This is a genomic window from Thalassospira sp. HJ, from assembly GCF_000948415.1.
Classification (GTDB): domain Bacteria; phylum Pseudomonadota; class Alphaproteobacteria; order Rhodospirillales; family Thalassospiraceae; genus Thalassospira.
The window spans coordinates 1-57,671 of record NZ_JYII01000008.1 but is presented as its reverse complement, the minus strand read 5'-3'; the positions used below and the strand labels follow the sequence as shown (position 1 = coordinate 57,671).

Below are 57,671 nucleotides of genomic sequence, written 5' to 3'. Positions count from 1 at the left end.
ACGGATACAGCATTTCGCGCTTTTTCAGGTCCGCAATTGCTGCGTCATATTTGTCCAGACGCAGGCTTTGACGTTCTTCCTGATCCCAGTCGATGCCAAGCCATGTCAGGTCTTCACGGATCGCATCGACATATTCGTCTTTGGAACGCGCCGGATCGGTATCGTCAAAGCGCAGGATGAATTTCCCGCCTGATTTCCGGGCATAAAGCCAGTTCATCAGTGCTACACGGGCGTTACCGACGTGAAGAAGCCCGGTCGGACTGGGGGCAAATCGCAGAACAGGTTTTGTCATTTCAAACTTTTCAATCACGTAACAAGGTTCGTGAAGCCATTGGTAATCGGATAGCGACGGTCACGGCCAAAGGCACGCGGGGTGATCTTGACCCCCGGGGGTGCCTGACGGCGTTTATATTCCGCCCGATCAAGCAACCGCCAGACCCGGCGTACTGTTGCCTCGTCATGACCACTATCAACGATATCGCGTACAGACCGCTCACCTTCAATCATCTGATGAAGAATATCATCGAGAACATCATAAGGCGGCAGACTATCTTCGTCTTTCTGATCCGGGCGAAGTTCGGCAGAGGGCGGCTTGGTAATGATCCGTTCGGGGATCACCATGCCATCCGGGCCCATCGCGCCCATCGGTTTGTGTTCATTGCGCCAGTGGCACAAATTGAACACGGTCGTTTTATAAAGGTCTTTCAAAACCGAATAGCCACCGCACATGTCACCATAAAGCGTGGCATAGCCGACTGACATTTCTGACTTGTTGCCCGTGGTCAGCACCATGTGGCCAAACTTGTTTGAAAGCCCCATCAGGATGATCCCGCGCGAACGGGCCTGAATGTTTTCTTCGGTGATATCGGCATCACGGCCCTCAAAAGCCGGGGCCAGCATCTGCTCGAACGCGGCCATGGCCGGACCGATATTGATACTTTCAATCCCGGTCTTGAGCATACCTGCGCACAGCTCCGCATCCTCAAGGCTCTCGGCCGAGGTATAAGGCGATGGCATCATCACCAGACGCACGCGCGCCTCACCCAGCGCATCAACCGCAACAGCAGCCGAAAGCGCGCTATCGATCCCCCCCGACATGCCGATCACGACACCGGGGAACCCGTTCTTGTTGACATAATCCCGCAGGCCCAGAACCAGCGCCTGATAAATCGCATCAAGCCCGTTGGGATATTCCGCCTTTGGCGCACCATCGCCACAACGCCATTTACCGTTATCAGCCTTCTGCCATGTGGTTACCACCACGTCCTCGGCAAAGGCCGGAAGGGCAACGGCAAGCGATCCATCGCCATTCAGGCCAAATGATCCGCCGTCAAAGACCAGCTCATCCTGACCGCCGACTTCGTTGCAATAGATCATCGGCACATGGCTTTCGCGCACACGATCTTCGATCAGCTTGCGGCGCAGCCCACTTTTATCGGCTTCAAACGGTGAGCCATTCGGCACAAGGAAAATCTCCGCCCCGGCATCCGCCAGATGGGCAACCACATGCGGCGTCCAGACATCCTCGCAGATCGGAACCCCAAGCGTGACACCCTTGAACGAAATCGGGGTTGGCATCGGGCCGGCGGCAAAGACGCGCTTTTCATCAAACACGCCATAGTTAGGCAGATCATTTTTGGCGCGCACATCAACAATCTTGCCCTGATCAATCAGCAGGACCGCATTATGACGCGTGCCTTCAACTTCCCATGGTGTGGTCAACAGCAAGGCCGGACCACTATCACGCTTCGCCGTATGCTCGCAGATAAACTGAACGGCATCATGCAGATGCCGCATGAAGGCCGGCTTCATCACCAGATCTTCGGGCGGATAGCCCGACAGAACCAGTTCGGAATACAGCACAATCTCCGCGCCCTTCTCGGCCGCAGTTTCCCAGGCAGCCACAACCTTGTCCCGGTTTCCGGTGACATCACCGACAATCGGGTTCAGTTGGGCAATCGCAATGGCAAGCGTGTTTGTCATGATGTTGGAATAGGATTGCCCCCACGCGCTGTCAATTGCGGAATGCGCAATATCCCATGTTTCGACCAAGATCACCATTCTTGCATGGCAGAATTGCGTGCCTTTGAAACGTGCCAACACACTGGTTTTCAGGTCGATTTTCGTTTTATCCGCGACACATCGTGTTGATAATGACTTGCAAAACCAAACCTGTCCCGGTCTATTTCACGCGACCGTGAAAACACGGCAATAAAGACAACATAAAATACGAGCAAACAAGATGACCGATAGCCCCAAGACTGCCGCCCAAATGGCGGTGGTAACCATTTCCCATATTCCGGGTCGTGAAATTAGCGAAAACATCGGCATTGTCTTTGGCAGTTCCGTGCGCAGCCGCAATTTCCTTTTTGACATCTTTGCGATGCTAAAAAACCTGTTTGGTAGCGAAGTGCGTTCCTATACCCGGCTTTTGGAAGACGCCCAGCAGGAAGCCACCACTCGCCTGATGGCACAGGCCGAAAAGCTCGACGCCGACGCAGTGGTTGATGTGCATTTCGCAACCTCGCAGGTGGCCTATAAGGCAGCGGAAATTTTTGCATATGGTACAGCTGTAAGACTGAAATAACGGGGCAAGGACAAAACCATGGAAGATCTGTTTCTTCCGGGAATTGCCCTGACCATCCTGATCGGAATCGCTTATATCACCGGCCGTCTGGCCGATGGGGCACATGAACGCACGCTAAAGCTCGACGAGGCGTTGTTGCCCCACCAGTATCTTGATTCCGGGGATGCAGTTCCCGACAATATCACGTTACGCGACAGCAAACTTGTGACCGGCAAGGTCGTCATTGCTGAGGACCGTTTTCGCAACCTTTTGGCGCGTCTGCGGATTTTTGTCGGTGGCCGACTGGCCGCACACGAAGCCACAGTCACAAGGGCAAAACGCGAAGCCATCTTGCGCCTTCGCACCAATGCCAAGGGTGCAAGTCACATTATTGGCCTGCGCTTTGACTCTGCCGAGCTTGGCCGTGGCATGATCGAGGTGATCGTTTCCGGCACGGCACTTTACACCGATCATCGCCCGACCGGTGGCAGGCCATGTGCCCTGCCCGATGACGGAGTGAATATTTCCCATCGCAATCTTCTGGCCGAACTTGCGTCTGGCAGTGTTGCGTTCCTTCTGATTTGCTGGGGGATTTACACCGCAAGCGGCCTTGCCGTCGAATGGGCAGCAGACAGCATTTCAGTTCAGGACGAAGTCGCCATCTGGTCAGAACTTGAACCTGAACTTATTGGGGATCATCGTGTCAGTTCCCAACGAAGTGTGTTTGAGAACTATCTGGTCGATCTGATCAATTCCATCCCGAAGGACGCCATAGGTCCGGCAAGGGACTATGACTTTGACGTTCTGATCATCCCCGATGAAAGTCCGAATGCCGCCGCCTTGCCGGGTGGCTTGATCCTGGTGAATGTAGGGATGCTTGAACTGGTTGAAAGTGAGAACGAGCTGCTCGCAATCCTTGGCCACGAGATCGGCCACTATAACGGCCGCGATCACCTTGAAGGATTGGGTCGCGAAGTTGTTGGGGTTGCATTGTCAGCCATGCTGTTTCAAACCGACGCAGTTCTAACCACATGGGCGGCAAGCTGGCCGAAACTTCTTGCTGATCGGGACTATTCCCGAAGTCAGGAACTCGATGCCGATGACTGGAGCATCAAGATCCTGATGGCCAAATACGGTCATGTCGCAGGACTGTCGCGTACCTTTGAAAAGCTGGCAACCATGCAGGGCGATCACAGTCTGATGGATTATCTTTCAACCCATCCTCATCCGATGGACCGTGTCAAACGGCTCAACGATATGGCTCGCGAACAAGAACTTCCTGTCGGCGAGACCATTAGTCTTCAAACTGCATTTGACGACTTTCTCAAGAAATTCGACGAAATCCCGGCCCAAAGCCTGGAATTTCAATAGAACTCCGCTTCTACCAAAACAGGACAGTACCCCATGCGCGGACTTTTCGCCCCGTTCCGCTTTCTTAGCGTAAGCGGCCAACCCAACACCGAGTTCTGGCTGACCCAGTGCATCATTCTCGCATCAACCGTTCTCGGTGTTTATCTGGCAAGCTTTGCCGGTTTTGAAATTGCTGTAGATTTCGATCGCTACCAAAGCACTTCTGATGTCTATAACCTCGAAAGATCGTTGGAAGCAGAGTTCGTCGACAATATCGAAAAGGTCGAAACCTGGATTGCCGACTATCCCGAAGGCCCGATGACCTGGCATGCGGCAAACCTCGCCCCGCGCGAGCGCCACAAGCTTGATGATATGGTTTGGGAAACCATGCGTTATTCCCAACGCACCTTTGAAGTCGATCCTGCTATCATCACGGGCGTACGTCGGTTCTATTCCGATATCGAAGCGCAGATGACGATCATGTTCATGCAGCAAAATGCCAACGGCATGGCGCGCAATGCTCTTAAGAATATGCAGGAAATCGTCACCACCGCGCGCACCGATATTGTGCCGCTGCTACAGGCCGAGATTAAGCGCCTTGATGGCGAACTCGTCAAAATGACGAACTGATCAGAGTCAGTTTGGCAAACAGATCAAAAAAAAGCCGGGGCTGTTTTCAGTCCCGGTTTTGTTTTTGTCTGCGCGCAGACATGAATTCAGTATGGATCAAAGTGCCAAGGCAGCGTCGATCTCGTCCTGGCTCATGGTTTTGGCCGAACCGTGGATAATCCCACTGGCCACATCCATGAATTTCTGAAGCGAAGTCGTTACCGCACTTGCCGTAACGCGCAGAAGATCCTCATCACCGGTCTCGATAATGGATTCAAGCTGCGAAACCGCGTGGCGCACAATGGTATTAAGATGCTCGATGGTTTCTTCGAACGGGCGGCGGAATTTCGGCGGCACATGCTCATAGGCCTCGATCGCCAGTTCCTTGTCGGAAAAGGCACTATCGCGGAAATGCTCCTGATAGCTTTTGGGCGCCCATTCCTTGCAGTCCTCGATCATGTCGGGCATGTCGGGCACCATTTCGAGCAACATGACGATCTCGTTGAAATGGTTCAGATAATCGGTCGCCAAAAGCGTGGTCGAGGAAATATTGGTTCCCTCTACCTTCTTTTGCCATGCGCTGAATTCAGCGTCGTCCACCATACCCGTTGCGACCCCTCGCCCTTATTCGATTTGTCAGGAACATCCCGCAATTACCCATACTTAAGAATATTTGATGGTCATTGGTAGATGTTTTTTCGTCAAATCGTACTGATTGTGTAACAAAATGCGACAAAATCTAATTTAGAAAGCCCTTTTGGCAAACTTGTACCCCCATAAAAAAAGGTGCCCGGCAGTTTACCGGGCACCTTTGATCAACCAATTTGCTGAACCTGCGATCAGGCAGAAGCAGCCATCTGCTCTGCGCGGACGCTGTCGCGTTCCTTTTTGATCATTTCAGCCATCAGGAAGGCAAGCTCAAGCGCCTGTCCACCATTGAGGCGCGGGTCGCAATGGGTGTGGTAGCGATCCGAAAGAGCCTCTTCGGTGACTTCGCGCGCACCACCGATGCACTCGGTGACGTCCGTACCGGTCATCTCGAAGTGGACGCCACCGGCATGGGTGCCTTCGGCCTTGTGCACGTCAAAGAAGTTTTTGACTTCGGACAGGATCGCGTCGAACGGGCGGGTTTTGTAACCCGTCGATGCCTTGATCGTGTTGCCATGCATCGGGTCACAGGACCAGACGACCTTGCGGCCTTCGGCCTTAACCCGTTTCACCAGACGCGGCAGGTTATCAAACACCTTGTCTGCGCCCATACGTGCGATCAGGGTCAGACGACCGGCTTCGTTTTCCGGGTTGAGGATATCAATCAGACGGATCAGGTCATCCTCATCCATGGTCGGGCCGCATTTCATGCCGATCGGGTTTTTAACCCCACGCAGGAATTCAACATGGGCATGATCGGCCTGACGGGTACGATCGCCAATCCACAGCATATGCGAAGAACAGTCATACCATTCGCCTGTCAGACTGTCCTGACGGGTGAGCGCCTGCTCATAACCAAGCAACAGCGCTTCGTGCGAGGTATAGAAATCCGTCTCGCGCAGTTGCGGCGCGCTTTCCGCCGTTATGCCACAGGCCTGCATGAAGGCGACTGCCTCATCAATCTGTGTGGTCAGCTTGCTGTAACGCTCTGCCGCCGGGCTGCCATCGACAAAGGACAGGTTCCAGCGATGGATCTTGGTCAGATCGGCAAAACCGCCCTGCGCGAAGGCACGCAACAGGTTAAGGGTCGCAGCCGACTGGTTATAGGCGCGGATCTGGCGCTGCGGGTCAGGGATACGGGCTTCTTCGGTGAACTCGATGCCGTTGACCACATCGCCGCGATAGCTTGGCAGCTCAACACCATTGATGGTTTCGGTATCAGATGAGCGCGGCTTGGCGAACTGGCCAGCCATACGACCAACCTTGACCACCGGGCAGGACGCACCATAGGTCAGGACAACCGCCATCTGCAGCATCACCTTGAAGGTGTCGCGAATATTGTTCGGATGAAATTCCTTGAAGCTTTCAGCGCAGTCGCCGCCCTGCAGCAGGAAGGCCTTGCCTTCTGCGACTTCACCAAGCTTTTCCTTGAGCGCACGCGCCTCGCCAGCAAACACCAAAGGAGGATAGCTGCCGAGCTCTTGCTCTACGGCCTTTAAGGCCTGTGCATCAGGATAAGATGGCACCTGTTTGATCGGCAGGTTACGCCAGCTTTCAATGCTCCAGCTCTTGCTCATTTGCTTCCTCTCAATCCGGCATGTTCATCATCATGCCGCCATTATATCACATATCCAGGTATCTGGCGGAATCCCGCCCGCTTGACCGGTCATTGAACCGGGCCAGACTTGATACGGGTTTTGCACACGCATTTCCACCCCTTGTCGACATGTGCAGGTGATTTTTCCGCAAATTTTTACCAAACCGTCAAAATTTGGCGCAAAATTCCACCCACAACTACCGCATTATACAAGTCTGCCGTTCGATGACCGTATGGTCATACTTAGTATCGCGATGCGAATCCGGCCAGCCCATTCATCAGATCATTTGCGCGGGGCAACATTTGCGGGCACACTGCGCACGCCATCCCCAAAGCCCCGGAACCTCCATGACCCTTGAAACGATTGCCATCATTGCCTGCGCCTATTTCGTCGCGGCCTTCGTCAAAGGGGCAACGGGGCTGGGGTTTTCGACATCGGCCCTGCCGATCCTGGCCCTCGGATTGGGGCTTAAGGCCGGGATGCCGCTGGTGATCATTCCGTCGCTGGTCAGCAACTCCATCATCATGGCCCAAGCCGGCCATTTTCGCGAAACCGTCAGCCGTTTCTGGCCGATGTTTCTTGCGACCATTCCCGGCATCCTGATCGGGCTTGCCGTGCTGGAGCTGGTCGATAGCATCTTGGCGGGAGCCGTACTGGGGCTGGTTCTGATGAATTACGGCGCGATCACGCTGTTTCGTCATGGCAAGCCGCTGTCTGACAGGCTTGCCAAGGTCCTCGCCCCCGTGTCGGGCTTCGCCACCGGTCTGATCAACGGCATCACCGGATCACAGGTCATGCCGGTCCTGCCCTTCCTGCTTTCCTTGCGCCTTGAGCCCAAACGCTTCCTGACGGCCATCAATATCTCGTTCAGCCTTTCAAGCATCGTGATGGCGCTTGGTCTGGCGCGGCTTGGGATGTTCACGCTTGATACGCTCTGGATCTCGTTAGCCGGGCTGGTGCCGGTCTATCTTGGCACCAAACTGGGCACGCTGGTGCGCGATCGCATGGATGCAGAAACCTTCCGCAAGGTCGTCCTGATCATGCTGATCATTTTTGGCGTCATTTTGGTTGGCAAACTGTTTACGGCAGGATGACCAAAGCCAATCGGCGCACAAGATGTCGTCTGGCACTTCAAGCTGCTTTCTGATAGCAAACCATCATGAAAACCATCTCCCACCCCGCCTTTGCAGAGACCGAAGAAAAGAAATCGCGTTTTCTGGCCGAACTCGTTTTTCATGACGATCTCGCCAGGCGGATTGATGAATTGCGCGCCCTTCATCCCAAGGCCAATCACCATGTGAACGCCTATCGCTATCTTAATGACGAAGATCAGCTGATCGAGCATGGCAAGGATGACGGGGAACCATCAGGCACGTCAGGCATTCCATGCCTCAAAGTCCTTCAGGGGCGTGATCTGATTAATGTGGCTGTCATCGTGACGCGCTATTTTGGTGGCACGAAGCTTGGCACCGGCGGGTTGGTCCGCGCCTATAGCGGGGCAGCCAATGCCGTTTGTGATGTGGCCGAGATCATTGACTATATCCCGCAAGGCGAAGCGGAACTGTTTGCCGGGTTTTCCGATGCTGGAACGCTCGAGCAGGCCTGCGCACAGGATGGCATCACCATTCTGGATCGTCAGTTTGATACCGATGGCACGCGTATCAAGATCACAGGACCACGGGCTGAGCTGGCAGAGCTCGCAGAACGGTTTCCGTTGCCTGAAACTGAGTAAGGTTAAGTCCTGACAAGGCTCTAGCGCTTGCGCGACGTGCTTTCACGCTGCTGCAATTCAAATCCGACATCAATGATCTTCTGATCAGGCATTTCGCCTTCAAGCGCACTTTGAATCATGGCGACCGCGTGCTTACCAATCGCATAGCGGTCTGTCCGGATCGAAGTCAAAGACGGGTAGCTTGCCGCCATCATCTCAAGATCGTTAAAGCCGATAATTCCCATATCGTCGGGGACGGAAATCCCCGCCTTCTGACAGCCAAACAGCGCACCAAGGGCCAAGTCATCGTTGTTGCAGAACACGGCATCAAGGTCCGGGCGACGTGCGCGCAGTTGCCCGATCAGTTCGGCACCAAGTGTGACGCTGGAAGATGTGGTGGTTGTCATGATCAGGTCGGGGTCATAACGCCCACCTGATCGCATCGCTTCCTTGAAGCCTTCCATGCGGCGGTGTGAGCGCGGATCCATGCGCGCGCCCAAAAACCCGATACGTTTATAGCCCTTTTGCACCAGATGCATGCCCGCGGCACGGCCGCCTTCGAAATGCGAAAAGCCGACCATCATGTCGATCGGGTCATCGCCGATTTCCATGATCTGCACCACCGGGCAGGGCGCGTTTTCAAGAAGTTCGCGGGTGACATCGGTCTGATCCGTACCGGCGATGATCATGGCCGATGGCCCCTGACCGAGGAAGGTGCGCACAAGGCGTTCTTCCTCTTTCGCGACATAGCGCGAATTACCAAGCTGCACCTGATAAGCGCCCTGATCAAAGGCGTCATAGATCGCGCGCAGCGTATCAGCAAAAACGTTGTTGGTGAGTGACGGCACGATCACGCCGATGATGTTGGAGCGAGTCGATGCCAGCGCGCTGGCATGGGAATGCGGCACATAATTGAGCTTTTTCACCGCGTTATCGATCTTGCGGCGTAGGTGATCGGACACCTTTGACGGATCACGCAAGGCACGTGAAACGGTGATGGTGCTGACCCCGGCCTTTTCGGCAACGTCAGAAATGGTTGGCCGCCCGGCCCCTTTGCGCTTCCTCATACCCTTACATTTATTACGTCTTTTCCGTAGCGACAAGCACCTTGTGCCTTCATGTGAAATAGGGTGTTGACGTGATGTTAGCGCTAACATTATGTTAGCGCTAACATCATAACACAACAGGGCTGTCCAAGAGTAAAACCAAGCCCTGAAAACCAGTGAGAACGAAGAACCTTATGAATCGGCAGACCAGATATGTTGTCGTCATGGGTGTGTGCGGATCGGGCAAAACCGAAACGGCACGGCGCCTTGCAGCAGCCACGGACAATGCGTGGCTGGATGCTGACGACCATCACCCAAAGGCCAATGTTGAACATATGAGCCGTGGGCTGCCGCTTAATGATGAAATGCGCTGGCCGTGGCTGGATGCCGTTTCCACCGCAGCCGAGCATGTTGGCCAATCCACCGATCCGACGACACCGCGCGGCAATCCGTTTCCCGGAACCGTTTTTATCGCCTGCTCGGCGCTCAAGCGTCGCTATCGCGATTATCTACGTACGCGTCTGGGAGAGGTCAGCTTCGTTTTCCTCAATGGTCCCCGTGACTTGATATTCGAGCGCATGAACAGCCGTGCCGGCCACTTCATGCCCTCGCAACTTCTTGACAGTCAGCTTCACGATCTTGAACCGCCGGGCCCCGATGAAGACCCGCTGGCTGTCTCAATCGAAGGCCCGCTTGAAGACATCGTCCAAACCGCTGTTTCGGGTTTGAAGCAGCGTTACGCAGCATCCGATGTCAGATTGGCACCCGGCACTGACGTAAAATAATCAACCCAGGGAGAAAACAGATGAAAATGTCCTTGAAAACACTGGCTGGCGCAGCGCTTGCCATCACCATGACCACCACCGCACCCTTTGCGGCAAATGCCCAGGATTATGCCCTTAAATTCCAGTCGAGTGACCCGGCTGGCAACCCGAACTTCATCATTCAGCAGGAATGGGCAGAACGTGTTGGAACCCTGACCGGTGGCCGCATTTCGATCGAGATGCTGCCGGTTGGTTCGGTTGTCGAACATAACGAAACCCAGGATGCGATTGCCGCGGGCATTCTTGATGGTCACATCACCGATACCAGCTATTTCTCGGGCAAGGATCCGGCATTCGGGCTGATCGCGAACCCGGTTGGCGCATGGTCCGATCCGCAGGAAATGTTCCGTTTCATGGAATATGGCGGCGGTAAGGAGCTGATGAATTCGCTGGTCGAGCCGTATGGCCTGCACTTCATTGGTGCCACCACCCCGGGCCTGGAAGCATTCGTTTCCGCCGTCCCGCTTGATGGCGTTGATGACCTTAAGGGGCTCAAAATGCGTGCCCCGGAAGGCATGGTGAACGAAGTGTTTGCCGCAGCCGGTGCGACCCCGGTCAACATTCCGGGCTCGGAAGTCTTTACCTCGCTCGATAAAAAAGTGATCGAGGCTGCCGACTATACCGTGTTCTCGACCAACCAGGCACAAGGCCTGCACGACATTGCCAAGCATCCGGTCTATCCGGGCTTCCATTCCATGCCGCTGGTTGAAGTTTCGATGAATAAGACCAAGTGGGACAGCATGCCGGCCGACCTTCAGGAAATCCTGACCGTTTCGGTGCGCGACCTTGCACAGGATGAAGTTTCCCAGCTGGTTGCCAAGGACATGAAGGCGGTTGCCGAAGCCCGCGCAAAAGGTGACATCACCATTCACAACTGGTCGCAAGAAGAGCGCAACAAGTTCCGCGCCATTGCCACCAAACAGTGGGAAAAGGCTGCTGAGCGTTCCGAGAATGCCAAAAAGGTTTATGATACCCTGATGGAATATCTGACCTCGCAGGGCATGATCTAAGACCCGAAGCACCTGATCCGGGCAAGAAACCCTGATCCCTTGCCCGGATCACAGCAGCCTGCGGGGATGACGGTTGTGCGAACTCGAATTTGTCACCCCGATGCAATCTGGCATCTCATCACGTTTTGAGACGACGTGATTGGAACGCGGCCTCCCCCGCTGCCAGATTGCGGGCTGTTTCTTTCTTGGTCCCAAGGATAATTAAAATGACCCATCCCGCGGAACAGAACACACCGATCCTGCCAGAACCGGAAACGGCAACCGTCCCGGCGGTCTCGGGCCTTTTTGGCAAAATGGTCGATAAAACCGGTACTATCTTTGCCATCGGCTTTCTGGGCTCGATGAGTGTTCTGATCATTGAAATCGTCATGCGGCACGTCTTTGACAGCCCGACACTCTGGGCCCATGAAACCACGACCTTCCTGTGCGGAATCGGTTTTGTGTTTGGTGGCCTTTTCTGTGCATCGCGTGACAAGCATATCCGCGTGGTCATTATTTATGACATTGCCGGCCCGAAGCTGCGCCGCTTCCTTGATATTGCGATCTCGCTGATCTGTGCGGTGGCATCGGGCTTCTTTGCCTGGGCGGCATGGCTGATGGTCGGTCGGGCGGCCTTTGCGCCGGATGGCTCCGTTCGCCTGGAAACCAGCGGATCGGCATGGAACCCGCCGTTTCCGTCGCTGCTTAAGATCTTTTTGCTGATCGTAATGATCGCGCTCACCGTGCAGTTCATCATTCTTGCGATCAATTACATGCGCGGCCTTGGCGGCAAAGACGCCACCGAGTAACGCGGCAATCCCGAAATCATTTGAAATTCGACATGCGAACACGCGCATTCAGGAACCGGCTTGATGTTTGATTTACAATCCCTTGGCATTGAATACGGCACGCTTGCCATGTTCGTCATGCTGCTTGGTTTTCTTATTACCGGGATGCCGCTGGCGTTTGTCACGCTGCTGATCGCACTGATTTTCACGCTGGGCTGGTTTGGCCCGATGGCCGTGCCGCTGATTACCAGCCGCGTCTATTCATTCGTTTCATCCTTTGTCTTTGTTTCCGTCCCGATGTTCGTCCTGATGGCCGCCATCCTGGACCGGTCAGGGATTGCCCGCGATCTGTTTGATGCCATGCGGCTCTTTGGCGGCAGGCTTAGGGGTGGTGTTGCCGTTCAGACGATCTTTGTTGCCGTCATCCTGGCCGCCATGAGCGGCATTATCGGCGGCGAGATTGTGCTGCTTGGCCTGATCGCCCTGCCCCAGATGCTCCGTCAGGGCTATGACAAGAACCTTGCCATCGGTGTTGTCTGTGCCGGCGGGTCGCTGGGTACCATGGTGCCGCCCTCGATCGTTCTGATCATTTATGGCCTGACCGCCAATGTTTCGATCGGCGATCTGTTTACCTCGGCCTTTTTGCCGGGCTTCATGCTGGCCGGTTTTTACGTCGCCTATATCCTGTTTCGGTCCTACACCGGCAACAATATCGCCCCGCCGCCCCAGACCGAGAAAATCCCGCATGCGGAAAAGATGCGCCTTCTCAAGGGCCTGTTCCTGCCGATTTTGGTCGTGTTCTGTGTGCTGGGATCGATCTATGGCGGAATTGCATCGGTGACAGAGGCATCAGCCGTTGGTGTCGCGGGTGTCATTGCATCCACCATCCTGCGCCGTGAATTTTCAGTCTCGATGCTTAAAGCCGCCGCCATTCAGACGCTGTCGACTTGCGGCATGATTGTCTGGATCGGCATCGGGGCATCGGCCCTGGTTGGCGTGTTTAACCTGATGGGCGGGATCAATTTCGTGTCAGGCCTCATTACCGGCATTTCCGATGACCCGACCATCATCATCCTGTTCATGATGCTGATCCTGTTTGTGCTGGGCATGTTCCTTGATTGGGTCGGTATCGCACTTCTGACCATGCCCATCTTTGTGCCGATCGTAAAACAGCTTGGCTTTGACCCGGTCTGGTTCGGGGTGCTGTTTGCCATGAACATGCAGGTCAGCTTCCTGTCGCCACCATTCGGGCCTGCGGCGTTTTACCTGAAATCGGTAGCACCTCCGGACATATCACTGGGCGATATTTTCAAGGCGCTTCTGCCCTTCATCTGCCTGCAGATTTTGGCGGTTGCCCTGTTGATCATCTTCCCGGGCATAACCGGACGCTGACAGCCGACATTGTTCAGGACGGAGCCAAACGGCTCCGTCTTTTGCGTTTTGAGGTTTGACATGAAAATCACCGCAATTGAAACCGTGCGCATCGCCGAACGCCCCAACCTGCTTTGGGTCGAAGTTCACACCGATGAAGGCATTACCGGCCTTGGCGAGACATTCTTTATGTCTGAAACCGTCGAGGCCTATTTGCATGAATATGTCGCACCGCGCGTAATCGGGCGCGATCCGCTGCAGATTGATCTGCTGTCTGCGGATCTGGTGGGGTATGTCGGATTTCGATCATCAGGTGCCGAGGTGCGCGGCAATTCGGCATTTGACATCGCGCTTTGGGATATTTTCGGCAAGGCGACCAACCTTCCGATCACCCAGCTTCTGGGTGGTTTCTCGCGATCTGAAATTCGCACCTACAACACCTGTGCGGGCACAGAATACATCAAAAAAGCCACCGGCCAGACCACAGCCAATTATGACCTTAATGCCAAATCGGCCAAGGATTATGACGACTTGAACGGGTTTCTCTATCGCGCGGATGAGCTTGCCGAATCCCTTTTGGCGGATGGCATCACGGCGATGAAAATCTGGCCGTTTGATATCGCGGCCGAGAAAACCCGCGGGCAATATATCTCGCTGCCCGATCTCAAATCCTGTCTTGAGCCGTTTGAGAAAATCCGCAAAGCCGTCGGCGACAAGATCGACATCATGGTCGAGTTTCATTCGATGTGGCAGCTTCTGCCCGCCCAGCAAATCGCCAAGGCACTCACGCCCTATCAGACCTTCTGGCACGAAGACCCGATCAAGATGGATAGCCTTTCAAGCCTGAAACGCTATGCCGAAGTCTCCCCCGCCCCGATCTGCGCCTCGGAAACGCTGGGATCACGTTGGGCATTCCGGGACTTGCTTGAAACCAACGCCGCTGGCGTGGTCATGCTGGACCTCAGCTGGTGTGGCGGCCTGTCCGAGGCCCGCAAGATTGCCGCCATGGCAGAAGCCTGGCACCTGCCCGTCGCCCCGCATGATTGCACCGGCCCGATTGTCCTGACAGCCTCGACGCACCTGTCACTGAATGCACCCAATGCAATGGTGCAGGAAAGCGTGCGGGCATTTTACAACACCTGGTATCGCGATCTGGTGACCAACCTGCCCACCGTCAAAAACGGCATGATCACCATCCCCGAAGGACCGGGTCTTGGCACCGAACTCAATCCAGACCTTGGCAAGGTATTTACGGTTTCACGCCGGAAATCTGTCGTGGACTGATTCCAACAAAAAATGGCCGAGCCATCTGGTTAGGCATTTTTTTGTTGGGCACGCCCCATACGCCCCACACCTGCAAAAAACCGCATCAAAAACGGCAATCTTCGCCCACAAGAAATTTCTGCCACTTTTGAGGCCAAGCACAACTAATTGAAATAAAACAACTATTGTAACTCTTCAACAGAGATATCCACAGAGTCAGTGGATAACGCAGAGAGAGACGTTTAAAAATCCATTCCGAGAAAAGATCTAAATCTAAAAATATTCATTAATTTCAGCACTTTACCATAAAATAGAGAAATACATAAAAGTTAATACGCCTAAAAGAACGTCGACTTCATGCAAAATCACGTACTGGTACGTTGATCGAACCGAAAAATAGTGATATTAAGAGAGGGAATTCTACTCAGCCAAGGGCAAGTTGATGGCGCGAAAAAAGAGTCCCAGATACCCTTCGATGGATTTGCAGGAATCCCTTGAAAAGGCAGTTAGCCTCTATAAAGAGAATCATTTGCACGCCATTCCAAACGATGCGGCGGCGCAAAGTATGGGGTACAGCAACGCCAACAATGGATCAGCGCTCTCAGCGATGGCATCCCTACGCTACTTTGGCTTAGTAGAACGCGCAGGGCCTGGAATGCTAGCCGCTTCTAAAGACGTTGAGATATTTGAGTACGCTCCAAGCCTAAAAGCCAAGAAAGAACTTTTGAGAAAATGGCTACTTACCCCGCCTGTCTTCCAAAAGCTCTTTGATAAGTATGGCTCACACCTACCTTCTGACGCGGCGATCAAATATGACTTGATACAGATGGAGTTCTTGCCTGCAGCAGCACAAAGCTGCCTAACGTCATTCAAAAACTCTTTAGCCTTTGCATCGCCAGAGAGCAAAGAAGAGACAACTGCGGCAACAGAAAACTCTGCGCCTTTATCGTCTCAAGACACAGACACCGAAAATGACATTGATGAAGTAATTGATACCAGCGAAAAGATAGCGAGCCCCGTTAGAGAAACCCTCGTAAAAAGGCCCCTTTCGCCGACAACAAGTAGCGAGCCAGAACAGTCTGATAGCCAGTCGAAACAATTAGGTAACGACCGAATACCAGTTCGGCTTCGCCACGGGCGCAAAGCTTGGCTGGAGATACCCACACCATTTTTTGAAGAAGATAAGCAACAGCTCATCAATCAAATTAAGCTGATAATGACTGATGAGGATGAACATTAGAGAAATGCCCTGCAGTTGGCGCTGCAGGGCAAAATTCCTCCTGAGGTACAGGATTTGCCCACGGGAGGGCTGGGAAAGCTCCAGCACGATTAAGTTTCGCAAACTCAACGTGCATTATCCGGGGCTCCAGTGTCAAGTAAATCCCAGTTATTGGAGTTTGAAGTATGACCACTTCAAGTGACATCGCCCCGCCGGGCTACCGTTACGTTTACACAAAGTACGTTACGGACCCACGCACTGGGCAGCGCCGGTATGCCAAGAACGGAAAATGCTTCCGTTTCTTGGTTAAAGACTAGTCTAGAAGGGCGGTATCACGTGATACCGCCCTTCCTAACCCAACTCAATCGCCAACCGGCGTCCGCATAGTGACAAATTCCTCGGCGGCAGACGGATGGACCGCGACGGTCTGATCGAACTGGGCCTTGGTCGCGCCCATGCGAACAGCAATACCGATGCCCTGAATGATTTCAGCGGCATCCGGGCCAACCATATGCGCACCAAGCACCACGTCGGTGGTTTTATCGACGATCAGCTTCATCAGCGTTTTTTCATCGCGGCCCGACAGGGTGTGGCGCATCGGTTTGAAGGTCGATTTGTAGATATCGATATCCTTGCCTTTTGCGTGTGCCTCTTCCTCAGAAAGACCGACGGTGCCCACCGGCGGCTGGCTGAAGACGGCGGTCGGGATGGCCTGATAGGCCATCGACCAAGGCTTGCCGCCATAAACGGTATCGGCAAATGACATGCCTTCCTTGATCGCGACCGGGGTCAGTTGCACGTGATCGCGGACATCGCCAACGGCATAGATGTTGGGAACACTGGTTTGCAGACCGGCATTGGTCAGGATCGCGCCCTTGTCATTCAGCTCGACACCAGCCTGCTCAAGACCCAGACCATGGGTTTTCGGTTCACGGCCCGTGGCGAACATGATGGCATCGACTTCCTGATGACCACCACCGGTCAGCGTCAGGGTGAGCGAGCCGTCATCGTTCTTGGCAATCGCCGTAACATTGGTGTGCAAGCGCAGATCAATACCCTTTTTGACGATCTCTTCGGCCAGATGGTTGCGGATATCGTTATCAAAGCCACGCAGGATCTGATCACCGCGATAGAACTGGGTCACATTTGCGCCAAGGCCAGCAAATATACCGGCGAACTCAACCGCGATATATCCACCACCAACGACTGCGATGCGTTCGGGCAGGTCTTCCAAATGGAAAGCCTGATTGGAGGAGATCGCATGTTCGATGCCCGGAATATCGGGCATGACCGGCGTGCCACCAACCGCAATCAGGATGCGCTCGGCCGTAACGGCTTTGCCACCAACATCAAGAGTATGGGCATCTTTCAGCACCGCACGGCTTTCAAACAGTTCGACGTTTGATCCGGCCAGAAGCTTTTTATAGATGCCGTTCAGACGATCAATCTCGGCATCCTTGTTGGCGATCAGGGTCTGCCAGCTAAAGCTTGGCTCGCCCGGAAGGGTCCAGCCATAAGCCGATGCATCTTCGAAATCCTCGGCAAAATGCGCGCCGTAGACCAGAAGCTTTTTGGGCACACAACCCCGGATGACACAGGTGCCGCCAACCTGGCTTTCTTCGGCGATGGCGACCTTTGCGCCATATCCCGATGCTACGCGCGCTGCGCGCACGCCACCCGAACCGGCACCGACAACAAACAAATCAAAATCATAGTCCGACATGCGGAAATTCCTGTTTTTTCTCAGTGAGACAACATGGCGCCAAATGTAGGGCGAAATTACCAAGAGTCGAGGTAAAACAAGGTCAATTGACCGTAAAATTTATGTGAGCAGACGCTAACATAAGGATCAAACAGGCTTTGGTGATAAAGACACCAAGGGGGAATAGCTTTTCTAGGGTCACAACCCTTTCACATAATCGCCCCGGTCTCCCGGATTTGTGCGGATATGCGAAGCATAATCACAGGAAGATCTATATCTTTCAAGATTTTGCGACAAAATAGCCCGTGCAAATCCGGGTGATCCGAAGGACAACTGATATGAGAGAAAGCCTCTGCGTCAAAGCCCTTGAACGGGGAATGCCCCGCCCTGCGGGCTTTTCCTAACTTTTTCTCTCATATCAGTTGCCGGGACGGTCATGTGAAAGGGTTGTGGCCCTTGACTTTTAGGCTATATCCTCAGACAGACGCGATGGGGATTGCGACAACTTTGATAGGATTTTATCCATGAACGACCATATCCACGGTCAGGATGCGTCTTTTGACAGTGCACCGCGCTACGTTGACGAGCGCGGCGGGAATACGGCCCTTGTCTGTTACGGGCTGATGATCGCAACCCTGTTTACCGCATTTGCCACTGGCTTTATCGCGCTGATCGTTTCCTATATCGCGCGCGAAAACGACAATCACTGGACCAACAGCCACTACACATTCGTGATCCGCACATTCTGGATCAGTATCCTTTATGCCATCATTTTGGGCTTCTTTACCTTTGTGATTGGCTGGATCCCGCTTCTGGGCTGGGCTGTTGTCGGCTTGATGGCGCTTTACACCACCGCCTGGTTTGTCGGGCGCAATGTGATTGGTCTTCTGCGCGCGCTCAACGGGCGCCCGATCGACAATCCGAAAAGCTGGTTCTTTGGCTAATTGCCCGTAAATTTGGTGCAATCGGCTTAACACTGTTTTGTCCGATTGCACCGGACTCCCCGGCCCGTTAAAGTTGCCAAAGAACAACATCTGAAAAGAACATTCGATACGGACAGGGGTAAAAAGTGGCGTCGTCTGCACAAGGGTCTGGCGATAAAATGCGCTGGGAAGATCTTCTTTCTTCTCATCGGCTTGAATTCAAGGATGGCAAGGTGCGCCTGCCCGAAGGTGCGCCCTATCCCACGCCCGATGGCCGAAGCCCCTTTCAGATTGATGTGGATCGGGTAATCTTCTCATCCTCGTTCCGGCGCCTGCAAAACAAAACGCAGGTCCATCCGCTTTCCGACAATGATCATGTCCATACCCGCCTGACCCACACGATAGAGGTCGGCTCGGTCGGGCAATCGCTGGGTCTGATGGCGGGTGCGCATATTGTCAAAAACCTGCCAAAGGGTTCGGAAACCACGGTTGCAGATATCGGCTATATGGTGCAGGCCGCCTGCCTTGCGCATGATATCGGCAATCCGCCGTTTGGGCATTCCGGCGAAGACGCGATCAATGAATGGTTCACCACATCGCGCCTTGCCAAGGATGAACTGACATCGCGCCTGTCTGGGCCGGAGCTTGAAGACCTGCGCCATTTCGAAGGCAACGCCCAAGGACTTCGCATCATCAGCCAGCTTGAAATGAAGCGCTTTGATGGTGGGCTTAACCTGACCTACGGCACGCTGGGCAGCTTCATCAAATATCCGCGCAGCACGTCCGTGCCCGACGCACGCCGCAAGGAATATACCGGCCTAAAAAAGCCCGGCTACTATCAGGCAGAGCGTGACATTGCGCAGGCCATCGCCAAGGTTTGCGGCCTGTCCCCGCTTGAAGGATTTGACGGGGCATGGCGGCGTCATCCGCTGGTCTATCTGGTCGAGGCGGCTGATGACATCTGCTATTCCGTTGTTGATCTGGAAGATGGCTGGGAATTGGGTTGTGTCAGTTTCGAGGAAGTCGAACGCGCACTTGCCCCGATCGCACGCCACCCGGAAAAATATGACGGCGATGCCGAACAACGCTGGAACGACCTGCGTTCTGAGGGCTGGTATGCCGAGAAATCCGAAGATGACCGGATCGGCTTCCTGCGCGGCAAGGCGATTGGCAATCTGGTCAAGGCCGCGGTTGATGCCTTTATCGAGAATGAAGACGCGTTGCTTGCTGGTACGATAGAAGGCGATCTTCTCTCCAACACGCAGCTTGGCCCCTATGCCAAGGCCTGCAAGAAGCTGGCTGTGCAAAAGATCTATAACGCGCCGCATGTCCTGCCGATCGAGATGGCCGGGTTCGAGGTCATCAATGGCCTACTGGACAGCTTTGTGCGGGCTGCCATCGACATTGACGAACATAAAAATCACGGCAAGCGCCTGCCGCCGCAGGCCGACCGTATCGACAAGCTTTTGTCGGGCAAACTGATGGCGGCCCCCGATCTTTACAGCCGCCTGATGCGGGTGATGGATTATATTTCCGGCATGACGGACCGCTATGCGGTGACCCTGTTCAGGAAGCTTCAGGGCATTACCATCTGAAACACAAAAACCCGGCCAGATGGCCGGGTTTTTCGTGAAAGCCTGATCGGGCTTAGATGATGTAGTGAATACCGCACTCGGTCTTGTCCTGCCCGGCCCAGCGTCCAGCACGGACGTCAGTCGTGTTGGGATCAACACGTTCGGTGCAGGGCATGCAGCCAATCGACAGGAAGCCTTCGGCCTCAAGCGGATGACGCGGCAGCGCGCGATGTTCAAAGATGTCTTCGATATCTTCGCGCTTGTAACCCGCCAGCGGATTGATCTTGATCCGCGTGCCAGCCGGTTCGATCACCGGCAAAGCATCACGTTCGCCACCATGGAAACGTTTGCGACCGGTCAACCAGGCGTCATAGCCCTCAAGCGCACGTTGAAGCGGCTCCACCTTGCGCAGGTAGCAGCATTTCGCCGTGTCGGAGGCAAACAGCATGCCGTTGGGATCATCGGCCTTCAGCTTTTCCTCGTCCGGACGCATGATCTTGATATTGGTCAGGCCCAGCTGATCGACCAGCTGTTCGCGATAGGTATGGGTTTCACCGAAAAGCTTGCGGGTATCGAGAAAAATCACCGGCAGGTCACGGTCAACTTCGGCCACCAGTGCCAGAAGCGCTGCGGCCTCTGTCCCAAACGACGAGGTCATGGTGATGCGGCCATTGAATTCCTCATGTACCATCGGTTCGATCAGTGACACACCCTGAAGATGGCCATATTGATCCAGCAAACGGGCTGCACGATCGGTGGCTTCCTCAACCGACATGGAACCGCCGGTAACGATGTCTTCTTCGCGCATGACATTCATGGCAGCCACCTCCGCTGATCGATATATTCATCGGTCTTGCGCAGAAGGGTCTGCATGTCTGCCCCGTCGGCCTTCCATTTTTCGCGCTGCTTGGACAGCTCTTGCAGGCGTTTGTCCCAGCTTGGCACCAGCCATTTTTCAAGGGCACGGCGAATACGCCCGGCAAGCCGCGGGCTGTGCCCGTTGGTCGATACCGTGATCATCAAATCGCCGCGCTGAATGCGCGCGGGTGAGGAAAAATCACAATATTGTTTTACGTCCTCGACATTGGCAATTGTGCCGACCGCCTTGGCGATGGATGCCAGTTCAGCAGCCTTTTTGAGATCAATGTCGATGATAAACATGATGGAAGCAGCATTCACATCCGCCGAATTCGGCAGATAGCGCTGCAACCGGTCACCGGCCTGTTCGGCCAGTTCGGGTATCGGGTCTTCGGAGTAGACGGTGACGTATTTTGCCCCATCACCGTCAAACTGGCGCAGACGGTTCAGGGTAGCCTGACCGTTGCCGACCAAAGCGACCGAAAGTCGCGTCAGGTCCAGATTGATGGGAAACATCGTCGATCCTCTAGTGCGGGTTTCTCTCTATTACCCATCACTATGAGTGTGGATATGAATTTATTCAATACATTTTTTATGTGTTTTATATACAAACAACACTAATAAAAAGTAATTAATAGCAACACTAGGACTGATCCAGACGCCCGGACTTTTCCGTAAAGCTTTTCCTGCAATTTTTGCAAAATCGCCCTATATTGGGCCAAATTTCAAAACACGTCCGCCAGAAGATACCGTCAAGAGAGCGTCCAGATGTCCAGCAGTGCCTCCCCCGCCCTGTCCGAAGTCAGCCTTGCGCAACCACAAGCCAACAGAAATGTCGCCATCTGGCTGTTTTCCTGTGCAGCGATGGTGTTCATCATGGTGGTGATCGGGGGCCTGACGCGCCTGACCGAGTCCGGGCTTTCGATTGTCGAATGGCGGCCCTTCACCGGCATCATCCCGCCGATGAATGAAGCGGACTGGCAGGCGCTTTACATCAAATACAGCCAGTATCCCGAGTTTCAGAAAATCAATGCCTGGATGTCGGTCGAGGATTTCAAATCGATCTTCTGGCTGGAATTCATCCACCGCCTTTGGGGCCGCCTGATCGGGGTCGTGTTCTTCGTGCCCTTCGTCTGGTTCCTGGCCAAGAAATCGATTGATCGTGCCACCAAATGGAAGCTTTGGGGGCTGTTCATCCTTGGGGGTCTGCAGGGCCTTATGGGTTGGTACATGGTGATGAGCGGTCTGGTCGATCGCCCCGATGTCAGCCAGTATCGCCTGACCGCCCATTTCGGACTGGCACTGGTGATTTTCATTGCCCTTCTGTGGGTCGGCCTGCAACAACTTAGCCCGCGGACCACGACGACCAACTCGTCAACCCGTGCCTGGCAGTTGCTTGGCCTGATCGTATTCACGGCCCTGTCGGGTGGTTTTGTTGCCGGTCTCAATGCCGGGCATGTTTACAACACCTTCCCGCTAATGGACGGGCAATTGATCCCGGATGGGCTTTATGTCTTTGATCCGGCCTGGCTGGCGCCATTTGAAGACCATATGACCGTGCAGTGGGATCACCGCTGGCTCGCGAAACTGACGTTCGTCATGGTGCTGATTTTCTGGTGGCGGGCCGGAAAATGGGACCTTGGCCCTGATCAGCGCTTTGCCACCCACCTCGTCCTTGCGGCAGCCTGCCTTCAGGTTACCCTTGGCATTTCAACGCTTCTGAGCGTTGTCTGGCTACCACTTGGTGTCGCGCATCAGGCCGGTGCCGTTGTTCTGGTCGGCACCGCAACTTATGCGGCCTATCGGCTTCGAAGCTAGTCGTCCGCCTTGTGCAGGGCCTTGCGGATGCGGTGCATGGAAAACCAGATCGCACCCAGCACAAGCGGCACGGCAACACCCGTTGCGACCCGGTCATTGATCGGAACGCCGGTATCCTTGATCGCCTTGAACAGATAGCCCAGAAGCCCGACCGCGTAATAGGTGATGGCAGCGACCGACAGCCCTTCAACGGTTTGCTGCAGACGCAGTTGAAGCTTCACACGACGATCCATACTGGCCAGAAGGTCGCGGTTTTGCGCCTCAAGCAGGATATCTACACGGGTCCGCAGCAGGTTGTTGGCGCGCGCGACACGTTTCGAAAGAACCTCCAACCGGTCACCAATATTCTGGCAGGTGCGCATGGCTGGTGCCAATCGGCGTTCGAGAAACTCGGCAATGGTCTGCATACCCTCGATCCGTTCTTCACGAAGCTCGTTCAGGCGCGCCTGCACGATGCGGTAATAGGCGCGTGCTGCACTGAACCGATAATTCAGCGATGCGGCCATTTCCTCGGTCTGGGCCGCCAGATCGGTCAGTTTTGCCAGTGTTTCTTCATCATTGGTTTGCGTCTTGCTGGCCATTTCTGCGGTGATTTCCGACAGGCGTGTATCGATTTCAGACACCTTTGGCGTTGCGCTATGGGCCAATGGAAAGGCCAGCAACGCCATCATGCGATAGACTTCAATTTCCTTGAGACGCTGCACCAGACGCCCGGCCTGAAGATACTCAAGACCGCAGTCCTTGACCAGAATGCGCCCAAACCCGTCGCCATGCAGACGAAAATCCGTCCAGACCTGCGCAGTCCCGCCGAGGATCCGGCTGCCTGTCAGGCCGTTGTGATTAAACAACCGCGATAGTTCGTCATCACTGCGATCTGTTTTCTCGACAACGATATGCAGCCCGACAATCAATTGACCTGGGGTTTCATCAAGCCAGTCAAGCGGCACAAGATTGATCACCGGGTCTTCGAACGGATTGTTGAACGGCTCGGTGCGTTTAAAAACATAGACCGTGAATTCTGCATGGCGTTCCCAGATCACCGAAAAGCCGTCACAGGCGGCCTCGAAATATTTTTGATCCGGCGCGGGTGGTGTCAGGCTATAGCGATTGCAAAATGTGGTGAAATGGTCGCGCACGGCCTGATCAAGGTCTTCGCCCGTCTGGAAGGCAAGGCAGGAACAGCGCGCAGGACTGGTCACGCCGCCAAAGGGTCGGGCGTGAATTTCATTATGAAGGGCGACGCGCTGGGGATGTTCGACAAACATTGCCACGGGCTTTCATAATTGGTTATTGCAGTCTATATAAACCACTCGGGCCATGGCTTTGTCCTTTGCCCGAACAAGTACCTGTATAGTCGAAAGTTGAAGGCACCAAAAACCCTAAATTGAGTAAGGGATAATACTGCCTCAACCGAGATATCATGCAGGGAAAGACATTTTCTCTGGCCGAATAATCCCGGCCCCAAGGAGGTTCCATGACCGATCTTCGCACCACCGACAATCTGTTTTTCGCCAAGGGTGATCTTGATCGCGACCGGCTTGAATCACAGGTCAATGATGCGCTTGGCGCGGCTGAAGACGGGGAACTGTTCCTTGAATACCGCCAATCGGAAAGCCTTGTCTGGGATGATGGCCGTCTGCGCAGTGCGAACTTTGACACCGCACAGGGCTTTGGCCTGCGTGCTGTTGCCGATGAAGCCACCGCCTTCTCCCATTCAAACGAGCTTTCCAATGACGCAGTTGCGCGCGCGGCAGAAACCGTCAAGGCAGTCGGATCGGGCCGTTCTGGCAAGGTCGATCTCGGATCGATCGGCACAAACATTTCGCTTTATTCCGACGTGAACCCGTTAGGTGAGGCAACCTTTGAAGCCAAGGTCGATCTGCTGGCACAGATTGATGCCTATGCCCGCTCGCGCGATCCGCGTGTTGTGCAGGTATCGGCATCGATTTCCGGCAACTGGCAGGCGGTGCAGATCTGGCGTTCCGGCGGACAGCGAATTGGCGATATTCGCCCGCTTGTGCGGTTCAATGTTTCGGTCGTTGTTAAACAGGGCGACCGCATGGAAACCGGTTCACATGGCGAAGGTGGCCGCATCGGTTATGACGGTTTCTTTGATGAAAAGACCTGGAAGAAGGCGGTTGATGAATCACTGCGTCAGGCGGTTGTAAACCTTGATTCGGTGGCAGCCCCCGCCGGTGAAATGACCGTGGTGCTTGGTCCGGGCTGGCCCGGCATTCTTTTGCACGAAGCTATTGGTCACGGTCTTGAAGGCGATTTTAACCGCAAGGGCACCTCTGCCTTTGCCGGACTTCTGGGCCAGCGGATTGCATCGCCAGGTGTAACGGTTGTCGATGACGGCACCATTCATGACCGCCGCGGATCGCTTTCGATTGATGATGAAGGCACGCCGACCCAGCAAACTGTCCTGATCGAGGACGGTATCCTCAAGGGCTTTATGCAGGACCGCTTGAACGCACGCCTGACCGGGGTTAAATCCACCGGTAACGGGCGCCGCCAATCTTATGCCCATGCCCCAATGCCGCGCATGACCAACACCTATATGCTGGGCGGCGACAAGGAGCCGGAAGAAGTTCTGGCATCCGTCAAAAAGGGTATTTACGCCGTCAACTTTGGCGGTGGTCAGGTTGATATCACGTCAGGCAAGTTCGTGTTCTCGGCCTCTGAAGCCTACCTGATTGAAGACGGCAAGCTTGGCGCACCGGTCAAGGGTGCCACCCTGATTGGTAATGGCCCGGACAGCCTGACCAAGGTTTCCATGATCGGCAATGACATGGAACTTGATAACGGCATCGGGACCTGCGGCAAGGACGGGCAAGGTGTGCCGGTTGGCGTCGGACAGCCGACGCTTCGCATCGATGGTCTGACGGTCGGCGGCACCGCCGTATAACCGAGGATGGACCTATGGATAAATACTATACTACCTTCCGGTAATTTTATTATCCACAAGAATGAAAAACCTATCCCTCAGCAGGCAACCACACCAACCTGCCGAATGGCTATCCCTCGGTTTTCAAAGACCATAATCTGATTTGACAGGTTCCAAACAGGTTATGGTCGCCAATCGGGTTTCGTCACCAATCTTTGCCCGTGACATTCCTTGGACAGCGCGACTGCGATGGCCTGCCAATGGTAGGAAAGCAGTTTGAAGACAGGCATATGGCAGTACGTGACCGCGTCGATGATGACGGGTGTAACGGTGCTTGCAATCGGAATGGCCGAAGCCCGCGCACAGCAAAGTATTGATGTGCGAACAGATGAGGCACGCCAGTTCTCCGAAGATTTCGAACGGCTGACCGATGTAACCGCGCGGGCGAATTTCCTGCTGCGGACAGATGATGGCGGTGACATCACCTATGCCGATATTCTCGCCAACCCTGACGACATTGTTCTGAACTTCCGCTGGGCCAAGGCCCAATTGGCGCGCGGGGAAGTCCGGGGTGCGTCGGCAACGCTTGAACGTATTCTTGTGCTTGATCCCGATCTTGCGCCGGTACGGCTGTATTACGCGATTGTGCTTTATCGCCTTGATAGCCTGGACGAGGCCCGCACCCAGTTTGATCGTCTGTTGCAAATGGACATCTCGCCCGAGGTCGAAGCCAACATCCAGCAATATGTCAGCGCGATCGAACGCCGCCGCAAGCGCCTGTCGCAAAGCGTAACCCTGACACTGGGTAGTCAGATCGACAGCAACCGAAATTCGGCCCCGAACGACAAGATACAGCTCCTGACGGGCACGCCCACCGCCATTACCTCAAGCGCTGACAAGCCGAACAACGATATCGCCTATATCGGTGCGCTTCGCTATGACGTCAGCTATGACCTGGGTTATCAGGAAGGCCACGAGATTTTTGCCAGTGTGACTGGCTATGGCAGTGATCAGGTTCAGTTGGATGCGCTGGACCTTGGGTCATTTTCTGCTGAAATCGGCACACGTATTCGTGGCGGCTACTGGATGCTGACCCCGACACTCAGCCAGACTGCACAGTCGCTTTCGCGTGAAAAGTATCTGACGGCCAGAACTGGGCGCCTCCGTCTGGACTGGAACGTTCGTCCGTTCTTCAACCTCAATGGTGCAGTCAGCTATTCCGACGAGCATTATCAGAACACCTCTGAATCGAGCGCCCTTCGCCTGCATTCCGGCCAAAGGTATGGCGCACGCGTTGGCGGAAACTATAGCTGGTCACCAAACAACCGCACGACGGTGAACCTGTCTGCCGGGATGAAGGATGCTGCCAGAAACTATTACAGTTACAATAGCTTGAGCGGCGAGCTGATCCATGCTTATCTGTTTGGTGGGGGAAGTTACATCAGCGGCAGCATCCGCTACGGCATGGACCAGTACCGTGATCCGGATTTTTTGACGACCGGCAATTCGCCGCAACATCGAACGGACCGAAGTACAAGAACACGCCTGACCTATGGTGCGCCACTGTCAACGATATTGCCGACCGAATTGTTTGGGGATAGCGCAACGGCAAATCAGATATTTGACTTTCTGGCACCGATCAACTGGTCGATCACGGGCGAGTATCTGAACACAAAATCAAACATTCCCAACTACGAATACCATAACGCACGTGCGCAGGTATTTCTGACACGCCGCTGGGAGTTCTAGTGATGTACAAGGCCAAGACTTCGCCCCTGACCTGCAAGAAATCGATCCGACGACTTGCGACAACAGCCTTGCTGTGCGCGCCGTTCCTAGGTGCCACGTCGCTTGTCACAACGCAACCGGCACAGGCAGAGGTCCAGGCTGAGATGGCTGGTGTATCTGCCGCTGTGACAGGAGAAATCACGCTGGCAAAAGTTACCGGCGAAGTCGGTATTCTGGTTGAAAGCGGCATGCCGGTTTATCTTGGTGATCGCATCACGACATCCGCGGGTGCAGGCATGCAGGTTCTGTTGCTTGATGAAACCGTCTTTACCATCGGTCCGAACAGCGACATCGCGATTGATGAGTTCGTCTATGACCCGGCAACGGGCGACGGACGGATTGTTGCCGACATGGCCAAGGGCGTTATGCGCTTTGTCACGGGCAAAATTCCACTGAACAATCCATCAAGCATGGATGTAAACCTGCCGGTTGGCTCAATCGGTATTCGCGGGACTATCGGCCTGATCCGTTCGATGACGGCAGAGCAGGCAAACCAGATCGTGCCGGGAAGCTTTGACACATCAAGCCTCGATGCGGCCAATCAACAGGTCTTCATGGCAGTGAACCAGGGCCCTGGCCTGTCACGTAATGATACAACCTCGCGCCCAGGGGCTTTTGCCGCCTTTAACCAGAATGGCGGATCCCAAAGCGTAACCGGCGAGAACTTTGGTGTGTTTGTATCGAACAACAACGTAACGCCGCCTACCCGTTTTCCAACCGATGCAGCGACCTTTGACTTCTCGACGAATGTCGTCCGTACCGCTTCAGGTGGAGGCAGTAACGGTGACGGTTCAGGAAGTGGTAATGGTTCGTCTTCTACCTCTTCTGGTGGACAGCAACCAGTTGTAACCCAACAGCAAACCGGACAGGCCCAAAACCAGACCGGATCGACCAGTGCGCAAGCGATCAACGTCGCAATGGCGCAAATGGGATCTGTTAATAGTGCCTCAAACGTCGCTGAAACCACTTCGATCCTGAACAATAATACACAAAACACATCATCCGTCGGGTTTACCTACGATGGCCTCAGACAAATCGCAGAGGGGTCAGCATCAATAACAAAATCTATAGACGGCACTAATGTTGACTACACTTTCAAATCAACTGTCGACTTCGGAAATCGCGGCATTAGCGTCTACTTTTACAACATTCAGGTAGACGATCAGGGCTTCATAGGCTCAGCTGATCTAGTTGACGTGAGCAGCCCCGAGCAATTTGAGTATTATTCGGGTGCGACAGGAAATGTAGAGTTCACGCACACTGATTTTGTTTACGATAGCAACTGTCAAGATATGAGTTGCAAGGCCACAGCAACATTTAAAGATGCCTATAATGTAGACTTCAACGTCTCGACCGGTGAATTTCCCGAAGGCACAGACGGCAGCGCTACACTTGAATAAGCCTACCGATCAAACGGAAACATAAAATCTGATGCGCCTTAGCAAATCCGGGATACTGACCGGGCTGCAATATATTGTTCCACTGGGCATTCTGTTCACCTGCATCGTTTTGCGCTGGCAGAATGTGCCGGTGATCGATCAGTTGCGTTTGACGGTTTTCGATCTTTATCAACAGATTTCCCCGCGAGAATTTGAAGACGTTGGCGTTCGGATTGTCGATATCGACGAGCGCAGTTTGCAGGAAGAAGGCCAGTGGCCCTGGCCACGGACGAAGCTTTCGGAACTTCTATATCGCCTTCGCTCCAACGGGGCGGTCGTTGTCGGCTTTGATATGGTTTTTGCCGAACCGGATCGCACATCACCGTCACGCGTGATCAAGGATTGGCCGCAAGGCCCGGAGAATGAGCGCATTGCGGAAATGGCCGAAGCGCTGCCGGACCATGACCAGCTTTTTGCCCGGTTCATTGAAGGCACCGGTAATGTGATCACCGCCGTCCAGCTGCGCAACGGTACGTTTGAAGCCCTGCCCCGTCAGGTGGGTAATTTCAGTGCTGCTGGCGAAGCTGGCCGCAAGCTTTCGGATTTTGTCCCGGTCTTGCCAAGTGCGGCCAAGAACCTTGATGTGATTGAGGCGGCCGCAACCGGCAATGCGTTGGTGAATGTTTCGCCAGGTCAGGACGGGGTTGTGCGCCGTGTTCCGTTGCTGGCCGCGATCGACCATGAGCAGCCCGTCATTGGCAAACCTGTCTACCCGACGCTGACCCTTGAAATGCTGCGTGTTTTGCAAAACGCCCCCAAGACCATGCTGGTGCGCATGTCAGGTGCCAGTGGCAGCACGCGCTGGACCAGTTCGGAAGGTATTGCATCGGTTCGCGTTGGTGCCGTGACCATCCCGACAGATCATGCAGGCAATATGTGGGTGCATTTTACCGGTCATCAGAATGATCGCTACTTGTCGGCAACCGATGTCCTTGAAGGCACAGTTGGCCGCCACATTTTGCAAAACAAGATGGTTCTTCTGGGAACCAGTGCTGCCGGTTTGCTTGATTTGCGATCAACCCCGCTTGACCGGATTATCCCCGGGGTCGAAATCCATGCCGAAATGCTTGAACAGATGCTTTTGGAGCATTTCCTGACCCGTCCCTATTGGGCGGCAGAGGTCGAGATGCTCGTTCTTCTGATCGTTGGCATATTCTTTGTTCTGACCGTTCCGCGTCTTGGCGCGGTCTGGCCGGCTGTTATCGGTTTTGCAATCGCGGCCAGTGCGCTTGGTGTTTCGTGGTGGGCCTATACACACGAACTTATCCTGATTGATCCGCTTTACCCAATTGTCGGGTTGGCGGCTGTCTATCTTGCGACCAGTTCCCTTGGGTTCATGCGGACAGAGGGCGAACGCCGTCAGGTCCGTGCAGCCTTTGCCAACTATCTGTCCCCCGCGCTTGTCGCGCAACTGGCCGAACATCCCGAGCGCCTCAAGCTTGGTGGCGAAACCCGCGACTTGACCTTGATGTTCTGCGATGTTCGCGGATTTACGGCGATCTCGGAGGGCTTCAAATCCAATCCGCAAGGCCTGACCCGACTGATCAACCGGCTTCTGACACCATTGACCGAGTGCATCCTCGACCGCGAAGGCACGATCGACAAATATATGGGCGATTGCATCATGGCGTTCTGGAACGCGCCGTTGGATGTTGAAAACCATGCCCACCATGCATGCGACAGCGCCCTTGCCATGCGAAGCGCCCTGAAACAATTGAACGATGTCCGCAGACTTGAAGCCGACGAGGCCAATGAGACCTTCCTGCCGCTTAATGTCGGTATCGGGATCAATTGCGGCGATTGCCTTGTCGGCAATATGGGCTCTGATCAGCGCTTTGACTATTCTGTACTGGGCGACGCAGTCAATCTTGCCTCGCGCCTTGAAGGCCAGTCAAAGAACTATGGCGTCGATGTCGTGTTGGGCGAAGATGTCGCCAAACGGGTTGGCGATGACTTCGCGGTCATTGAGCTCGACCTGATTGCGGTGAAAGGCAAAAGCGAGGCCGTGCATATCTTTGCCCTGCTGGGCGATAAGGCGATGGCCGCGACAGATCCGTTCAAAACCTTTGCTGATCTGCATGCAACGATGCTTGTGGCCTATCGCGCCCAACGCTGGGAAGATGCCCTTGGCTTGACCGAACAATGCCGGGAAGCATCGCACGAATTCGCGTCGCTTGATGGCCTTTATGATCTTTATGCTGAGCGCATTGCGCTGTTTAAAGACACACCACCACCGGCTGATTGGGATGGCGTCTTTGTCGCCACCAGCAAATAGCGAACTTGCCAAGCGGGTAAAATCCAAACACTCTTGGCCCACCACCAAGCATGATTTTCTTGAATCGAAGTGCGCTTTTGCCCGATCCCGTTGAGGCCCCAATGAACTTTTCATCTGACAATGTCACACCAATCTGCCCGGAAATCCTTGCCGCCATTGCCGCCGAAAGCGACGCAAGCGCCCTGCCCTATGGCGCGGATGACAAAAGCCGTCAGCTTGATGACGCATTTTCAAGATTGTTTGGGACGGAGGTTTGCGTTGCTCCGGTTGCAACCGGAACTGCTGCAAATGTTATCGGGCTTTCGGGGCTGGTGTCGCCGTTTGGTGGTGTGGTGTGCCATCATCACGCCCATATCAATGTCACGGAATCAACCGGCGTTGCGTTTTACGGTGGCGGGGCGAAATTGCTGGAGATGGATGGCCCGTCGGCAAAGATCGAGGCTGATGCGCTAGATGCCTATTTGACCAGCCATGTGCCAAACGGCATGCATTCCGTTGATCCCGAATGTGTTGCAATCACGCAAAGCACCGAATTTGGAACGGTTTACAGCGTTGACGAAATTCAGGCGATTGGATCGGTTTGCCAGAAACATCAATTGCGGCTTTTTATGGATGGTGCACGCTTTGCCAATGCGGTTGCAGCGCTTGATTGCCATCCGTCCGACATCACCTCGAAGGCCGGTGTCGACGTCCTGAGCTTCGGCGCGACCAAAAACGGCGCGCTCGCAGTTGATGCCATCATTCTGTTTGATCCGGAACTCCGGCGGAAAACGGAACAGAACCGCAAGCGCGGCGGCCATCTGTTTTCCAAGCATCGCTACCTTGCCGCACAGCTTCTGGCCTATCTTAAGGACGATCTGTGGCTGCGCAATGCCCGCCATGCCAACGCGGCAGCAACGGCCCTTGCCAAATCGCTATCAAGTTTGGGGGCAACGCCGGCCTTTGCACCTCAGGGCAATGAGCTGTTTATTCACATGGATGATCGACTGGCTGCAAAGCTGCGCGACGCCGGTATCGTGTTTCGTCCATGGCCGTCGCTTGGCCCGGATGCCTATCGATTTGTCTGCGCCTGGAACAGCCCGATTGAAATGATCAAGGCCCTGCCAGATACCATTGGTGTTTAGCCCCACCTTGCAACATTGCGCGGTTACGTGTGATATCACCGCCCGAATGCCACTGAAAAATAACGAGATTAAAGATGAATTTTGCCTCGGACAATGTATCGCCCTTTTGCCCGGAAGTACTTGAAGCCCTGACAAAGGACGCATTGGCCAACGCCCCGGCCTATGGTAGCGACGATATCAGCCAGAAACTTGATGTTGCCTTTTCCGAGCTGTTTGACAAGGACGTTGCCGTCATCCCTGTGGCGACTGGCACCGCGGCAAACTGCATCAGCCTATCCGCACTTGTGTCGCCCTATGGCGGGGTCGTCTGTCACCACGAAGCGCACATCAATGAAGATGAAAGCACCGGTGTTGCCTTCTTTACCGGCGGCGCGAAGCTTTTGCCTATGGACGGCCCGGCCGCCAAGCTGGAAGCAGGCGACCTTGATGCCTTTATCTCCGGCCTTGTTGATCGGGGCGTGCATTCTGTCGCGCCGGAATGTGTGGCAATTACCCAGGCAACCGAACTGGGTGCGGTTTACACTGTTGATGAGGTCACAGCGATCGGCGATGTCTGTCGCAAGCATGACCTGCGCCTGTTCATGGATGGTGCGCGTTTTGCCAATGCGATGGCCCATCTGAAATGTCCTCCGGCCGATATCACCTGGAAGGCCGGCGTTGATGCCATCAGCTTTGGCGCGACCAAAAACGGCGCCATGGCGGTCGATGCGATTGTTCTGTTTGACACCAGCCTGAAAGCCCGGATGGAACAGGCCCGCAAACGCAGTGGCCATCTGCATTCCAAGCATCGTTATCTGGCAACCCAGCTTCTGGCCTATATCAAGGATGATGTCTGGCTGAAAAATGCAGCCCATGCCAATGACGCCGCACAGGCACTTGCCGACGTTCTCGTTTCACAAGGCGCGGAATTGGCCCATGCGGCAGAAGGGAACGAGCTGTTTGTCAAAGTGCCCCCGGAACTGGCGGGCAAGTTGCGTGATGCTGGCCTGATGTTCCACGGATGGCCATCTCTTGGTGCCGATGTTTATCGTTTTGTCGCCGCCTGGAACACGGATATCGTGCAAATCAGCAAACTCAAAACCACCCTAGGGTAGAAATTCGTTCAAAAAGCCGGGGTGAAATCAAACGAATCATTATGTTTCAATAAGATATGAATCGTTTGAAAGCACATTTCAAACACGTGATTTAACGGTTTCACCCGCCGAGCTTTGAAAAAAATGCACAGCTGCCCCGACGAAAGTGGACAGTGAATTTCATAAAAATAACAAACACTTGACTTAAATTCATCATTTCCGCCCCTGCTCAGGCTACGTAAAATCCCGCAGGAACCGTTGACGATACGTAGAAACCCTGATTACTTTCCCTCGTCGATTGCCAACATTCATACCTGTTGGATCGGGTAAACCCCGTCCGTTGCAAGATGCACCGTCAAGCGTGACCAAAAAACGTCACGCAGACAGCATCGATTTGTTCGGACCAGCCTTGAGGGAGGCATTTAATGAAAGCGAATTTAGTCAAAGTGGCACTTGGTGCAGGCCTGCTTGCAGCCACCGCACTTGCTGCTCCGACTGCCGCTTCGGCAAAAACTCTGGTATATTGCTCGGAAGGTAGCCCGGAAGGCTTCAACCCGTCGCTTTACACCGCAGGCACGACCTTTGATGCGTCCTCGCGTCAGGTATTCAACCGCCTGGTACAGTTCAAGCGCGGCACCACCACCATCGTTCCGGGTCTTGCGACCAGCTGGGACGTTTCGGCTGATGGTCTGGAATATACCTTCAACCTGCGCAAAGGTGTGAAGTTCCACACCACCGAAGATTTCACCCCGACCCGTGATTTCAATGCTGATGACGTGATCTTCACCTTCATGCGTCAGTTTGACAAAGAGCATCCGTATCACGGCGTTTCCGGTGGCTCGTACGAGTACTTCAACGGCATGTCCATGCCGGACCTGATCAAGGACATCGTCAAGGTTGACGACTACACCGTCAAGTTCGTCCTGAACCGCCCGGAAGCTCCGTTCATTGCTAACATGGCGATGGACTTTGCATCGGTTCTGTCGGCTGAATACGCCGACGCGATGATGGAAGCCGGCACCCCGGAAAATGTTGACCTGAACCCGGTCGGCACTGGTCCGTTCCAGCTGGTCGCTTATCAGAAAGATGCGGTTATCCGTTACAAAGCATTCCCGGAATACTGGGAAGGCAAAGCAGCGATCGACAACCTGATCTTCGCGATCACCCCGGACAGCACCGTTCGCTACCAGAAGCTTAAAGCTGGCGAATGCCATGTCATGCCGTACCCGAACCCGGCTGATCTGGAAGAAATGGATGCAGACGCAGATGTCAACCTGCTGAGCCAGGAAGGTCTGAACGTTGGTTACCTCGGTTACAACACCGAGAAAGAACCGTTCACCGATCCGAAGGTTCGTAAAGCACTGAACATGGCGATCAACAAAGACGCCATCATCGAAGGTGTATACCAGGGTGCAGGTTCTGCTGCGAAAAACCCGATCCCGCCGACCATCTGGTCTTACAACAACGACACCGTTGATGACCCGTATGATCCGGAAGCCGCCAAAGCCATGCTGGCAGAAGCTGGTTATCCGGACGGCTTCACCACCGACATCTGGGCCATGCCGGTTCAGCGTCCTTACAACCCGAATGCTCGCCGTATGGCAGAGCTGATTCAGGCTGACTGGGCCGCGATTGGCGTCAATGCCGAGATCGTTTCCTACGAGTGGGGTGAATACCTTGATCGCACCAAAAAAGGTGAACAGGGTACCTTCATGCTCGGTTGGACTGGTGATAACGGCGACCCCGATAACTTCCTCGCAGTTCTTCTCGGCTGTGACGGTGTTGGCGGTTCGAACCGCGCTCGTTTCTGCAACGACGAATTCGAACAGCTGATCCAGCAGGCGAAAACCACCTCGGACGTTCTCGAGCGTACCCGTCTGTACGAAGAAGCACAGCTGGTCTTCAAACGCGAAGCACCGTGGGCAACCATTGCACACTCGATCGTGTTTGAGCCGGTCCGTAACGAAGTTGTTGACTACAAAATCGATCCGTTCGGTGGTCACATCTTCTACGGTGTAGATCTCGCTGAGTAATCGCACCAAAATCTAGTCAGAGAGGCCCGGTTTTCCGGGCCTCTTTGCAATTTCGTAAAAGAGAGAGACATCCGGACGGACAAACCGCCCGGAGATAAAAAGGCCCGATGGCATGCTAGGATTCCTGTTTCGCCGTTTGGGGGACATCATCCCGACCTTCTTCGGTGTCACCCTTCTGGTATTTTTCCTGATCCGCCTTATTCCCGGCGACCCAATCTTGATGTTGGCCGGTGAACGTGGTGTCGATGCAGAACGATACGCTGAACTTCAGGCACAATACGGCTTTGATCAGCCGATTATTGTCCAGTATTTCGATTACCTGGTGGGTGTCTTCCAAGGCGATCTTGGTAAATCCTTTGTGACCAAAAGGCCTGTCCTTGATGAATTCCTGACCCTGTTCCCGGCAACGGTAGAACTGGCCATCATGGGTATCCTGTTTGCAGTGATACTCGGGGTTCCATTCGGGGTTCTGGCTGCAATCCATCGCGGAAAATGGATTGATCACCTGACGATGTCGTTATCGCTTACGGGCTATTCGATGCCGATCTTCTGGTGGGCCCTTCTTCTGATCATGTTCTTTTCGACCACACTGGGCTGGACGCCGGTTTCCGGGCGCATCTCGGTCATGTTCTTCTTTGAACCGGTGACCGGTTTCATGCTGATCGATAGCCTGCTGAGTGGCGAAAAAGGTGCTTTTTCAAGTGCAGTAAGTCACCTGATCCTGCCAACCGTGGCCTTGGGGACGATCCCGATGGCGGTGATTGCGCGAATGACGCGCTCCTCCATGTTGGAAGTCCTTGGCGAGGAATACATCCGTGTTGCCCGCGCCAAAGGCCTGGCGCCGATCCGTGTTATCATGGTCCATGCCCTGCGCAACGCCCTGATCCCGGTGATTACGGTGATCGGTCTGCAGGTTGGCGTGCTGCTGGCTGGTGCAATCCTGACCGAGACGATCTTCTCCTGGCCGGGCATCGGAAAATGGATCATTGAGGCCATGAACCGTCGCGACTATCCGACCATTCAGGGCGGCATTCTGATGATTGCGTTCCTTGTCATGGCCGTGAACCTGATCGTTGACCTGCTATACGGGGTCGTGAATCCCCGTATCCGGCACAAGCGTTAAGGGAGCTGCGAAAAATGAGCGAGAATACCACCCCGTCCGCAGCGCACGCCTCAAACGTTGCAGAAGCAGCAGTTGAGCCGGTCGGCGCACCGCCGAGCCCGCTGCGCGAGACATGGGACTATTTCAAAAAGAACCGTGGTGCCCTGGCCGGTTTGATCGTCATTGCGATCATCCTGTTCCTGGCCCTGGCCGCCCAGTGGGTCGCCCCGTTTGATCCGGTGGCACAGGACCGTACCGCGTTTCTCAAACCGCCGATCTGGATGGAAGGTGCCGACCCGCGCTACATCCTTGGCACCGATGCCGTTGGCCGTGACATCCTGTCGCGCCTGATCCACGGTGCGCAGCTGTCGGTTTCCATCGGTGTGGTTGTTGTGATCCTGTCGATGATTGCCGGTATCGCACTTGGCATGGTTGCCGGCTACTTCCGGGGTTGGGTTGAAGTTGGTGTCATGCGCCTGATGGATATCATGCTGGCCCTGCCCAGCCTGATCATGGCGCTTGCGATTGTTGCCATCCTCGGCCCGGGCCTTGAAAACGCCATGCTGGCCATCGCGATTGTTCAGTTGCCGCACTATGTGCGCCTGACCCGTGCGTCGGTCGTATCGGAACTTAACAAGGAATATGTCATCGCATCGCAGATTGCCGGTGCCGGTCACGTCCGTCAGATGTTTGTTAACATCCTGCCGAACTGCATGGCACCGCTGATCGTCCAAGGCACGCTTGGTATTTCGAGTGCGATCCTTGATGCTGCGGCCCTTGGCTTCCTTGGCCTTGGTGCGCAGCCGCCGCTGCCGGAATGGGGCACAATGCTGTCCGAGGCCCGTGAATTCGTGGGTTCGGCTTGGTGGGTGATCACCTTCCCCGGCCTTTGCATCCTTGTCACCGTTCTTGCCTTCAACCTGATGGGTGATGGCCTGCGCGATGCCCTTGATCCCAAGATGAAACGGTAAGTCATGGCTCTTCTCGAAGTAAAAAACCTGACAGTCGAGTTCGGCTCCGAAGACAAGCCGTTTCGCGCTGTTGACTCTGTTAGCTATTCCGTTGATCGCGGCGAAGTCCTTGGCATCGTCGGTGAATCGGGTTCGGGCAAGTCGGTGTCATCACTTGCCGTGATGGGCCTGATCGATTTTCCCGGTCGTGTTTCGGCAGATTCCCTGACCTTTGATGGTCAGGATCTGCTTACCATGCCTGCCAAGCGTCGCCGTGAAATCACCGGTAAAGACATCGCCATGATCTTCCAGGATCCGATGTCGGCCCTTAATCCGTGCTTCACGGTCGAAGCCCAGATCATGGAAGCCCTTAAGGTCCATGAGGGCGGAAACAAGAAGCAGCGTCGCGAACGCACGCTTGAACTTCTCAACCAGGTCGGCATTCCCGATCCGAAGTCACGCATGACCGCCTATCCGCATCAGCTTTCCGGCGGCATGAGCCAGCGTATCGTCATTGCCATGGCGATTGCCTGCAAACCGCGCCTGCTGATTGCCGATGAACCGACCACGGCCCTTGATGTCACCATTCAGGCCCAGATCATCGACCTGCTGCTGAAGCTTCAGGAAGACAGCGACATGGGCCTGATCCTGATCACCCATGATCTGGCACTGGTGTCCGAAGCCGCCAACCGCATTCAGGTCATGTATGCCGGTCAGCTGTTTGAAAGTGGCCCGGCCGACAGCATCTTTGCCGCACCGCGCCATCCCTATACCCAGGCGCTGCTCGAAGCGCTGCCGGAACGATCCGAAGGCCATGACAGGCTTCGGACCATTCCGGGTGTTGTTCCCGGTCAGTATGACCGCCCGGCGGGTTGCCTGTTGGCACCGCGTTGCCGTTATGCCAATGAAAGCTGCGTCAAAGCGCGCCCGGAAGTTTCCGACTTCAATGGCCGCGATGTGCGTTGCTTCTATCCGCTAAATGATCAGGGCCAGCCGACTGGCATGGCCACCGGGGAGACTGTGTAATGAGTTTTCTGGATGCCAAACCCGGTGTTCCGCTTCTGGAATCCGATGATCTTGTCCGTCACTACGAAGTTAATCGTGGCCTGGGTAAACCCAATGCCACGGTCAAGGCACTTGATGGCGTTTCCTTTTCGCTCGAAGCGCAAAAGACCCTTGCGGTTGTTGGTGAATCAGGCTGCGGCAAGTCGACGCTTGGGCGTCAGCTGACTCTGATTGAAAAGCCGACCTCTGGCGCGCTGAAACTGAACGGCACCGAAGTTGGTCACCTGTCGGACAAGGAAGCCAAGCAGTTCCGCCGCACGGTCCAGATGATTTTTCAGAACCCCTATGGTTCGCTGAACCCGCGTAAAAAGGTCGGTCAGATCCTGGCTGAGCCGGTTCTTCTGAACATGGATAATCTTGGCCGCAAGGAACGTGAAGAACGCGTGCGTGCGACCATGGCAAAGGTTGGCCTGCGCCCGGAATTCTATCAGCGCTATCCGCACATGTTTTCCGGTGGTCAGCGTCAGCGTATCGCCATTGCGCGCGCCCTGATCCTTGAGCCGAAAGTCATCGTCGCGGACGAACCGGTTTCTGCCCTTGATGTATCGGTTCAGGCACAGGTTCTGAACCTGATGATGGACCTGCAGGAAGAGATGAATGTCGCCTATGTTTTCATCTCGCATGATCTTTCTGTCGTCAGACATATTGCAGATGACGTCATGGTGATGTATCTCGGTCGCGTCGCTGAAAAGGGACCGACTGAAGAGATCTTTGCCAAGCCGCTGCATCCTTACACACGGGCGCTTCTGGCATCGGCACCAAAGATCGATCCGACACAACGTGTGAAGGCAGAACCGCTGACCGGCGAATTGCCATCACCGATCAACCCGCCATCGGGCTGTGCGTTCCATAAACGCTGCCCGTTCGCGACCGAAGAATGCGCAAAAGTTCGCCCGGAACTGCGCAATTTCGAGGGCCGCGAAGTGGCGTGTCATCGGGTCGAAGAAATCGCCTGACAACAGGCGATCGCCCGGAGGGCCTAACAGGTTTTCCAGGTAGACAAGGGAGCAAGGGGGCGCGCTTTGAAAAAAGCTGCGCCCCTGCGCATTTCTAAATGGTTGTTTGCGGACCCTAGGCCGCTGTGCGCGACCGGTCGGTCAGGGCCAGCAATACACCGGCTCCCACCAGAAGCGTTCCCGAAATACGGTTGAGAATACGCATATGGCGGGCCGATTTGATCAGCCCTTTGACCTGCCCACCCAATAGGCCATAGCCCAGCAAAACGCTAACTTCCATGGTGATAAAGGTCACGCCCATGATCAGGAATTGCTGGCCATAGGCCTCCGCCGGATCAAGGAACTGCGGGAAAAACGCCGTAAAAATCAGGATGGCCTTCGGGTTGCCTATCGCTGTCAGAAACTCGGTCTTGGCGAGTTTGAAGGGCCCCGGATTAACCATCAGGGCTGCCTGGCCCAGATCACCGGTATCCTCATTGACCTTGGCGAACCAGCTTTTGATGCCAAGCCACACCAGATAGACCGCCCCACCCCATTTGATGATCAGGAAGGCGGTTTCACTGGCCGCCAGAACCACGCCAAGCCCGGCTGCAGTCACGGCAATCATAAGCACAAACGCCACGACACGGCCGATACCGCCCACCGCTGCAGACGACACGCCATAGCGCGCGCCATTAAAGATCGCGAGAAGGTTATTCGGGCCGGGTGCCATCGCCAACGCGATTGCCGCCCCGGCAAACAGAAGCCAGGTATCGAACTGCATGGGGCAAATCCTGTATTTCGTGGTAGCGCAAGAATTGGCATTGCCAGCCCCTGGTTGGCATCACGATGATATCGCCCGAAATTCAGTAACGCGTCAATGCCGTAATCATTTCGCATGCCGCCGGCCACTTTGCCTTAAGGGCGGCACGTTTCCCCATCGAGAAATCGGCAAAATCAAAGCCCGGTGCCACGGTACATCCCAAAAGTGCAAACTTGCCACCGGGTTTAAGACGCGCACCCTGCCAGACGTTTTTGGGCACGACCATCTGCGGCTTTTGCCCCGCCAGCAGGTCCTTGCCAATTTCCACCTTCCGATGCGTGCCATCTTCAAACAACTGAAGCTGTTCGACAGCATCGCCGATGTAGTGATGGAAAACCTCGTCACTGGTCAGGATATGCATGCCCGAAAAGGTATCAGGCGTCAGAAGGTAATAGATCGCGGTCCCCGTGCTGCGCACACCAAGATACCGGTTGCCGGGATTACAGGTTTCAAACGCCCGGAAAGTCTCGGCGTAGTAGCCGCCCTCCGGGTGCGGTTGCAGGCCAAGCTTGGCGATCAAATCGTCAATGGTGATGTCGTCTGACATGATGGGCTCCCTGTAACCAAGTATCTCGTTTAGGCCATCATGACGAAAAAAGGGGGACGGCGCAAACCATCCCCCTTTGGATATTCCCAAACAGCAAATCCTAGTTGCTGTTCATTTGCATCTTGTTCTGCTTTTGGCCATGGCCCATGCCGTGCCCCATGCCCGCACCGCCGTTCGGGCCCATGGACATGGTATTAAGGACATCAATGGTTACCGGAACGTCGCCAGCCTTTTCGAATTCAAGGGTGATGTCGATTTTCTGGCCTTCCTCAAGCGCCTTGTTCAGACCAATGAACATGACGTGATAGCTGCCCGGTTTGAAATGAACGCTGCCGTGCATCGGCACTTCGACGCCGCCCTGCACTTCACGCATCTTCATGACATTGTTTTCCATGATATGCGTGTGCAGTTCGGTGCGCTCGGCAATGTTACTGTGGGCTGCAACGACGCGGTCTGCCGCACCATGATTGACGATATCAAAAAAGGCAGCGCCATTGCGCACCATGCCCTTGGATGCCTTGGCCCAGGCATCCTTGACTTCGATATTAGCGGCAAAGGCATTGGTAACGATGAACAGCGACGCAACGGTCGCAACAATTGCAAAAAGCTTTTTCATGATATTCCATCCATTTTGCAGCCTGCATCTGCAGGTCTGAGATTTCAGTAATTGTGTTTTGATCAGTCTGTGAAATCAGATGGAAACCGGGGGTGCCCGGGAATGGCGAATACGCAGAACGTCATTGCCCGTGGCAAAAACGGTTGCCTTGGCGTAGCTGACGTCATGGGTAATCGGCTTGGGCGCGTTATAAGGCAGGGCAATCGCTGCCATCGCGCCATGATGGTTGGCACATAGCGGGCAAAACGCGTGGGCCGGCATTTCATCCGTCGCATCGGATGATCCCGATGTGACCACACCTTCAAGCGTATCAACCGATACCACCTTGATGCCCGCAGGCGTACAAATCAGAAGATATTCACCACCCGGTGCGATTTCGGCCGCCGACGCGGTTGAAATGCCGCTTGACTGTCCGCTCAGCAATGCCGGAACCAGTCCGGATTGGGTGACGCCTGCAAACAGGACAACAAACGCCACCAGCCATGTCTGAACGACACGGCGAAGTGAAAGCCCGCCTGCCCGGCGGTTATGGCGCTTGTGCGTAATCATAGGTTGGATATGCCCGATTTAAACCATGGCTGCAATGACATTGATCATTGCATTCGACCTATTTCGCATTAACTTCAACGCGAATTCCACCATGCGGAAATGAGCGCAAAGACCTAATGAAAAACCACGCGACCGCGCAAAATGTGCTGCTTCCGCACCCGGCCCTGCCCGATGCCGATTGGGGAGATGCCTTTGCCATCACAGTCAATGAACCGGATCTCACGGCAAGCAAGGCCGCACGGCATATCATCAATTCTGCACCGGCCTGGTATCATCGCCTGCTAGCGCTGCGTAACATTCTGGTCAAGCCGTTCGGCCTTAAAACCGAAGCAAAGGCAATGGATGGTGATACGATGGAAGCTGATACACTGGGTGCCATCGGCGTCTTTCCGGTCATCAGCGAAACCGGCAACACCGTCATCGTCGGGCTTGATGACCTTCATCTGAATTTCCGCATCGTATTTGAGACGGAAACCCTTGATAGCGATCGCACTCGCGTGCGCTGCATGACGCTTGTTCGGCGCAACAATGCGCTGGGAAGGGCATATCTTGCGGTGGTCATGCCATTTCACAATTGCATTGTGCCCGCGATGCTAAACGCGGCATACACGCGCTAACCCAAAAGGCCGGGCAATCATACCCGGCCTTTGTTCATGGTTGCTCAGATCAGCGCGTCAGATCATGTCGCGTGCCTGAACCAATTCATCGAAGCGATCGCCATCAAGGAAGCCAAGGACGATGCAAGCTTCTTTCAGGCTGCTGCGTTCCTTGTGCGCCTTTTTGGCGACCGCAGCGGCGTTGTCGTAACCGATATGCGGTGCCAGAGCGGTCACCAGCATCAGGCTTTGTTCGACATAGTGATCGATTTTTTCCTGATCGGCTTCAAGCCCGGCAATGCAGTTATCAGCAAAGCTGACAGCCGCATCAGAAATCAGGCGCACCGATTGCAGCAGGTTATAAATAATCACCGGCTTGAAGACATTAAGGTCAAGATGCCCGTTTGATCCGCCAACCGTGACGGCAACATGATTGCCCATCACCTGCGCGCAGACCATGGTCAATGCCTCTGCCTGGGTCGGGTTGACCTTGCCCGGCATGATTGATGATCCCGGCTCATTGGCCGGCAGGACGAGTTCGCCCAGACCACAACGCGGCCCGGAACCCAGCAGGCGAATATCGTTGCCGATCTTCATCAGCGACGCCGCCAGCACATTCATCACCCCCGACATCTCAACGCAGGCATCATGCGCGGCAAGCGCCTCGAACTTGTTTTCAGCGGTTTGAAACTCAAGACCGGTGATTTTCGAGACCTGCTTAGCGAATTCAACATCAAAGCCATCAGGCGCATTCAAACCGGTGCCAAGGGCAGTGCCACCCTGTGCCAGCTTGCGAAGGCGCTTAAGCGCATCTTCGATCCGATCAAGGCCAAGTGCGATTTGCGCAGCATAGCCAGAAAACTCTTGCCCAAGTGTCAAGGGAACCGCGTCCTGCATGTGGGTACGGCCGATTTTGACGATATCGCCAAATGCCTCGACCTTGGCATCAAGCGTTGCGCGCAGATGCTTAAGGGCTGGCTTCAGCTTTTCCTCGATCTCGACCACGGCAGCGATATGCATGGCGGCCGGGAAGCTGTCATTAGATGACTGGCCACGATTGACGTGATCGTTGGGATGCACCGGTTCGCGCTTGCCCATCGGCTTGCCAAGGATCTCGCACGCCCGGTTGGCGATCACTTCGTTGGTATTCATGTTGGTCTGGGTGCCCGATCCGGTTTGCCAGACAACCAGCGGGAAATGATCAAGAAGCTTGCCCTCGGCCACTTCGGTGGCGGCAGCTTCAATCGCCTTGGCCAATTCGGGATCAAGATTATCTAGGGCGGCATTGGCGCGTGCAGCAGCCAGTTTCTGAACCCCGAACGCCTTGATCAGGGCATCAGGCATGCGTTCGCCACCAATGCGGAAATTCTGTCTGGATCGCTGGGTTTGCGCCCCCCAATACCGGTCTCCGGGCACATCAATTTCGCCCATGGTGTCCTGTTCGGTACGGGTGGTCACTGGATTGGTCACGATCAAAATCCTCCGTGTCAGAAACAATACTGACCGGGGCGGGAACCCGGCATACAACACAATAACGCGCTGCGACGGGGAATATGGTTTGGAATCAGGGGGAACGCAAACTCAATTGCGAACAAATCTTATTTTCAACAATTCGCTGGTGCGTTAACCCGCACACTGCCTGTCATCGCGCCATGCCAAAAGCCGTATGCCGGCCCGTTCAAGCTGGGATGCGAATTCCGGTTCCGGCTGACGGTCTGTGATAATGCCGGTCAGCATTTCAAGCGGGGCGACATTTTCCAGATAGCGTTGATCAAACTTCGTATGATCGACCATCAGCCATGTTTCGTCCGAGCGTTCCATCATCGCGCGCTTGACCGCAACCGCGCGCCGGTTGACGTCGCTAAAGCCCTGCCGGGAAATGCCCGATGCACCGATAAAGGCGATATTGGCGTGGAACCGGCGCAGATATTCAATGGTGTCATTGCCATAGACCGCATTCTCGCGCCGATCAAACTGCCCCGGACACATCAGGACATCGTCATGATCGGCAAGCTCGGCCATACCATGTACCACCGCATAGCAATTGGTCAGAAAGGTGCGCGGCAGTTTCGTTGTACGGGCCGCCAGAAACGGCGCAATCTGTGCCACGGTTGATCCGGCATCGATCATCGCAACATCACCGGACCGCACCATATCAGCCGCCAGCATGCCAATCCGTTCAAATCCGGCGACAGCAGAAAGCTGGCGTTCAGCCAGATCGGGCTGATGGCCCATCGGGCGCGCGGATGCGCCACCAAATTCACGTTTGATCAATCCATCACTGCTCAGCGCATCCAGATCGCGACGGATGGTTTCAGTTGCAACATCGAATCGTTCTGCAAGTGTGGCAACTCTCACATGAGGGTGGACTTGTAACTCTTGCAAAATACGTTGCTGGCGCTCTTTTTTTCCCAAACGCAAAGCCACATCCCCCTCAATTATGGCCGGTTTTGTGCCGAAGACAGCCATCTTAGCAACACTGACTGAAACCTTTTGTTACAGTTTTGTGTTGATTTTCCAACTTTTTCAAATTCATAATGTTGGTTAAAGCAACAATAAAAACAACAAAACCACACTCAAAACGGCGGAAAACCGTCAGTCACAGGGAAGAAAGGTTCGAAAACAGTGTTTTCATATCCGAAAAAAACCGACAGTTTAAAACTCACCACCCTCCTTGCCGCAATCGGCATGGTCGGCATGGCATCCACCCCGGCCGCTGCAGCAGATGACTGCATCGCGCGCGGCGATCTTGACCCGATGTATTGCGACATGGACGGCGATCTGGTTGCCGACGCACCGGCAGCCGACCAGTTGGTCGACCCGGACACCCTTGTCTTTGCCTACACCCCGGTTGAAGATCCGGCGGTTTATGCCGATATCTGGGATCCGTTCCTGCAGCATCTCGAAAAAGTAACTGGCAAGGACGTTCACTTCTTTGCTGTTCAGTCGAACTCGGCAGAAGTTGAAGCGATGCGTTCAGGTCGCCTGCACGTTGCCGGCTTCTCGACCGGCCCGACCCCGTTTGCCGTGAACCTTGCCGGTGCGGTTCCGTTCGCCCTGATGGGTGCGGATGACGGTCGTTTTGGTTACACCCTGCAGCTTTACACCCGCGTTGATAGCGGCATTAACACCCCTGCGGACCTCAAAGGCAAACGCGTTGCCCACACCTCGCCGACTTCGAACTCGGGCAACCTTGCACCGCGTGCACTGCTTCCGGGTCAGGGCATCGTTCCGGAACAGGATTACGAAGTTGTCTATTCAGGTTCGCACGACCAGTCGATCCTCGGCGTTGTTGCCGGTGACTATGACGCAGCCCCGGTTGCCTCCGAAGTTGTCGAACGTATGGCCCAGCGTGATCTGTATGATCCGAACGAAGTTAAAATCATCTATGAAAGCAAGCCTTTCCCGACCACTTCGTTCAACTATGCCTACAACCTGAAGCCGGAACTGATCGAAAAGATCAAGGAAGCCTTCTTTACCTTTGACATGAAGGGCACCGCCCTTGGTGAAGAATTCAAGGGTGTGTCGAAGTTCCTGCCGGTCACCTATCAGGACGACTGGGCTGTTATCCGTGAAATTCAGGCCGCAAACGGCGTGAAATACACCCCGGACAACCTGAAGTAATTTCTGACTTTCCAATCGATCCGAACTTTGCAGGGCCTGCCTTGGCAGGCCCTGTGCCACCCATTTTATTCGGGGTAACGCAATGCTGCGTATCAAAGAACTTGTAAAACGCTATGGCGACGAAAAGGCAGTGTTGAAGAACCTGAACCTTGAAGTGCCGGGCGAGAGTGTTGTTTCCATCATCGGTGCGTCGGGCGCGGGTAAAAGTACCCTGCTGCGCTGTATCAACCGTCTGGTGGAACCGTCTTCGGGCTCCATCGAACTCAATGGCACTGAACTGACCAAACTTGAAGGCAAGGCGCTGCGTCTGGCACGTCGCCGCATCGGCATGGTGTTTCAGGGCTTCAACCTGATTGACCGCCTGACGGTCATGGAAAATGTCCAGTCGGGCCGTCTGGGCTATCTTCCGGCGTGGCGCGCCGTGACGCGCAAATATCCGCAGGAAGATATCGACCGCGCCTTCCACCTGATGGAACGCGTTGGCATCGCCCATTATGCCGACAAACGCGCCGATGAACTTTCCGGCGGTGAACGCCAGCGTGTTGGTGTGGTGCGCGCCCTGATGCAGGAACCTGAAATCCTGCTGGCCGATGAACCGACCGCATCGCTTGATCCGAAAACATCGCGTCAGATCATGGAACTGCTGCGCGCGCTCGCATCCGAGCTGCACCTGCCGGTTCTGATCAACATCCACAACGTCAACGAAGCCAAAGAATACACCCAGCGTATCGTTGGCATGCGCTTTGGCCGCATCATTTTCGACGGAGAACCCGTTGATCTGAACAATGACGCGATGGATGAAATTTATGCCGGCGTCCCGGCTGAAGAACGTGGCGGCGCCGAAAGCAACAACCACCTGCGCGAGGTCGCCGCACGATGAGCAGCACCGTTCAATCAACGGGCCGCACATGGAAGAAGCCCCCCTTTATAGCCAACCCTGTGTTGCGCTGGGGTCTTCTGATTGCTGTGTTTGCCTATGTCTGGTGGGCCATAACAACCCTGCCATTCGACTGGGATCGCATCCAGGACGGTGTGCCGCGCGCGATCCGTATCTTCAAGGGCGCCTTCCCGCCGAGCTTCATCCGTGGTGAGTTGCTGTTTGACGGCTTTATGGAAAGCATCAAGATCGCCATCGTCTCGACCCTGCTGGGTCTGGCGCTGAGCGTTCCGATTGCCTTTGCATCCGCCTCAAACATCGCGCCCAAATGGCTTTATACCATCGGGCGTGGCGTCATCATCGTTGCCCGTTCCTTCCATCCGGTCATTGTCGCCATCCTGTTTGTCAAAGCTGTCGGCTTTGGCCCGCTGGCTGGCATTCTGACGCTTACGGTCTATTCCATCGGTTTCGTTGCCAAAATGCTGGCCGAACGGATCGAGGAAATCGACTGGGGCCAGGTCGAGGCGATCCGTGCTGCCGGCGGGGCGACGTTTGTCACCCTTCTCTATGCCGTGATCCCGCAGATCATGCCCCGTCAGATCGGTCTTTCGATCTATCAGCTTGATAGTAACCTGCGCGCATCTGCCATTGTTGGCATCGTTGGTGCGGGCGGTATCGGATCGACCCTTCTTAATGCCTTTGGGCGTTATGACTATGACTTTGCGCTGGCGATTACCCTTTGCATCATAGGTGTGATCCTTGTCAGCGAGGCCATCAGCGGCCGGATCAGGAGGAACCTATGGTAGCCACTACCCAACCTACCGGACCGGAAGCAATCGCCCATCGCGAATGGTCCCGCTACACCACCAAGGAACGCTGGCGGCGTTACGGCCTGACCGCACTGGTCGCGTTGGCTGTTGTCTGGTCGCTTTCGACCATCAACATCATCTGGCCGTGGCTTTGGGACGCCCCCGAACAGATGGGCGATCTGTTTGCCCGCATGTTCCCGCCATCCCTTGAAGGCTGGCAGGAAATCGGCTGGACGCTGCTTGAAACGGTTAATATAGCAACGATCGCGACCTTCTTTGCCGTGTTCCTGTCCCTGCCGATTGCCTTGATCGCAGCACAGAACACCACGCCGAACCGCTTCACGCTGTGGCTTGGCCGTTTCATTCTGGTGTCGTCGCGTTCGGTCAACACCATCATCTGGGCGCTGCTGTTTGTTGCCGTGTTCGGACCGGGTGTTCTGGCCGGTATCCTTGCGATCATTTTCAGATCACTTGGCTTCCTTGGCAAATTGCTGGGCGAGGCGATCGAGGAAATCGACCGTGCCCCGATTGAGGCCCTTGAATCTGTTGGCGCATCGCGCTTCAAGATTCTGGTCTATGGCGTCATTCCGCAAGTCATGCCGACCTTCTTTGCCGTCTCCATTCTGCGCTGGGACATCAACCTGCGTGAAAGTACGGTTCTGGGTCTGGTTGGTGCAGGCGGTATCGGTATCATCCTTCAAGGGGCGATTGATACCTTTGCCTGGCAGACGGTTGCCACCATCCTTCTTGCAATCATTGGTCTGGTCATTGTCGGTGAAGCCATTTCAGCTTACCTGCGCAAAAAGGTGATCTGACGTGACCAAAACATACGACCTTCTTGTCGTAGGCGGCGGCATCAACGGGGCAGGTATTGCCCGTGATGCCGCCGGTCGCGGTCTTTCTGTTCTTTTGGTCGAACAGCGTGACCTGGCCTCGGCAACGTCTTCCTCCTCGACCAAACTCATCCATGGCGGCCTTCGATATCTTGAACATTACGAGTTCCGACTGGTGCGTGAAGCGCTTCAGGAACGCGAAGTTCTGTTGGCCGCCGCCCCGCATATCATCTGGCCTTTGACGTTCGTCCTGCCCCATCACAAGGGGTTGCGTCCGAAATGGATGCTGCGGGCCGGATTGTTCCTCTATGACCATCTGGCGAAACGCAGACGCCTGCCGGGATCACGTGCCGTTTCGTTTAAGGACACGCCGGAAGGCGAACCGCTCAAAGCCGACTTTGCCGGCGGTTTTTCCTATTCCGATTGCTGGGTCGATGATGCCAGGCTTGTGGTTCTGAATGCTCAGGATGCACAGGCACGTGGTGCTGAAATCCGCACGCAGACCAAATGTGCATCGCTGGTGCGTCATCATGATCACTGGAATGCGGAACTGGTCGGTGCGGATGGCACGCCGCAATCTGTCCGCGCCAAGGCCGTGGTCAATGCCGCGGGTCCTTGGGTGACTGAGATGGTCGAGAATGCCGGACTTGGCCAAAAGTCCGCCGGTCTTCGACTGGTCAAGGGCAGCCACATCGTGGTGCCGCGCATTCACGACCATGATCATTGCTATATCTTCCAGAATGGCGACGGCCGCATTGCCTTTGCCATCCCCTATCAGCAGGACTACACCTTGATCGGGACCACCGATGTTGCCTATACCGGCGATCCGGCACAGGTCAAAATCAGCGATCAGGAAGTCGACTATCTGCTGGATCTGGTGAATGGCTATCTCGCCAAACCGCTTGGCCGCAAGGACGTGGTTTGGGACTATTCCGGTGTGCGTCCGCTTTATGACGACAAGAACGCCAATGCGTCCGCAGTCACCCGTGATTACGTCTTTGATCTTGATACGGGGGATAGTGGAAACGCCGCCCCGATACTGTCGATCTATGGCGGCAAGATCACGACCTATCGCAGGCTGGCTGAACATGCGATGCAAAAGCTGGCTCCGGTTCTGGGCAGCGACGCCAAGGATTGGACAGCCAATGCGGTTCTGCCCGGCGGCGACATGCAAGATGGCAACTTTGACGCCTTCCTTGCCAAGGTCCAGGCGACCTATGATTGGTTACCCAACGCATTGCTGCGTCGCCTTGTGCGCAGCTATGGCACGGCAATCCGTCAGATCATCGGTACGGCGGTGTCACTTGGTGATTTGGGCTCGGAAGTCGCCCCGAACCTGTATGAAGCTGAACTCCACTACCTGATGGCCAATGAATGGGCCCGCAACGCAGATGATGTTCTGTGGCGCAGGACCAAGCTTGGCATCAGGATGCAGCCTGATCAGGTCGAAGCCATCGAAAAATGGTTTGCCGCCCAAACCCGGCTTGATCGGGCTGCACAGTAATCTTCGGGAACCCGTATCCCGTTGCAAAGAAAAAGAGCAGTACCGCCAATAGGCATTGCCCCGAAAACGAAAATTGCGCGCGATACAATCTCTGTGTCGCGCGCAATTTTTTGAAGGTTTATCGTTCTCCGCTCAACCCTATTTGAGAGCAGAGAAGAAAGGAGTAGGTGTCAGAATTTTGTTTACTTGGCTGACAAGGTAGCCAGCTTCAGCTGACTTCTTGAGATATTCCTGCCATTCCGGATCGGCTTTAAGGTTTGCACGCTTTTCGGCACGATCTGCAGCACTGTCATATTGCCAGATATGCACATAAGAATTCACATCACCGGTTTCGGTGGCAGCATAAACTGCCGGATCGCCAAGATGTTTTTTCTGAATCTGCCAGCCCTCGGCTTCATAGAGCTTGAGGTGTTTACCGATGGTACCGGGACGGCAGGTATAAGTGCGATGGTCGTAAATCATGTTCAGATTCCCTGACTTTGTTGAGGACTAGATGTCGTCGATGGTTTCAATTTCGGCGGCGTGCCGAGGTGAATGTCTGAAAAGATCAATGATGGCGTATAGCAACATGATCGCTGCGCTGACCGGAATGCAGACATAGAGGACTGCAACCGGAAAACCGATAATCGGGGTTAAGGCACTGCTGCGTTCTGTCAGGTTCCAGCCTTCGACAAAGAGGAACCCCAAAAACAGGATATTGATTACAGAAATCAGTGCAGTGTGGATCCGACGCTTTGCCCATGGCAGCGCGTAATAAAGCCAATCAATTCGGAAATGCTGGTTTTCGCGCCAGAGCTCGGCAGCACCAAAGAAAACCATCCATGCGAAGCACAGCTCGATGATTTCGTCGTACCAGCCCATCGAAAACCAGCCCGTCACGCGCGAAACCACGTTCGCACCAAGGATAAACATCAAGATGACAAGGCACGAAATCGCGATAAACCGCAGCAGGACGCCAATGATTTGATCAAGTCGGTAGAGGGTTTGCATTACCGGCCTCCCCCCATTACGAATTCAGGCAGCCAGGTAGACACTTGAGGAATGCAGATCACCAGGAGCAAGACCACAAAGATACCAATCAGGTAAGGCCACAATTCGCGGATCAGCGCGCCCACCGGAACCTTTGTGACACTCGAGATTGCAAACAGCACCATACCGACTGGCGGAGTGAGGAGCCCGATCATCGAGCACATGATCATGATCACGCCAAACTGAACCGGATCAACGCCGATTGCCGCCATGACAGGCATAAAGATCGGAACCGTAATTACGATGACAGCGATGCCCTCAAGGAACATTCCAAGGACGAGCAGGATCAAAACAATCAACGACATGATTACAGCGGGATTGTCTGAAATTGCGAGAAGTCCCGTAATGACACTGTTGGGCACGCGTTGATGGATCAACAGCCACCCAAAGAAGCCAGCAGCAGCAATCACAAACAGCACACGAATGGTGTGAAGAAGCGTATCCCAGAGGATAGCCGGCAGCGACGAAAGTGAAATTTCGCGATAGACCACGAGGCCAAGGAAGGCCGCATAGAAGCTCGCCGTAACACCGGCTTCAGTGGGCGTAAAAATGCCGGTCAGAATGCCCGCAATGATAATGAACGGTGTGCCTAGTGGAAGTAGCGCACCTTTAAGCGACACCCATAGCTCATGATAGCTTGCGCGCATTTCGCGCGGAAACTTGCGAATTACAGCAACAACATAGACAGCCGCCATCAAGGCACCCGCCATGAGAAGGCCTGGCACAACCCCCGCCAGGAACAGCTTAACAACCGATATCCCGGTGAGACTTGCGAAAATCACGAATGGGATACTGGGGGGAAATACAGGACCGATGGTCGAGGACGCGGCAGTAATCGCAGCGGAAAACCGCTCGTCATAGCCGCGATCGCGCATGGCTTTGAATTCGACCTGCCCCAAACCAGCCGCATCTGCCACAGCAGCACCTGACATGCCTGAAAAAATAAGACTGGCGACAACGTTAACCTGGCCAAGCCCGCCTCTGATATGCCCAACAAGAGCCGCAGCAAATCGGAAAATGCGCTCTGTTACGCCACCTGTATTCATCAGATTACCGGCCAGAATAAAGAACGGGATGGCAAGAAGTGTAAATGAAGTTGTCGACGAATACATGCGTTGCGGCAACATGGTCAGAATTGCCGGTTCGCCCAGCGCGAGATAGGTGCCAACGGCAGTAACGCCCAATGCAATTGCAATCGGAACGCCAAGAACGATCAGCCCCACAAGTGCGCACAGAACAATCAGTGCAAGCATGGTCACAGACTTTCAGAAAATGTATTTCGAAGAGAGGTGAGAGAGGGAAAAAAACATTGCTCCCTCTCTCTGAAAAAGGTCACACGTCCGCTCTTTGCGGTTTCGTGCTTATTTCCCGATAAAGCTGAGAAACTTCTTCATGTTCTCTTCGCCGGAATATTCGCTGACGCGCTCATATGCCGGACCCATTTGAGCCTTGAATTTCTCGAGGTCGGGTTCGGTAACCTGAACACCGGCTTCCTTGATTTTGGCAAGCTCGTCAGCTTCTTGCTCCTGCACCAACTCACGCATGAGGTTGCCCGCAGAAATGCTCTCTTCGCGGACGATCGTTTGCTCATCCGGTGTCAGGGAATCCCATTTGCTTTTGTTCATCACGTGGACCATGGAATTGTAGACGTGACGCGTAAGGGCAAGGTTTTCCTGAAGTTCGTACATCTTGTAGTGATAGATGACACCGATCGGGTTTTCCTGACCATCAACCACGCCTGCTGTAAGTGCGCCAGGTAACTCGGGGAAGGCAATCTGGGTGGTCTGCGCTCCGGCCGCCTCAAGTGCTGCGACGATCTGCAACTCTGGCGGGGTCCGGAGTTTCAGGCCCGCAAGATCTTCCGGGCTGTTGATCGGGCGAACCGAGTTGGTCACGTTGCGGAAACCGTATTCCCAGTTCGACAGCATCACCAAACCTTGTTCCTCAAGCTTCGGCGCCGCCCAATCCATGAATGGACCATCAAGAACTTCGTGCGCCTGCTCATAGCTGCCAAACGCAAACGGTGTCATCACCGTGCCAAAAGCTTTTTCATATTTGTCGAGCGCACCCTGTGTCGGCAGGTTCATGTCAATGATGCCAAGAACAGTCTGCTCAAGCTGTTCGGGCGGCGATCCGAGTTCGTTGGCCGGATACAATTCGACAACAACATCGCCATTGGTTCGTGCTTCGACGCGTTCCTTGAACTGCTTTGCTGCGATATGTCCCGGATGCGTTTCCGCAGCAAAGTGGGACAGTCGCAGTGCCGTCTCTGCGTTTGCTGATGACACGGTCATCATTGCTGACGTTGATACAAGGGTTGCGCAGACAGACAGTGCTGCCTTTGTCATTTTAAAGTTTTTCAAGATGTTTCCTCCGTTGGAATGAAGACGTGTTGTCCACGTTTGTTTTTGTTAGGGGGCAAAACGCCCCCGCCATAGATTTCGGGATGTATGCTCTTGCCCCTTGAGGGGTCAGGATTCTTTGGGGAAAGCGGCTTCTACGCCTGAAAGCTGTTCATATGCTTTGATAACGGCTGTGCATCCTTCCTGGCCAAAGCCCATGATTGATGCCAGCGAGTACGTCTGATGGACCGAACTTGCCATGAAGCCCGGGAGGCCGGCTTTTTCCAGCCAGCGTACATAATAGCCAACGTCTTTTTCAGCCCACTCCAGCGCCATATAAGGCGTAAAGTCTCGTTCGAGAGTTTTGCGACCATAAAGGTCCATCATGCCGCTTTTGCCACCAGCTGCAGAGATGATGTCGATGACCTTGGTCATATCGAGCCCTTCCTTTGCAGCAAGGGCGAAGCCCTCACAGAAAGAAGCTACGTTTGCAAAGGCAATGAAATTGTGGATGAGCTTCAAACGAATGGCGTGCCCGCTTGGACCGACATGGAAAATGTTCTCAGCGTAGGTATCAAATAGCGGTCTCAGATCTTCCAGAAGTTCGGAGTCACCGCCATAGAGGACATTTACACATCCTTGTTCCGCATGGATCGGAGTGCGAGTCATCGGAGCTTCGCAATAACGAACACCGATTTTCTTGCAAGCCGCGCTCATAATATCTACGTGATCAGGACTGGTCGTCGTGTGATCAAGCAGTATCTGCCCCGGCTTCATATCCTGGAGGCAACCGCTTTCAGTATCAATTGTCAGCTTCTGAACATCTTCTGCCTTACCGATGCAAAATGCCAGAACGTCACAGTCACGTGCCATCTCTCGAACAGAGTTCGCGACAACTGCACCCCGGCTTTTTGCAAGATCAACTTTCTCTTGATCAAGATCGAGGACGTGAACCTTTACGCCCTTGAGCAGCATGTTCTTAACAAGGCCACTGCCCATTCCACCCAAACCAACAAAGCCAACGGTTTTTTCAAACGCCACGTTTTCCTCCATTTTCCGTGTTTGCCGCTGCTTTTCGATCACAGGGCTTTTATTCATTAAAAATCGACATAGCATGTCTCCATGTTGTCTGACAACCTGTTTTTATGTTGACAAAATAAATGCTACCCATGCATAAGGTCGCAACATTAAGATCAGTGAGAGCTGATTGTTATTCACCAACCAAAGGGCAATTTCGGTGGACTCTTTTACGCGACTAAGCAGACGTCCAAGTCTGGCCGATGACGTTTCGCAGAAGCTTTCCCGTATGATTCTCGAAGGTGACCTCGCCGCTGGCGAACAGTTACCGACGGAGCAAAGTCTTGCAGAAAGTTTTGGAGTGGCGCGCACTGTAGTTCGCGAAGCTGTTTCACGCCTGAAACATGACGGGCTGGTTGACTCACGCCAAGGTGTTGGCGCATTTGTTGCGGAACCAAGTGCGCGAAGCGCGTTTCGCATTAGCCCCGCCTGCTTCGAAAAACGGCAGAAACTTCTTGAAATCCTTCAGCTTCGGACTGGCATTACCTCCGAAGCAGCCGGACTTGCCGCCCTTCACCGGTCAGACGCGGATATAGGTTTCATGGAGAAATCCTACCGAAACATGGAAAGTTCCCTGCTGGCTGGCGACGAAGGTACAGAAAAGCACCTTCTGGCGGAACGCGCCTTTTATCAGCGGATCGCCGAGGCGTCAGGCAATCAGTACATCAAAGAATTCCTTTCGATGCTTGATACCCGCATCGACATGGAATTGCGCTCCGTCGCGATCAAGAATGCCCGTGTGACAGAATGGAGCTCGGAAGTCCTTTCAGAACACATGGCGGTTCTTGAAGCTATTCGACGACAGGATGAAAATGCAGCATCGCAAGCTGTGCGATACCATTACACACTTGCTGCGCAGCGTCTTGCGGATCGTGCTGATCTCGCAGACACATAACTAGTTGGGGCACGCAGCCCCACACCAAACCAATCAGAAACAGTCTAGTGGAGGCACCGATGCAATGCACGGGAGGTCAAGTGATCGCTAATGTCTTGGTTCAACAAGGCGTTGATCGAATTTTTGGTGTACCAGGGGAGAGTTTCCTTGCCGTTCTTGACGCGTTGGTCGATACGCCAGAAATCGAATTTGTTGCGACCAAACATGAAGGTGCAGCCTCTTTCATGGCTGATGCTGATGGCAAGCTGACAGGACGCCCCGGAATTGTCCTGGTCACGCGGGGGCCCGGCGCATCAAACGCTTATGCCGGAGTCCATGTTGCGTATCAGGATTCCACCCCGTTGATCATGATGGTTGGACTAATCAGCCGTGACGACGAAGAGCGTGAGGCTTTTCAGGAATTTGATCTCAAGGCGATCTTTGGCACACAAACCAAATGGACCGCTGTCATTGATAATGCCGCGCGGATTCCAGAACTTCTGACACGGGCATTTCAGGTTGCCACTTCGGGGCGCCCGGGACCGGTCGTCCTTGGCCTGCCAGAGGATATGTTACGCGACATCGTCGATGTTGATCAGCTTCCGGCACGAGTTACTCCTGTTCAGGCTGCACCGGCTGCGGCACAGCTTGAGAAGATCAAAGATCTCCTCACTACCGCAAAATCACCGCTGATTATTGCCGGTGGAGAAACCTGGGATGAACAGGCATGTTCAGATTTAGCAGAGTTTTCCGAGGCGTGGAACTTGCCTGTAACGTGCAGTTTCCGTAGCCAGGACCGTATGTCGGCGCTTCATTCGTCTTATATCGGTGACGCAGGCCTCGGGATTAATCCGGCACTGGCAAAACGCATACGTGAAGCTGACCTTCTTCTGGTTCTAGGTGCCCGTCTCGGCGATTGCACGACATCTGGCTATACCTTGCTTGATGTTCCCGTCCCCAAACAGAAAATCATTCATATCCATCCCGATGCAGACGAGATTGGACGGGTTTATGCCCCGGCGCTCGGCATCTGCGGCGGCATGAAAAACATGCTTTCTGCGCTGACTACTTTGGATGCACCGACAAGAAAACCGGTCTGGTCCGATTGGACGCAGGCGGCGAGAAGCGATTACCTCTCATGGTCGACGCCAAATCCGACATCGCATGGCCCGGTTAACCTCGCTGCTGTGATCAAACACTTGAATGAAAACCTGCCGGAAAACGCCATTCTGACGAATGGCGCAGGCAACTACACCGTCTGGGTACACCGCTTCTACCAGCATCGCCGCTTCAGAACCCAAGTAGCTCCGACATCGGGAACGATGGGATATGGTCTGCCCGCTGCGATTGCAGCGAGCCTACGTCACCCAGACCGTCTGAGTATTTGCTTTGCTGGTGACGGGTGCTTCCAAATGACCCTGCAGGAACTGGCAACCGCCCAACAGTTTGGTGCTCGCGTCATTGTTATTCTGTGCAACAACGGCATGTACGGCACTATCCGTATGCATCAGGAAAAGAACTACCCCGGACGTGTCAGCGGCACAGACATTGTAAATCCTGATTTTGTAAAACTTGCCGAGGCATACGGACTTGCAACTGCCCGGGTCGAAAGCACGGATCAGTTCGGACCGGCATTTGATGCCATTGCCGCTTCTGGAAAATCTGCCGTGATCGAGGTGATCACCGATCCTGAAGACCTGACTCCCAAATTTTCCTTGTCCGAGTTACGTGCGAGCGCTCAGTAAAATCGACTTTGCTTCTCACCTCACCACCCACTGAAAAAGAGAAACATCATGCCTTATAGCCTGACAGGAAAACATCTGATTGCTGGCGAATGGGTCGCTGGCGAGACGACCTTCCAGTCCGAACCGGCCCACGGCCCGGCCAATACCTTCCCGGTTGGAACGCCGGCCCTCGTTGATCAGGCCGCCAAGGCGGCTGAGGAAGCCTTCTGGACCTTTGGCTATTCCACCCGCGAAGAACGCGCGAAATTCATCAACACCATTGCCGATGAAATCGATGCACGCGGCGATGAAATCACCG

The 57,671-nt window shown here is 54.5% G+C and carries 53 protein-coding genes and 1 pseudogene (1 of these 54 running past the window's edge); 34 read left to right on the top strand and 20 right to left on the bottom strand.

Features of this window, described 5'->3' with window-relative positions; all coding sequences use genetic code 11:
• Together gltX and UF64_RS05220 are read right to left on the bottom strand one after the other, a co-directional pair.
• A protein-coding gene (gene gltX / locus UF64_RS05225; RefSeq protein ID WP_044827627.1) for a glutamate--tRNA ligase crosses the window boundary here: on the bottom strand, positions 1 to 292 show its beginning. It extends 1,061 nt beyond the left edge of the window; the window shows 292 of its 1,353 coding nt (coding positions 1–292); the start codon lies at positions 290 to 292; the stop codon falls past the left edge of the window.
• A 14-nt stretch (positions 293 to 306) separates the two neighbouring features.
• A complete protein-coding gene (locus tag UF64_RS05220; protein ID WP_052657462.1) occupies positions 307 to 1,983 on the bottom strand; it encodes an NAD+ synthase in 1,677 nt (558 codons plus the stop codon).
• Between the two features lie 259 nt (positions 1,984 to 2,242).
• Between UF64_RS05220 and UF64_RS05215 the strand changes: the two genes are divergently transcribed.
• Genes UF64_RS05215 through UF64_RS05205 form a run of 3 tightly spaced genes read left to right on the top strand, consistent with a single transcriptional unit; the run spans position 2,243 to position 4,546 of the window.
• Complete coding sequence (locus UF64_RS05215) at positions 2,243 to 2,587, top strand: YbjQ family protein (RefSeq protein WP_082049544.1); 345 nt, start codon at positions 2,243 to 2,245, stop codon at positions 2,585 to 2,587.
• 18 nt (positions 2,588 to 2,605) lie between these two features.
• Complete coding sequence (locus tag UF64_RS05210; protein ID WP_044827577.1) at positions 2,606 to 3,937, top strand: M48 family metallopeptidase; 1,332 nt, start codon at positions 2,606 to 2,608, stop codon at positions 3,935 to 3,937.
• Positions 3,938 to 3,970: 33 nt separating this feature from the next.
• Positions 3,971 to 4,546 carry a hypothetical protein gene (locus tag UF64_RS05205; protein ID WP_044827576.1) on the top strand — a complete coding sequence of 192 codons (576 nt, stop codon included), beginning with the start codon at positions 3,971 to 3,973 and terminating at the stop codon, positions 4,544 to 4,546.
• A 96-nt stretch (positions 4,547 to 4,642) separates the two neighbouring features.
• On the opposite strand, the gene UF64_RS05200 is transcribed toward UF64_RS05205, so the two are convergent.
• Positions 4,643 to 5,128, bottom strand: coding sequence for a hypothetical protein (locus tag UF64_RS05200; RefSeq protein ID WP_044827575.1), 486 nt, complete (start codon positions 5,126 to 5,128; stop codon positions 4,643 to 4,645).
• 236 nt (positions 5,129 to 5,364) lie between these two features.
• Positions 5,365 to 6,750: a class II 3-deoxy-7-phosphoheptulonate synthase gene (locus UF64_RS05195; protein ID WP_044827574.1), complete on the bottom strand. Its 1,386-nt coding sequence runs from the start codon at positions 6,748 to 6,750 to the stop codon at positions 5,365 to 5,367.
• Positions 6,751 to 7,118: 368 nt separating this feature from the next.
• On the opposite strand from UF64_RS05195, the gene UF64_RS05190 reads away from it, so the two are divergent.
• Together UF64_RS05190 and UF64_RS05185 are read left to right on the top strand one after the other, a co-directional pair.
• Positions 7,119 to 7,865, top strand: a complete 747-nt coding sequence (locus tag UF64_RS05190; RefSeq protein ID WP_044827573.1) for a sulfite exporter TauE/SafE family protein — start codon at positions 7,119 to 7,121, stop codon at positions 7,863 to 7,865.
• A gap of 65 nt (positions 7,866 to 7,930) precedes the next feature.
• The gene (locus UF64_RS05185; protein WP_044827572.1) at positions 7,931 to 8,503 is read left to right on the top strand and encodes a YigZ family protein; all 573 of its coding nucleotides are present in this window, start codon (positions 7,931 to 7,933) and stop codon (positions 8,501 to 8,503) included.
• 20 nt (positions 8,504 to 8,523) lie between these two features.
• On the opposite strand, the gene UF64_RS05180 is transcribed toward UF64_RS05185, so the two are convergent.
• Positions 8,524 to 9,549: a LacI family DNA-binding transcriptional regulator gene (locus UF64_RS05180; RefSeq protein WP_044827571.1), complete on the bottom strand. Its 1,026-nt coding sequence runs from the start codon at positions 9,547 to 9,549 to the stop codon at positions 8,524 to 8,526.
• A gap of 173 nt (positions 9,550 to 9,722) precedes the next feature.
• Here UF64_RS05180 and UF64_RS05175 point away from each other — a divergent pair, with 173 nt between their 5' ends.
• The 6 genes from UF64_RS05175 (at position 9,723) to UF64_RS05150 (ending at position 16,003) form a co-directional block, all read left to right on the top strand.
• Positions 9,723 to 10,313, top strand: coding sequence for a gluconokinase (locus tag UF64_RS05175; protein WP_044827570.1), 591 nt, complete (start codon positions 9,723 to 9,725; stop codon positions 10,311 to 10,313).
• A gap of 20 nt (positions 10,314 to 10,333) precedes the next feature.
• Positions 10,334 to 11,362 (top strand): TRAP transporter substrate-binding protein, encoded by a 1,029-nt coding sequence (locus UF64_RS05170; RefSeq protein WP_044827569.1) that lies wholly within the window; start codon positions 10,334 to 10,336, stop codon positions 11,360 to 11,362.
• 206 nt (positions 11,363 to 11,568) lie between these two features.
• Entirely contained in the window at positions 11,569 to 12,150 is a 582-nt protein-coding gene (locus tag UF64_RS05165; RefSeq protein ID WP_044827568.1) for a TRAP transporter small permease subunit, read from the top strand.
• Between the two features lie 63 nt (positions 12,151 to 12,213).
• Complete coding sequence (locus UF64_RS05160; protein ID WP_044827567.1) at positions 12,214 to 13,521, top strand: TRAP transporter large permease subunit; 1,308 nt, start codon at positions 12,214 to 12,216, stop codon at positions 13,519 to 13,521.
• Between the two features lie 60 nt (positions 13,522 to 13,581).
• Entirely contained in the window at positions 13,582 to 14,784 is a 1,203-nt protein-coding gene (locus UF64_RS05155; protein WP_044827566.1) for a mandelate racemase/muconate lactonizing enzyme family protein, read from the top strand.
• Between the two features lie 454 nt (positions 14,785 to 15,238).
• Positions 15,239 to 16,003 (top strand): hypothetical protein, encoded by a 765-nt coding sequence (locus tag UF64_RS05150; RefSeq protein WP_152630609.1) that lies wholly within the window; start codon positions 15,239 to 15,241, stop codon positions 16,001 to 16,003.
• Positions 16,004 to 16,343: 340 nt separating this feature from the next.
• Here UF64_RS05150 and gor read toward each other — a convergent pair whose 3' ends face one another.
• A complete protein-coding gene (gene gor, locus UF64_RS05145; RefSeq protein ID WP_044827564.1) occupies positions 16,344 to 17,705 on the bottom strand; it encodes a glutathione-disulfide reductase in 1,362 nt (453 codons plus the stop codon).
• Between the two features lie 503 nt (positions 17,706 to 18,208).
• Here gor and UF64_RS05140 point away from each other — a divergent pair.
• Both UF64_RS05140 and UF64_RS05135 read left to right on the top strand, forming a co-directional pair.
• The gene (locus UF64_RS05140) at positions 18,209 to 18,628 is read left to right on the top strand and encodes a hypothetical protein (protein ID WP_044827563.1); all 420 of its coding nucleotides are present in this window, start codon (positions 18,209 to 18,211) and stop codon (positions 18,626 to 18,628) included.
• Between the two features lie 125 nt (positions 18,629 to 18,753).
• A complete protein-coding gene (locus UF64_RS05135; RefSeq protein ID WP_235284970.1) occupies positions 18,754 to 20,202 on the top strand; it encodes a deoxyguanosinetriphosphate triphosphohydrolase in 1,449 nt (482 codons plus the stop codon).
• A gap of 52 nt (positions 20,203 to 20,254) precedes the next feature.
• Here the strand turns inward: UF64_RS05135 and UF64_RS05130 are convergent, their stop codons facing one another.
• Complete coding sequence (locus UF64_RS05130) at positions 20,255 to 20,998, bottom strand: phosphoadenylyl-sulfate reductase (protein WP_082049543.1); 744 nt, start codon at positions 20,996 to 20,998, stop codon at positions 20,255 to 20,257.
• Complete coding sequence (locus UF64_RS05125) at positions 20,995 to 21,555, bottom strand: bifunctional precorrin-2 dehydrogenase/sirohydrochlorin ferrochelatase (RefSeq protein WP_044827562.1); 561 nt, start codon at positions 21,553 to 21,555, stop codon at positions 20,995 to 20,997. Before UF64_RS05125 ends, UF64_RS05130 begins: the two co-directional genes overlap by 4 nt.
• Before the next feature lie 252 nt (positions 21,556 to 21,807).
• Here UF64_RS05125 and UF64_RS05120 point away from each other — a divergent pair, with 252 nt between their 5' ends.
• The gene (locus UF64_RS05120; RefSeq protein WP_044827561.1) at positions 21,808 to 22,857 is read left to right on the top strand and encodes a COX15/CtaA family protein; all 1,050 of its coding nucleotides are present in this window, start codon (positions 21,808 to 21,810) and stop codon (positions 22,855 to 22,857) included.
• Here UF64_RS05120 and UF64_RS05115 read toward each other — a convergent pair.
• A complete protein-coding gene (locus UF64_RS05115) occupies positions 22,854 to 24,122 on the bottom strand; it encodes a DUF3422 family protein (protein WP_044827560.1) in 1,269 nt (422 codons plus the stop codon). The two genes, UF64_RS05120 and UF64_RS05115, sit on opposite strands and share 4 nt — an antisense overlap.
• 209 nt (positions 24,123 to 24,331) lie before the next feature.
• On the opposite strand from UF64_RS05115, the gene tldD reads away from it, so the two are divergent.
• From tldD to UF64_RS05060, 11 genes are all read left to right on the top strand, one after another.
• Positions 24,332 to 25,765, top strand: coding sequence for a metalloprotease TldD (tldD, locus tag UF64_RS05110; protein ID WP_044827559.1), 1,434 nt, complete (start codon positions 24,332 to 24,334; stop codon positions 25,763 to 25,765).
• Positions 25,766 to 26,020: 255 nt separating this feature from the next.
• Positions 26,021 to 27,493: a hypothetical protein gene (locus tag UF64_RS05105; RefSeq protein WP_082049541.1), complete on the top strand. Its 1,473-nt coding sequence runs from the start codon at positions 26,021 to 26,023 to the stop codon at positions 27,491 to 27,493.
• Between the two features lie 2 nt (positions 27,494 to 27,495).
• Entirely contained in the window at positions 27,496 to 28,932 is a 1,437-nt protein-coding gene (locus tag UF64_RS05100) for a FecR domain-containing protein (RefSeq protein WP_044827557.1), read from the top strand.
• 31 nt (positions 28,933 to 28,963) lie between these two features.
• Positions 28,964 to 31,246, top strand: a complete 2,283-nt coding sequence (locus UF64_RS05095; RefSeq protein WP_044827556.1) for a CHASE2 domain-containing protein — start codon at positions 28,964 to 28,966, stop codon at positions 31,244 to 31,246.
• Positions 31,247 to 31,347: 101 nt separating this feature from the next.
• Positions 31,348 to 32,370 (top strand): low specificity L-threonine aldolase, encoded by a 1,023-nt coding sequence (locus UF64_RS05090; protein WP_044827555.1) that lies wholly within the window; start codon positions 31,348 to 31,350, stop codon positions 32,368 to 32,370.
• A gap of 74 nt (positions 32,371 to 32,444) precedes the next feature.
• Positions 32,445 to 33,464, top strand: a complete 1,020-nt coding sequence (locus UF64_RS05085; RefSeq protein ID WP_044827554.1) for a low specificity L-threonine aldolase — start codon at positions 32,445 to 32,447, stop codon at positions 33,462 to 33,464.
• Positions 33,465 to 33,868: 404 nt separating this feature from the next.
• The gene (locus UF64_RS05080; protein ID WP_044827553.1) at positions 33,869 to 35,476 is read left to right on the top strand and encodes an ABC transporter substrate-binding protein; all 1,608 of its coding nucleotides are present in this window, start codon (positions 33,869 to 33,871) and stop codon (positions 35,474 to 35,476) included.
• A gap of 112 nt (positions 35,477 to 35,588) precedes the next feature.
• Positions 35,589 to 36,599, top strand: coding sequence for an ABC transporter permease subunit (locus UF64_RS05075; protein WP_044827552.1), 1,011 nt, complete (start codon positions 35,589 to 35,591; stop codon positions 36,597 to 36,599).
• 14 nt (positions 36,600 to 36,613) lie between these two features.
• Positions 36,614 to 37,549: an ABC transporter permease subunit gene (locus tag UF64_RS05070; protein WP_044827551.1), complete on the top strand. Its 936-nt coding sequence runs from the start codon at positions 36,614 to 36,616 to the stop codon at positions 37,547 to 37,549.
• Between the two features lie 3 nt (positions 37,550 to 37,552).
• A complete protein-coding gene (dppD, locus tag UF64_RS05065) occupies positions 37,553 to 38,554 on the top strand; it encodes a dipeptide ABC transporter ATP-binding protein (RefSeq protein WP_044827550.1) in 1,002 nt (333 codons plus the stop codon).
• A complete protein-coding gene (locus UF64_RS05060) occupies positions 38,554 to 39,549 on the top strand; it encodes a peptide ABC transporter ATP-binding protein (RefSeq protein ID WP_044827549.1) in 996 nt (331 codons plus the stop codon). Before dppD ends, UF64_RS05060 begins: the two co-directional genes overlap by 1 nt.
• 115 nt (positions 39,550 to 39,664) lie before the next feature.
• On the opposite strand, the gene UF64_RS05055 is transcribed toward UF64_RS05060, so the two are convergent.
• The 4 genes from UF64_RS05055 to UF64_RS05040 form a co-directional block, all read right to left on the bottom strand.
• Positions 39,665 to 40,312, bottom strand: coding sequence for a LysE family translocator (locus UF64_RS05055; protein WP_044827548.1), 648 nt, complete (start codon positions 40,310 to 40,312; stop codon positions 39,665 to 39,667).
• Positions 40,313 to 40,394: 82 nt separating this feature from the next.
• Positions 40,395 to 40,898 (bottom strand): cupin domain-containing protein, encoded by a 504-nt coding sequence (locus tag UF64_RS05050; RefSeq protein WP_044827547.1) that lies wholly within the window; start codon positions 40,896 to 40,898, stop codon positions 40,395 to 40,397.
• A gap of 100 nt (positions 40,899 to 40,998) precedes the next feature.
• Positions 40,999 to 41,514, bottom strand: a complete 516-nt coding sequence (locus UF64_RS05045; protein ID WP_044827546.1) for a copper chaperone PCu(A)C — start codon at positions 41,512 to 41,514, stop codon at positions 40,999 to 41,001.
• Between the two features lie 75 nt (positions 41,515 to 41,589).
• The gene (locus UF64_RS05040) at positions 41,590 to 42,063 is read right to left on the bottom strand and encodes a DUF2946 family protein (RefSeq protein ID WP_044827545.1); all 474 of its coding nucleotides are present in this window, start codon (positions 42,061 to 42,063) and stop codon (positions 41,590 to 41,592) included.
• A 116-nt stretch (positions 42,064 to 42,179) separates the two neighbouring features.
• Between UF64_RS05040 and UF64_RS05035 the strand changes: the two genes are divergently transcribed.
• Positions 42,180 to 42,680, top strand: a complete 501-nt coding sequence (locus UF64_RS05035) for a DUF2867 domain-containing protein (RefSeq protein WP_044827544.1) — start codon at positions 42,180 to 42,182, stop codon at positions 42,678 to 42,680.
• Between the two features lie 57 nt (positions 42,681 to 42,737).
• Here the strand turns inward: UF64_RS05035 and fumC are convergent, their stop codons facing one another.
• Complete coding sequence (gene fumC / locus UF64_RS05030) at positions 42,738 to 44,129, bottom strand: class II fumarate hydratase (RefSeq protein WP_255353084.1); 1,392 nt, start codon at positions 44,127 to 44,129, stop codon at positions 42,738 to 42,740.
• Positions 44,130 to 44,282: 153 nt separating this feature from the next.
• The gene (locus UF64_RS05025; RefSeq protein WP_044827543.1) at positions 44,283 to 45,128 is read right to left on the bottom strand and encodes a DeoR/GlpR family DNA-binding transcription regulator; all 846 of its coding nucleotides are present in this window, start codon (positions 45,126 to 45,128) and stop codon (positions 44,283 to 44,285) included.
• Positions 45,129 to 45,356: 228 nt separating this feature from the next.
• Between UF64_RS05025 and phnD the strand changes: the two genes are divergently transcribed.
• The 5 genes from phnD to glpD all read left to right on the top strand — a co-directional run bounded on the left by phnD (position 45,357) and on the right by glpD (position 50,306).
• Positions 45,357 to 46,283, top strand: coding sequence for a phosphate/phosphite/phosphonate ABC transporter substrate-binding protein (phnD, locus tag UF64_RS05020; protein ID WP_235284969.1), 927 nt, complete (start codon positions 45,357 to 45,359; stop codon positions 46,281 to 46,283).
• An 82-nt stretch (positions 46,284 to 46,365) separates the two neighbouring features.
• Positions 46,366 to 47,163 (top strand): phosphonate ABC transporter ATP-binding protein, encoded by a 798-nt coding sequence (gene phnC / locus UF64_RS05015; protein WP_044827542.1) that lies wholly within the window; start codon positions 46,366 to 46,368, stop codon positions 47,161 to 47,163.
• Entirely contained in the window at positions 47,160 to 47,966 is an 807-nt protein-coding gene (phnE, locus tag UF64_RS05010; protein ID WP_044827541.1) for a phosphonate ABC transporter, permease protein PhnE, read from the top strand. The genes phnC and phnE (UF64_RS05010) overlap by 4 nt, the downstream gene beginning before the upstream one ends.
• A complete protein-coding gene (gene phnE, locus UF64_RS05005) occupies positions 47,960 to 48,784 on the top strand; it encodes a phosphonate ABC transporter, permease protein PhnE (RefSeq protein ID WP_044827540.1) in 825 nt (274 codons plus the stop codon). Before phnE (UF64_RS05010) ends, phnE (UF64_RS05005) begins: the two co-directional genes overlap by 7 nt.
• Position 48,785: 1 nt before the next feature.
• Positions 48,786 to 50,306 carry a glycerol-3-phosphate dehydrogenase gene (gene glpD / locus UF64_RS05000; RefSeq protein ID WP_044827539.1) on the top strand — a complete coding sequence of 507 codons (1,521 nt, stop codon included), beginning with the start codon at positions 48,786 to 48,788 and terminating at the stop codon, positions 50,304 to 50,306.
• A 138-nt stretch (positions 50,307 to 50,444) separates the two neighbouring features.
• Here glpD and UF64_RS04995 read toward each other — a convergent pair whose 3' ends face one another.
• The 5 genes from UF64_RS04995 to UF64_RS04975 all read right to left on the bottom strand — a co-directional run bounded on the left by UF64_RS04995 (position 50,445) and on the right by UF64_RS04975 (position 54,775).
• Positions 50,445 to 50,768 carry an NIPSNAP family protein gene (locus tag UF64_RS04995; protein ID WP_044827538.1) on the bottom strand — a complete coding sequence of 108 codons (324 nt, stop codon included), beginning with the start codon at positions 50,766 to 50,768 and terminating at the stop codon, positions 50,445 to 50,447.
• 27 nt (positions 50,769 to 50,795) lie between these two features.
• A complete protein-coding gene (locus UF64_RS04990; protein ID WP_044827537.1) occupies positions 50,796 to 51,296 on the bottom strand; it encodes a TRAP transporter small permease in 501 nt (166 codons plus the stop codon).
• Complete coding sequence (locus UF64_RS04985; protein ID WP_044827536.1) at positions 51,296 to 52,588, bottom strand: TRAP transporter large permease; 1,293 nt, start codon at positions 52,586 to 52,588, stop codon at positions 51,296 to 51,298. The genes UF64_RS04990 and UF64_RS04985 overlap by 1 nt, the downstream gene beginning before the upstream one ends.
• A gap of 108 nt (positions 52,589 to 52,696) precedes the next feature.
• The gene (locus tag UF64_RS04980; RefSeq protein ID WP_044827535.1) at positions 52,697 to 53,683 is read right to left on the bottom strand and encodes a TRAP transporter substrate-binding protein; all 987 of its coding nucleotides are present in this window, start codon (positions 53,681 to 53,683) and stop codon (positions 52,697 to 52,699) included.
• 123 nt (positions 53,684 to 53,806) lie between these two features.
• Positions 53,807 to 54,775, bottom strand: a complete 969-nt coding sequence (locus UF64_RS04975) for an NAD(P)-dependent oxidoreductase (RefSeq protein ID WP_044827534.1) — start codon at positions 54,773 to 54,775, stop codon at positions 53,807 to 53,809.
• 139 nt (positions 54,776 to 54,914) lie between these two features.
• On the opposite strand from UF64_RS04975, the gene UF64_RS04970 reads away from it, so the two are divergent.
• The 3 genes and pseudogenes from UF64_RS04970 to UF64_RS04960 form a co-directional block, all read left to right on the top strand.
• Positions 54,915 to 55,649 carry a FadR/GntR family transcriptional regulator gene (locus UF64_RS04970; RefSeq protein WP_152630608.1) on the top strand — a complete coding sequence of 245 codons (735 nt, stop codon included), beginning with the start codon at positions 54,915 to 54,917 and terminating at the stop codon, positions 55,647 to 55,649.
• An 80-nt stretch (positions 55,650 to 55,729) separates the two neighbouring features.
• Positions 55,730 to 57,373, top strand: a complete 1,644-nt coding sequence (locus UF64_RS04965; RefSeq protein WP_369792939.1) for a thiamine pyrophosphate-binding protein — start codon at positions 55,730 to 55,732, stop codon at positions 57,371 to 57,373.
• A 48-nt stretch (positions 57,374 to 57,421) separates the two neighbouring features.
• Positions 57,422 to 57,671: pseudogene (locus UF64_RS04960) on the top strand (aldehyde dehydrogenase family protein); the annotation flags it as partial.

Excerpts from the sequence above, each read along its gene's own strand:
- UF64_RS05220 (WP_052657462.1), bottom strand. The coding sequence starts at position 1,983 with ATGACAAACACGCTTGCCATTGCGATTGCCCAACTGAACCCGATTGTC.
- UF64_RS05215 (WP_082049544.1), top strand. The coding sequence starts at position 2,243 with ATGACCGATAGCCCCAAGACTGCCGCCCAAATGGCGGTGGTAACCATT.
- UF64_RS05210 (WP_044827577.1), top strand. The coding sequence starts at position 2,606 with ATGGAAGATCTGTTTCTTCCGGGAATTGCCCTGACCATCCTGATCGGA.
- UF64_RS05205 (WP_044827576.1), top strand. The coding sequence starts at position 3,971 with ATGCGCGGACTTTTCGCCCCGTTCCGCTTTCTTAGCGTAAGCGGCCAA.
- UF64_RS05200 (WP_044827575.1), bottom strand. The coding sequence starts at position 5,128 with ATGGTGGACGACGCTGAATTCAGCGCATGGCAAAAGAAGGTAGAGGGA.
- UF64_RS05195 (WP_044827574.1), bottom strand. The coding sequence starts at position 6,750 with ATGAGCAAGAGCTGGAGCATTGAAAGCTGGCGTAACCTGCCGATCAAA.
- UF64_RS05190 (WP_044827573.1), top strand. The coding sequence starts at position 7,119 with ATGACCCTTGAAACGATTGCCATCATTGCCTGCGCCTATTTCGTCGCG.
- UF64_RS05185 (WP_044827572.1), top strand. The coding sequence starts at position 7,931 with ATGAAAACCATCTCCCACCCCGCCTTTGCAGAGACCGAAGAAAAGAAA.
- UF64_RS05180 (WP_044827571.1), bottom strand. The coding sequence starts at position 9,549 with ATGAGGAAGCGCAAAGGGGCCGGGCGGCCAACCATTTCTGACGTTGCC.
- UF64_RS05175 (WP_044827570.1), top strand. The coding sequence starts at position 9,723 with ATGAATCGGCAGACCAGATATGTTGTCGTCATGGGTGTGTGCGGATCG.
- UF64_RS05170 (WP_044827569.1), top strand. The coding sequence starts at position 10,334 with ATGAAAATGTCCTTGAAAACACTGGCTGGCGCAGCGCTTGCCATCACC.
- UF64_RS05165 (WP_044827568.1), top strand. The coding sequence starts at position 11,569 with ATGACCCATCCCGCGGAACAGAACACACCGATCCTGCCAGAACCGGAA.
- UF64_RS05160 (WP_044827567.1), top strand. The coding sequence starts at position 12,214 with ATGTTTGATTTACAATCCCTTGGCATTGAATACGGCACGCTTGCCATG.
- UF64_RS05155 (WP_044827566.1), top strand. The coding sequence starts at position 13,582 with ATGAAAATCACCGCAATTGAAACCGTGCGCATCGCCGAACGCCCCAAC.
- UF64_RS05150 (WP_152630609.1), top strand. The coding sequence starts at position 15,239 with ATGGATTTGCAGGAATCCCTTGAAAAGGCAGTTAGCCTCTATAAAGAG.
- gor (WP_044827564.1), bottom strand. The coding sequence starts at position 17,705 with ATGTCGGACTATGATTTTGATTTGTTTGTTGTCGGTGCCGGTTCGGGT.
- UF64_RS05140 (WP_044827563.1), top strand. The coding sequence starts at position 18,209 with ATGAACGACCATATCCACGGTCAGGATGCGTCTTTTGACAGTGCACCG.
- UF64_RS05130 (WP_082049543.1), bottom strand. The coding sequence starts at position 20,998 with ATGAATGTCATGCGCGAAGAAGACATCGTTACCGGCGGTTCCATGTCG.
- UF64_RS05125 (WP_044827562.1), bottom strand. The coding sequence starts at position 21,555 with ATGTTTCCCATCAATCTGGACCTGACGCGACTTTCGGTCGCTTTGGTC.
- UF64_RS05120 (WP_044827561.1), top strand. The coding sequence starts at position 21,808 with ATGTCCAGCAGTGCCTCCCCCGCCCTGTCCGAAGTCAGCCTTGCGCAA.
- UF64_RS05115 (WP_044827560.1), bottom strand. The coding sequence starts at position 24,122 with ATGTTTGTCGAACATCCCCAGCGCGTCGCCCTTCATAATGAAATTCAC.
- tldD (WP_044827559.1), top strand. The coding sequence starts at position 24,332 with ATGACCGATCTTCGCACCACCGACAATCTGTTTTTCGCCAAGGGTGAT.
- UF64_RS05100 (WP_044827557.1), top strand. The coding sequence starts at position 27,496 with ATGTACAAGGCCAAGACTTCGCCCCTGACCTGCAAGAAATCGATCCGA.
- UF64_RS05095 (WP_044827556.1), top strand. The coding sequence starts at position 28,964 with ATGCGCCTTAGCAAATCCGGGATACTGACCGGGCTGCAATATATTGTT.
- UF64_RS05090 (WP_044827555.1), top strand. The coding sequence starts at position 31,348 with ATGAACTTTTCATCTGACAATGTCACACCAATCTGCCCGGAAATCCTT.
- UF64_RS05085 (WP_044827554.1), top strand. The coding sequence starts at position 32,445 with ATGAATTTTGCCTCGGACAATGTATCGCCCTTTTGCCCGGAAGTACTT.
- UF64_RS05080 (WP_044827553.1), top strand. The coding sequence starts at position 33,869 with ATGAAAGCGAATTTAGTCAAAGTGGCACTTGGTGCAGGCCTGCTTGCA.
- UF64_RS05075 (WP_044827552.1), top strand. The coding sequence starts at position 35,589 with ATGCTAGGATTCCTGTTTCGCCGTTTGGGGGACATCATCCCGACCTTC.
- UF64_RS05070 (WP_044827551.1), top strand. The coding sequence starts at position 36,614 with ATGAGCGAGAATACCACCCCGTCCGCAGCGCACGCCTCAAACGTTGCA.
- dppD (WP_044827550.1), top strand. The coding sequence starts at position 37,553 with ATGGCTCTTCTCGAAGTAAAAAACCTGACAGTCGAGTTCGGCTCCGAA.
- UF64_RS05060 (WP_044827549.1), top strand. The coding sequence starts at position 38,554 with ATGAGTTTTCTGGATGCCAAACCCGGTGTTCCGCTTCTGGAATCCGAT.
- UF64_RS05055 (WP_044827548.1), bottom strand. The coding sequence starts at position 40,312 with ATGCAGTTCGATACCTGGCTTCTGTTTGCCGGGGCGGCAATCGCGTTG.
- UF64_RS05050 (WP_044827547.1), bottom strand. The coding sequence starts at position 40,898 with ATGTCAGACGACATCACCATTGACGATTTGATCGCCAAGCTTGGCCTG.
- UF64_RS05045 (WP_044827546.1), bottom strand. The coding sequence starts at position 41,514 with ATGAAAAAGCTTTTTGCAATTGTTGCGACCGTTGCGTCGCTGTTCATC.
- UF64_RS05040 (WP_044827545.1), bottom strand. The coding sequence starts at position 42,063 with ATGATTACGCACAAGCGCCATAACCGCCGGGCAGGCGGGCTTTCACTT.
- UF64_RS05035 (WP_044827544.1), top strand. The coding sequence starts at position 42,180 with ATGAAAAACCACGCGACCGCGCAAAATGTGCTGCTTCCGCACCCGGCC.
- UF64_RS05025 (WP_044827543.1), bottom strand. The coding sequence starts at position 45,128 with ATGGCTGTCTTCGGCACAAAACCGGCCATAATTGAGGGGGATGTGGCT.
- phnD (WP_235284969.1), top strand. The coding sequence starts at position 45,357 with ATGGCATCCACCCCGGCCGCTGCAGCAGATGACTGCATCGCGCGCGGC.
- phnC (WP_044827542.1), top strand. The coding sequence starts at position 46,366 with ATGCTGCGTATCAAAGAACTTGTAAAACGCTATGGCGACGAAAAGGCA.
- phnE (WP_044827541.1), top strand. The coding sequence starts at position 47,160 with ATGAGCAGCACCGTTCAATCAACGGGCCGCACATGGAAGAAGCCCCCC.
- phnE (WP_044827540.1), top strand. The coding sequence starts at position 47,960 with ATGGTAGCCACTACCCAACCTACCGGACCGGAAGCAATCGCCCATCGC.
- UF64_RS04995 (WP_044827538.1), bottom strand. The coding sequence starts at position 50,768 with ATGATTTACGACCATCGCACTTATACCTGCCGTCCCGGTACCATCGGT.
- UF64_RS04990 (WP_044827537.1), bottom strand. The coding sequence starts at position 51,296 with ATGCAAACCCTCTACCGACTTGATCAAATCATTGGCGTCCTGCTGCGG.
- UF64_RS04985 (WP_044827536.1), bottom strand. The coding sequence starts at position 52,588 with ATGCTTGCACTGATTGTTCTGTGCGCACTTGTGGGGCTGATCGTTCTT.
- UF64_RS04980 (WP_044827535.1), bottom strand. The coding sequence starts at position 53,683 with ATGACAAAGGCAGCACTGTCTGTCTGCGCAACCCTTGTATCAACGTCA.
- UF64_RS04975 (WP_044827534.1), bottom strand. The coding sequence starts at position 54,775 with ATGAATAAAAGCCCTGTGATCGAAAAGCAGCGGCAAACACGGAAAATG.